The following is a 57671-nucleotide window of genomic DNA, read 5'->3' as shown; positions in this document are numbered from 1 at the left end:
CGTGGGCATGCGGACTGGAGGACCGCAGTGCCTGGGCGATGCCGCTGGTGATCTACCCGGAAGCGGCACAGCTCGCTCAGCTGATGGTCGAGTTCGAGCAGTCTGACGTCCGGGATACCGGCGCCGCTTCCTTGTGGCTCGGCAGGGCCGAGGCGCTAATGGAGTCGTGGGAGCTGGATGCCCAGGCGGGCAGGGTCCCGCTGCTGGACTGGCTGCACCGCCACCGGGCACCGACGAACCCGGAAACACAGCCGGCCTCCGGACACCGGCGGACACGGCTGCCTCTTGCCCCGGGACACCGCCGGCTCGCCTCGCCGACCGGGCCGTTGGAACAACGCTCATGCCTGTCTTGATGGCCCTTGCCCTTCAGTCGGCGGCTGGCGCGCAGCAGGAGCCAGTCGTGTCCTGTGCCGGTTCGGTTCCCGGCGAAGAGCGGCCCTCGAGTGTCAGTGCGGGTCTCTAGGCTGGCATCCGGCGCGCACGCTGCGGGGCGGCAGAACAAGTCAGAGGGCGGCATTGGTAGCAAACGACAGCAGGGCTCACAACTGGCGCAGTATCCGTGAGTGGGACGGAAGCCAGCATCGTTCCTTCGAAGAATTGTGTTTCCAGCTCCGCTCCGCGGCACCTGCGGGTTGGGAGACGATCAAGACCGCTGCTCCGGACGGCGGGGTCGAATGGTATGACCAGGCCCCTGATGGCAGTGCCGTACACGGGTACCAGGTCAAGTTCGTCCACAGCCTCGACGACCTCCTCCCCCAGGCGAGGAAGAGTGCGGCGACGGTGGGCGAGAACATCGCCAACCGGAAGATTGTCCGTCTAGAGTTCCTCACCCCCTTCGACCTCCCCGACCCCACCCCATTCACCCCGGCGGGCAAGCCGCGTGAAGGCGCACGGGACAGGTGGAACAGGAACATCGCCTCGTGGAAGGAGACGCTGCCCGGTCTCGCTGATGTCGACATCCGCTACGTCGGTGGCGGCGAGCTGCTGGACCGGTTGGGCCGACCGGGAAATGAAGGGCGCCTGTGGTTCTTCTTCGAAAGGCGCGCGCTGGGCAGCGACTGGCTCAAGGAGGAGCTCGCGCTGGCTGAGCGTCTGGCTGAGTCGCGCTACACCCCCGAGCATCATGTGCCGTTGCCGCTGGCCCAGGTGGCCGACGCGTGTGCGCTGCCCGCGGAGTTCGTGCGACAGAGCACCCAAAGGGCCCGGGACCTGCAAGGCCATATCGAAGCATTCCTCACCCAGCTGACACGGTGGGACAGCACCCATCCCTCCTCACCCAGCAGCCCGGCACACCAGGAGCTGTCGCGGTGGGTGCAGTCGTGGACGCTTGCGATACGGGAGGGCGCACAAGAGGCCGTTGATGACCTCTCCGCCGCGTCTGCGCTATCCGGGTTCCCTGCCGAGGAGACAGCCGCTGTCGCTGAGGACATGGTGCGCCTGCTGGATGACTTCGCGCAGCTGGCCGACCGGTTCGTCACGCACTCCCGGAACGCCGAGGCTTCCGCTTCGCCTGCGATGCCGGGGCAGAAGCGGCCGGCCTGGAAGGGCATCGAGGAGCTGGCCGAGGGCCCTCTGGCTCGTGCCCACAGCGCCTGCGAACGGATGACGGCGCTGATGCGGGACACGGCGGCCCAGGCGGCACAGAAGGGGATGTGGCTGCTGAAGGGATCCGCCGGGCAAGGCAAGACGCATCTGCTGGTCGACGCCGCACGCAGGGCCGTGGACGCCGGCCGGCCGGCGCTGGTGGTGTTCGGCCAGGAGCTCAGCGGGCGCGATGCGTTGACTGAGATCGCGAAAAAACGCGGACTGGGCGCGATCGCCGAGCGGGACTTCCTTCAGGCGATGGACGCCGCGGGAGCCGCCAGCAACTGCCGCTTCCTGTTGATCATCGACGCGCTCAACGACGCCGACGATGCCACGCGCTGGAAGAGCGAGCTGCTCGCCCTGCAGGGGCGCATCGCCGCGTTCCGGCACATCGCCCTGGTGGTGTCCTGCCGCTCGACCTTTACACCCCTGGTCGTTCCCGACGGTTTCGAGGGCCCCGTCTCGGACCACCCCGGTTTCGCCGGCCGGGAGATGGAGGGCCTCGAGAGCTACCTCAAGGGAGACGCTGCGGCTCTTCCCAACACGCCCCTGCTCTCCTCGGTCTTCACCAACCCTTTGTTCGTGAAGCTGTACGCGGACGGTCTGAGCAGGAGCCGAAGCCGCGGTTCGACCGACACCGCCGGGCAGGCCCGTGACCGCAGCACCGTCTTCGACGCCTACGTCGAGCACCGGGCCGAGGTGATCTGTGCGCGCCTCGGCCTGGATCCGCTGACCCGGCCGGTCCACCGGGCGGTGGACGCCCTGGCCGCGCACATGGCCGCCGCCGGGGTGTCCGTGCTGGGCCGTGCACAGGCCCGTGACGTGGTCGACGCGTACGCGCCCGCGGCCGCGAAGTGGCCGGACACCATGCTCGGGGAACTGCTCCTTCAGGGCATCGTGTCGAACGAGCGGACCTACCGGGCCGAGGAGGAGACGGGTATCGGTTTCCCATACCAGGCATTCGGCGATGACCGCATCGTGCGGTCGGTGTTCGCTTCCCACCAGGGCGAGATCGACCGCTTGCGTGAGGGCCGGGAACTGGGCGAGGACTCTGCGTTGCGGGCCTGGCTGGCTGCGGCCGCCCCGAACTATCAGGAGGCCGCCTCGATTCTGCTGCCCGAGCAGACGGGGACGGAACTCATCGATCTTCTGGCCTCCCCTCCCCCGACGCCGGCCGAGGAAGGCAGGCCCGCGGGCCGGGCGGAGGTGCGCAGCCGTCAGCTGGCCCGGAGCTTTGTGACCACTCTCCCGCTGCGCAGCACCCGCAGCGTCAACGAGCGCACCGTCGACCTCCTCAACGAGACGGCAGCCCGTCACGGACGTGTCGGCGATGTTCTGGAGGCCGTGGTGGCGGTCACCGCGGAGCCGGGGCACCTGCTCAACGCCGACCGTCTTCACGCGAAGCTGGCGAAGATGCCGCGGCCCGAGCGTGACGCGTGGTGGGGCATCGAGACGTACAACCTGCTGGGGGACGTCACCGCGCTGCACCGGCTGCTGCGCTGGGCCGAGCAGTACCCCACGCCGCCCCATCTGCGCCCGGCCTCGCGCCCTGCGCGGCCCCGTCTGGGCCTGCGAGAACGCCTGCAGGCGCAGGCGTCGGGTCCAGCGCAGAAGGAGGCTGTCCGCCTGGCGGCCACGACACTGGTGTGGACGTTGACGTCGTCCAACCGGTTTCTGCGGGACCGGGCGACGAAGGGACTCGTGCAGCTGCTCCTGGGGCACGGGGACGTTCTGGAGTCCTTGCTGGACAGGTTCCTCGATGAGGACGTGGAGAAGGTCGACGACCCCTATCTCTTCGAGCGCCTGGTGTGGGTCGCCTACGGGGTGGTGGGCCGGTGCGGGCAGGGCGAGGAGCAGGATGCGCTGGTGGGCAGGATCGCCCGGCGGCTCATCGATCGCCTCTATGGGGACGTCGGTTCGCCTGCCCATGCCTCACGCAACGCGCTGCTGTGCGATGCGGCCACGCGCCTGGTCACCCTGGCGCACGGGGCCGGATGCCTGACCGATGAGGAGGCAGCCGCGGTCCGGCATCCGCACGCCTGTGCCGAGCTCGGGCCGGTGCCTGCGCAGGAAGAGCTCGATGCGCTCTTCCCCCGGACAGAGCAGCCGGAGTCGTCATGGGGGACGGTCCGGTCTTCCCTGTCGTCGCTGGGCGACTTCGCGCGCTACGAGATCGAGCCCGCGGTCCACCACTTCAGCATGCTGCCGTTGTCCTGCGACTATCCCGGCCGGCCGTCGTGGGAGCGGAGGGATGATCCGGTCGTGGTGGACCCCGCGGGCATCCCGGCTTTCGCCGAGAGCCTCCCGCACGACGTAAGGGCCGCTTTGAGCACGCCGGAAGCAGTCGCGCAGCTCCTCGCCGGCGGGGAGGGGAGGCAGGTCCTGGAGCAGGATCAGTACGCGCTGCTGCAGGGCTGCCAGGTGCCGCCGCCCGAGGACGAACGCCTCGCGCGGGACCGCGTGGATGCCGAATGGGCGTCGCGCTGGGTTTTGGGCCGCGTCGCCGAACTGGGCTGGTCGCCCGAGCTCTATGCCGAGTTCGACACCTACCGGCGTCGTCTGCCCAGCTCCCGTCTGTCTCACAAGGGTGAGCGGATGGGCAAGAAGTACCAGTGGATGGCTCTGCACGAACTCGTAGAACGCCTGGCGAATCATCACCATCCTCACCGGACCAGTGAGCAGGACCCTGCCGCATATCCCGGTGCGGCACAGCTGTTGCTGCTCGACATCGATCCCTCCCTGCCTCCGGCCCCGCATCCGTTCTCCGTCATGGACGACGACACCAGCCCCGACGAAGCCGACAACGCCACGTTCGCGCCCGCGGATCCCTCGCACCCCCTGGCGCCTGTCGTGCCGGCCCTGCCGGACGACGACGGCGCGGCCGACTGGATTAATGCCGCGGACCATCTGCCTGGTCTTGAGGAGCTGGGCCTCAGGATCGACGGTGAGGGCAGGCAGTGGATCGTGCTCCACGAGCAGGCCACGGACGACCACGACGGCAGAGGCTGGAGCGCCGGCCGGGGCCAGGCCGAGCAGTGGCACCACCTCTACAGCTGGATCGTGCCCGACCAGCAGTTCACCGGCCTGCTCGCATGGCTTGAGGGCCGCCCCTGGACGAACCGGCTGATGCCCGAGGGCCCCGACCGTCACAGTCTGCTTCTGGCTGACTTCCCCACACCTCCCGGCCCCTGGACCGATCCCGAACCCGATACCTGGCAGGTGGCCACGTTCGTCTACGAAGAGGACGACCCCGTCCAGGAAGCGGAACCCGCCTCGGACAGCCTGCCTGACCTTGGCAGCGACGAGGAATCCGATGACGATACGCAGGCGCCGGATCCCAACCCTGACCCGAGCGAGATCGGCGACCTCTACACCCGCTGGCGTGAGCAGCAGACGCGAAGGAGGGCGGAGAGGCTCACCGATCTCGCGCGGCGGTGGGCGGACGGCCCCCTCGAGGACGACGACGAGTGGGCGGAGCGTCTGCTCACCACGCCGCGGGGCCGGCACGACCGCGCCACGGATACCGCCGGCAAGCCCGTGACGGCCATCCCGACCGACCAGACCTACCAGTGGAGCGGACAGGGACCGGACTGTTCGCTGAATACCTCCGTTTATGTGACTCTGCTCAACGACCCGCTGCTGAGAGGGGCCGGACTCCGACGCGACCCCGACCAGCCCCACTGGTACGACGCCGACGGGCTGCTGCGGGTGCAGCACCTGACGTGGGTCCGTCCCAGCGGCAAGGCCAGCAGCCTGCTGGTCTGCCGGCAATGGCTCGAGCAGCAGCTCAAGCGCCTTGGCTGCGACCTGGTCCACGCTCTGCGCGGAGAACGGCAGACGCTGTCTGAGCACCCCCGCTACTGGAGAGAGTTCAGCCAGTTCAGCGGCCACAGCGCGCAGGGATATCGGACTGCGGGAACGCCCATCACCGCCCTGAAGAAGAGCTTCCGGTAGGAGTGCGGGGCCCAGCGGGCAGGTGTCTGCTCGCTGGGCCCCGCCCCTGTGGCGCCGGGGCGCTTCGACGTGGCTGGACGTCCCGCCATATCCGCGGTGCGGCATAGGGGTGCAGGGGTTGCCTTGCCCGGGCAGGCGGCAGCGAGGTCTCTTGTACAGCGGGCCGACTGCGGGCCGGGGTAGCCGAGGCGGCCTCCTTCTGAGCGGCAGGATCGCTCCTTGTGCGTAGGCGTGTAGGTCACGGGGGCAGCCAACGGCAGCACACACTGGCATGTTCACCCTTTCGGGCGTATCGGGCCGCCGGGCAATCCTGTGCGCACCGGCGCGGAGCACTATGGCTGCCTGGGCTTTTGCGGTACTTCCAGCCGTCAGAAGAGGGGCAGGGCAAGGGCGTGTTGCGAACCTGTCGGTCCTCGCCTGCTCCGTCGTGGTCGGCAGAAAGCCGACCGGGATGGGGGCGCGCCACCCGTATGGCGCCCGGGCGGCGGGTGCAGGAAGAGCCGGCGGGACACGTACGCGGCGGGCGGTGGTCTGCGTGAGCGCGGCGGCGTCCTCTGGTGGGCCGCTGGACAAGCAGGCGGGTCCAGGCGTCGTGGCGCTGTGCCGCGAGCCGTACGGGCCGGTGCGCGCGTGCCGCGCGACAGCGCTGCGTGGGTTGGCCCTGGAGGAGTTCGGGCCGGTGAGCGAGCCGGTGCCGTACCGGGGCCGCAAGGGCATCATCACGTACTGGCCGATCGCGACGCGGGAGCAGACGGTGGTGTGCGGCAGCCTGCGGCAGTGGCGGCTGGCTATGGAGCTCGACTTCGAGCCGCAGTGGGTGGCGTTCAGCGCCGGCCCTGTGGAACTGAGGTGGCGGGCCGGTGGGCGCGAGCGCCGCTGGCGGCCGGATTTCGTGGCTCGCAGAGCCGATGGGGTACGTGAAGTGCTGGTACTGAAGCCGCCCGGCAAGCAGGACGTGCCTGCGTCGAAATCTCAGATGCTTGCGGAGGTGGCCCGGGAGGCCGGCTGGCGGGTACTGCAGGTCCGCGAGCCCTCGGGGGTCCGTGGACGGAACCTGGCCTGGTTGGCCGGCTACCGGTTTGCCTCGGGCGAGGAAGAGGGCCGCGGGCGGGTTCTGCTGGAGGCTTTCAGGTCGCCGAGGGGGCTGCGGGAGGGGGTGGCGGCAAGCGGACTGGACAAGCTGTCGGGCCTCGACCTTGCTTATCGGCTGCTGTGGCAGCGGCGGCTGCTGTTCGACGGCAAGCGGCCGCTGCTGCCCGATGCCGAGGTGTGGACAGCCTGAAGGCCGGAGAGAGACGCGTGGCGATGACGGGCAAGGGCGGGCGTGCACAGTCGCTGTCCATCGGGGCGCTGGTGCGCTGGCAGGGGCAGGAGTGGGAGGTGGCGGAGTGGCGGGGGCCTTTGGTCACGCTGGTGGGGCAGAACGGCGAGGAGCCCCCTCGCGCGGTGTCGTACCGGTGGCTGGTGGGAGCGGACGACTTCGCCGTTCTCACCAGTGGTGCGGTGCAGGCGACGGACGGAGCGGCTCTCAGGGCGACGGGGCCGCGGGAGGGACGGGAGGAGGAGGCCGCCCTCTGGCAGGCGCGCATGGTGGAGATCGACACCGGTGTGGCGCCGGGCTGCAGCGAGCGTGCGCAGGGGTTCGGGCCGGAGACGACGCTGGCCCAGAGGTGTGCTGCCATGTCGGCGCGGATGGCGGGCGAGGGGCTGCGCTACTCCGCCCACACTCTCGCTGACAAGCGGCGTAAGTGGAAAGCGGCCGGGGAGAATCCGGTCGTTCTGCTGCCTGCAGCGCGGGAACGACGGCCGGGAGGGTTCACCGATCGGCGCTGTCTGACCGCCATGCAGGACGTGGTGGCGCGGCGCGCGAACGATTCGGACGTGACCATCGACCTGATCCGCGAAGAGGTCGAGGACCTGCTGCACGCGCGCCATGGCAAAGAGCTCGGCGGTCGGGTGGCCGTGGCGGCTCTGTTGCCTTCCCGGTCCACGTTCTATCTGCGGATGAAAGAGTCCGGGCTGGCTGATGTCCTGGACCTTCCGACGCGCGGCCGTGCCGCTCTGGCCTCCACTCCGCCGCTGCCTCATGGCGGGCGTGAGGTTGTGCTGCGGCCGGGGCAGGTGATGCAGGTCGACACGACACCGCTGCGGGTCCTGGCCCGCGGCGACAACGGCCGGCCCACCGCCACGGAGCTGACCACGCTGATCGACGTGGCCAGCCACAGTCAATGCGCGCTGATGATCACCCCCAGCCGTCCCAGGGACGCCGAGACCGGGCAGGCCGGCCAGGCGACCCGCGCGATCGACCTGACCTTGATGCTGGCCCAGGCTTTCGCGCCCTGGCCCGTCATGCCCGGCTGGGACCCTCTCAGCGCGGCCGCCACCTCGAGTCTGCCGTTCGAAGCGCTGGCGGCGGCGGATGAACGATTCACGGAGGCGACCGCCGCCCGCCCGGTCATCCGTCCCGAACTGATCATCTACGACCACGGCAGCCCCTATGTGAGCGAACACTTCACCGAGGTCTGCGACCGGCTGCGTATCGCCCGCCGTCCCGCACGCAAGAGGACCGCGTCCGACAAACCGCTCGCCGAGCGTTTCTTCATCACCCTCGCGGTCCGCTTCAGCCAGTACATTCGGCACGGCTGGCAGGGCCGCAGCCACAGAAAACGTGGCCGCGGCATCGACCGCATGCCGCTGTTCACCATCGCGGAGCTTCAGCAGATGGCCCAGGAATGGGTGGCGCTGGAGTACCAGCAGAACCCGCACTCGGGGCTGCGTGATCCGTTCCGCCCGGGCATCATGCTGTCCCCCAACGACATGTATGCCGTCCAGGTGGCCCGCAGCGGCTACCGTGCCGTACCGCTCTCCCCTGCCGAGAACCGCTTCTTCCTGCTGGCTCGGTGGGTCACTCCGGGCAAGGGCGGATTCATGATCAACCGCCGGACGTATCAGCCTGTCGCGCAGGACGCCGGGCATTACCGGGAGATCCTCCTGCGAGGCGGGTCGAAGCTGCCCGGCCGAGGCGGCCAGTGGGAGTGCCGCTTCAATCCCTACCGTCCTGAGCGGGTGTGGCTGTACGACCACACGACGGACACTTGGGTGACCTGCGATTTCCGGCTGCGGCACCTGCTGACCGATCCGTGGACTGCGGACATGTGGCGCGAACACGCAGAGCAGCACCTCGTATCCGGCGACAGCAAGCAGGGCGAGGAAGCCGTCGCCCTGTCCCTGGCGCAGCGCGACCGGCGGCGGCGCTCCTCGAAGCCGCCGCCCAAGCGCACCGGGAAAGAACCGATCTTCCAGGGACTGGAGCTGGAGACCGAGGAACCATCCCGGGATCCCTACGCGGAGCTGGAGGAGTTCGATCTGTCGACGCTGCGGCCCTATCCGGCACAGCCCATCTCTCCCTGGTCACCTCCGGCCGCGGACGCTCTGGCGGCGCTGCCCGCAGGCGCAGGTGGCACGGAGGCGTCGCAGGATGGGGAGGTCCCGCATCCGCTGGCAGCGCTCTTCTCCGACGACGAAGGCGACGACCCTGCGGACGGCGCCGTGGACGAAGAGCCGGACGATGTCTACGAGGTCGTCGAGGCGGAGCTCGTCGACTACGTCGATCCAGATGGTGATGTCGGTGACGAGAGCGAGGGCGAGGCGTGGAAGGCGTAGACGACCTGCGGGAGCAGTGCGCAACCCGTCAGCCGGCGCCCGGGGCAGGACGTCCGGCTGCGGGTCGGTCTGTCGGTACGAGGCCGGACCGCGTTGAGAGAGAAGTGTGATGAAGGCATCCGTCGAACTACGCAACAAGCGGGAAGCACGCCTGCGCCAGCAGCTGCAGGACACCCCCATGCGGCCCCTGCCTCTGTTCCAGCTCACCGGCTGGACCCACTTCGTCGACGAGAATGTGGTCCCGCCCGCACTGGCGCCGAACAGTCCACCCGCCGCGGACAGGAAGGAGGATGAACAGGCCATCGCCTACCACCGGCATCTGCGCATGGTGCCCACCGACGCGATGACCCACATGCAGGAGATGGTCGTCAAGGCGGTCCATGGCAACAGCGGGCGCCGTGACGGGCTGATGGACCACGTCATCGACGGCCCCTCGGGCACAGGCAAGACGTGCCTGCTGCGGGCGATTGGACGCACCGCCCAACGAGAGATCGAATCCGCCATGGGCGGCAGGCAGGCGAACACCATCCCGGTCGTGCACATCACCACCCCCGCCGACCCCGAACCAAGGGTGAACTGGATCTGGGAACTCGGCTCCTACCTGGGACTCAACCCCGAGCCGAAAAGCCTGGCAGAGGTTCTGGAGATGCGCCGCCACCAGGACGTGACCCTGCCGGTCAACTACGTCCTGGAGAGCGCACAGACCCGCCTGCTCCTCATCGACGACATCGACCGCGCCTCCCCCCAGCATCTCGCCAACGTCCTCCCCTACTTCGACTACCTGCGCAACAAGCTGGGCATTTCGCTCATCTTCTGCGGCACCGGCGCCAGCGACCGTCTGCACCAGGCCCGCATCCTGGCCCAGGACCTCACACGGGTCAGCGAGGAGAACAGGGTCCGGCTCGAACAGGCGGGACAGCCCGCCGAGCCCGTCTCCCCCNNCCCCACCGCCCTGCTGCCGGTGACCTGGCTGCACCCCCTGCCCCTGGGCACCAAAGCCGAGGAACAGGAGCTGTTCCGGCGCGTGCTGACGAGCTTCGAGGCGGACCTGAGCCTGCACCGGCTGGAAAAGAACGCCCTGAGCCAGCACGCCGCCGAACTCCACCGGCGTACCGGCGGCTACTTCAAAGCCCTCACCTACGTCATCTCCACCGCCGCCGTCCTCGCGATCCAAAGCGGCAGTGAGAACATCACCATGAAGGAGATCGACGCCGCGACAGCACAGCTCGGCTGAGCCGCCCCGCGGCGCTCCCGCAGACGCTGAAGGTCTGCCGCCGGTCGGGTGCCACTGCCGCTGGGCTTCTGCGGTACGAGTAGGTTTCCGGCTGGTCACCGCCAAGAGCCGCCTGGCGGTTCTTGGCGGCCACCGCCCCGTGGGGGTATCGAGACCGCGCTGGCCGGATGGGTTGAGACACTCTCGCTCTGTCCCCCATCTTTGTGAGGCTGCTGCGTGTTTCCCCAGTTCCACCGGCGCAAGGGCGGTGCTGCCGAGCTCGGTGCGGCGGCACCGGGCGAGCGTGGCCCCTTCGGCGTCTTCCCGGCGCGGACGAGAAGGACGTCGAAGAGACGTACAGGCCTGCTCTGGACCGGTAGCTGAGAGGTGCAGGCGAGAGGCATCCCGTGCGAATGTGGCTTGACCGGCCGGATGTGCCGATCTTCCTGGTGAACCTTGATGTTCTGGAAGGGATGCTGGACGCTCTGGACTCGGCTGCTGGCGGTGACACCAGGTGGGCAGCAAAGCGCCGGGAGTTCGCCAGCCTCACGTCCATGGGGCAGTTCCTGGAGATGCGGAGTGAGTTCGCTGTCGCATGTGCTCTGGCGTCCGCCGGTATCAAGTATGAGCTGGGGAAACCGGGCGAGCCCAATCCCGACTTCCTCATCTTGCCGACCGACGGTGGCGCCAGTCCGGTAGCGGGCGTGGAGGTGGTGTCCGCGCCCCCGCCGGGGATCAACGAGCTGTCCGAGCGCATCGTGGAAGAGCTCCAGCCGCACAGTGGCCTTGGCGTCCATATGGTCTTCAGCCGCTACCCCAGCAGGCTGAGGTCCGCTGTCGTGGATGAGGTGATCGCCGCGGTCCATGACCAGGCATCACCCGTGGCCGTCGGCGGGAGCCCGGAACCGGTGGTGATCGACGTCGGTGACGTCGTGATCAACGCCGGGCCGCTGACCGTCACTGTTCACGTACGGGAGAGCGAGGAGTGGCTGGGGTGGGAAGTCGCAGGCGCCGACCTCACCGGCCCTATGTCCTCCGCTCTCTACGCCGCGGTCACAGCCGGGCGCAGCCCGGCCAAGGCCGCGCAGGGAAGGTCCCTCGACGGCGTGCCCGTACTCCTGCTGGTCGACCTTTCCCGCTACGGAGCGGCATGGATGCGTTCCGACTGGGTCTGGGCAGGTGCTCTGGCCGCCTCCGAGGAGGTGACAGCCGACTACCCCTTTGCCGGCATCGGTGTGTTCCAGCAGAGGCTGGGGAGTTCTGCCGTTGTCGGTATGGGTGTCGGGCTCTCACCGCATCTCGGTTCTGAGTCCCGACAGGCGGCGGAGGAACTGTGCGACGCTCTGGGCTGGGCCCGCTCCTGACCGCCCCGAGCCTGGCGGCCGCGTTGCTGCACCTGTGAGGCCTGCCCTGGGTGCACACGCTCAGCCAGGTCCCAGGACGATGAGAGCACCAACTACCTGCAAGAACGCCAACCACGTGGGAGGGGACCTATGAGCAGTCGTGGTGACATGCATTTCCCGGTCATCATCAACGGGCTCGACTACCTGCACAGCTCGGTCAGTTCGCTGGCCGACGAGCCGGAGGGCCGCGCGCTGAAGTACGCCGTGCTGCACCTGCAGTTCGCGGCCGAGACGCTGTTCAAGGCACGCCTGGAGCAGCACGATCCGGCCCTCGTGTGGGTGAAGCCGGAGAAGTTCGACGAACGGCTGCACCGCCAGGGCGACTTCAAAAGCGTCGGGACGAAGGATGCGCTTGAACGACTGCGTGACATGGCGAAGATCGCGGACCCGATCGACCCGGATCATGCGGCCCTGAAGGCCTTGGTCGACCTGCGTAACCGTCTCACCCACTTCGGGGCCACCGACACCGCCGTTGCCGTGGAAGCACGAGCCATCCCTGTCCTTGACCTGCTGCTGACGTTCATCGACGAGGAACTGCTGCCCCACGACAACAGCGACGTGGCCGCAGAGGCATGGGAGCTGATGGAGAGCATCAGACCGCTCGTCGGCCGGATCCACGGGCTGGTGAACCACCGCCTGGGCCCCCTGGGCGAGAAACTCGGGCCCGTCGGCGGCCATACACTGCGGTGCCTGTCCTGCGGCCACTTCGCGGCGCTCGTGACCGGCGGTGATGAGCGTCCTGTGGGATGCCTGCTGTGCGGGAAGACCTACGACGACATTCCGGACGCGGTCGAGGCCTACGGCATCGGGAACTTCTACGAAGCCATCACACAAGGCGGAGAACCGCCGGCTTACGAGTGCTCCGAATGCTCCACCGGGCAGGCATGCGTCGTACCAGTACCGACAGCTGAAGAGCCTGACGGGCAGGTGCTGATGTGCCTGTGGGGCGTGCACCCCGTCGAGGGAGTGTGCGGCGACTGTCAGCGTGGGGCCGACTTCGCACTCGACATCGGAATGTGCAGCGACTGCACCGGCAACGCCTACGCACAGTTCTGAAGGGCACCGGGGCGGTTCTGGCTACACGGCAGCTCGTCGAATCGACCTATCAGCCAGTTGCGGCCCCGAAGGTCCCGCCGACAAGGCGGACATCTCACGGCCGCCCCTCGGCGTCATCGCTCGCAAAGACCTCGCAGTCCCGTCCTCCTGGCTCGAAGTCCCGCCAACGGCGTCGCATCGCACTCTCTCCAGTCGCCACACACGGCTGCGGTACACCGTCGGGCCGACTCCTGGCGCCGCCCGCCACACCGGCCCTGACCAGCAGGAATCGCCCCGCCCACCTCCGCAGCGTAAATAGAATCCCGTACTGATCACTACATTCCGAGACAGCTACTAAACGTGCACTTCAGAGCTCATCCAGCCCATCAACACTTCCCATAGGCCACCTCAAAGGCGCCTGAACCAGTCCCGAAACGATCACTAGACCACCAGCTCAGACAACCCATCGATCTGGTGATCGTCGGCAGATTCATCACAGGTCTTGAATTCGGCCGGGTCAGAACCGGAATTCTATGGACTGGACGTGCGTGAAATCCGCGCGCAGGCCAGCGGCGCGGGTGCCCCATTCTGTGAAATACGACTCGGTGATGGCCTCCGCGACGATCGGATGCAGCTCCTCCTCCGTCGCTCCGGCCTCCTGGAGTTCGAGGATCTGCTTCGCGTAGGTGGGTGAGATCGCCGTGGTGATCTGGCGCTCGCGGCCGTCGTCCGAACTGCCTTTGCCGGTGAACCCGAAGTAGGCCGTCACGTCCACCATCATGCCGCTGGAGGTAGCTGCCTGCTCGCGTGCTTGCGCTCTGACCTGCGGTTGCCACTCGGATTCCGTCTCCTCCACCAAGGCGGCTTGGAGGCGCTTCTGCGGGGTCGTCAGCTTCCCGGCGCGGTAGCGCTCCACCGTGCGGCGCGAGACGCCCAGGCGCTCCGCCAGGGCCTGCGTCGACCCCTTCACCCGCGTGAGGAGGAATTTCACCTGAGCCTTTGCGGATTTCGGCGCGGGCCGGGTGAACACCTTCCGCTCCGCCCGCGCGAGGGCCTCCAGGACCTTGCCGCGGCGCGGGGCAGGCTGCTGCTGCTCGTGATCGTTCATGCGACCAGTCGGCCATGGGGCGCCTGTGGACAGAGGCCGGTGCCCGTGCAGGCCGCGCCGATCGTCGGCGTCCCTGTGACCTCGCAGCTCAGTTGGCAAATCAGCACGCTTGTTGCAAACGTTGCTGATGTTGCTGCGTGGTTACTCTGCGGAGTGATCGCGGCTGTCGTCAGAGTCGCGGGATCGGCGGCGTACAGCGCTGATGGCTGTCCACGGTGCGATGAGCGCGGCGACCGCGGAGACGGCGGCCAGGACGCAGAAGAGCGGTCCGTAGCTGCCGAGCGGCACGGCCAGGGCGGCGCCGGCGAAGGGTGCGAGGGCTACCGCTGTGGTGGCTGGTGCTGCGAGGAGTCCGGAGAGGCGGCCATAGTGGGTTGCGCCCCAGCGGTCGGTGATGGCGGTGGCCTGGAGCAGGGTGAGGTTGCCGCGGACCATGCCGGCCACGATCGCCACGGCGATGAGCAGGCCGTACGGGCCGGGCGCGGCGGCGAAGGCGGCGGTGGTCAGCCCGCCGAGCGCGATCAGGATCGTGGTGCGGGTCGTGGCGGTGGTGCGGCGGGCGAGGGCTGCGTACAGGGTGCGACCGAGGGTCTGTCCGGCGCCGCCGATGCCGAGGGCCCAGGCTGCCTGGCTGGTGGTGTACCCGCGCTCCAGCAGGAGCGGGACGAGGGCGACGACGACGGCGTACATCGCGAAACCCGAGAGGGTAAAGGCGGCGGCGAGCAGGAGGAACGGCCGGCTGCGCCCGACGCCCTCAGTTCCCTCGGCCTTGTGTGCCGGGCTGGTTGGGGCGTCGGGCCAGGGTGCACGCAGGGCCAGGGCGTGGGCGGGGATGGTGACGGCGGCGAGGATGGCGGCAAGCACGAGGTAGGTGTGGCGCCAGGACAGGTGGCCAGCGAGGGCCGCGGTCAGGGGTGCGAAGACGGTGGAGGCGAGCCCGCCGGCGAGGGTGACGATGGTCAGGGCGCGCACGTGGTCGGGGGCCCACCAGCGGGTGAGCGCGGCGAACGCGGGCTGGTAGAAGGTGGCCGCCATCGCGAGCCCGGCCAGCGTCCAACCGACGAAGAAGACGGGGAGGTTGGGGGCCGCGGCCACGATCAGCAGGCTGATGACGCCGAGCATGGAGCCGACGGTCATGACGGTGCGGGGGCCGCGCTGGTCGAGGATGCGGCCGACGCGGATTCCGGCGAGGGCGGAGACGACGAGAGCGAGGGAGAACGCCGCGGTGGTCGCCCCGGCCGGCCAGCCGGTCGCGGCGGTGATCTGGGGGTTGAGGACGGGGAACGCGTAGTAGACGATGCCCCAGCTCACAATCTGCGTGGCGCAGAGGGCGGGCAGCGCGGCGCGGGGCCGCGACCGGTCCCCTGTTCCGGTCGCGGCCCCACGCGCAGGGGTGCCCAGGCTGGTCACGAGCCGCAGCAGCCGCCCGCCGGTGCCTCCTCGGCAGCCGCCGCGCCGACTGTGGCGGGGGCTCCGAGCTGGACGAGCTGCGGCGCGGGCGCGCAGCAGCCACTACCGTCGCCCTGAGCGGCGTCGGGGGCGTCGAATAGGCCGGCGCCGCCGCATACTCCGGTCTCGGGCAAGGTCAGTTCCACGCGGTCGGCGGAGGCGAGGTCGCCGGCGATCGCGGCGGCGACGGAGCGGACCTGCTCGTAGCCGGTCATCGCCAGGAAGGTCGGGGCGCGGCCGTAGGACTTCATGCCGACCAGGTACACGCCCTGCTCGGGGTGGGAGAGCTCGCGGTGGCCGTGCGGGTAGACGGTGCCGCAGGAGTGCTGGTTGGGGTCGATCAGCGGAGCGAGCTCGACCGGGGCCTGGAGGCGTTCGTCGAGGCCCAGGCGCAGCTCGTCGAGGAAGGACAGGTCGGGGCGGAAGCCGGTCAGCACGATGACCTCGTCGACCGGGTCCAGGCGGCGCCCGTCCTCGCCGACCAGGACGAGGCGGCCGTCGGTGTCGCGTTCGATCGCTTCGGTGCGGAAGCCGGTGACGGCGTCCGCGTGGCCCTCGTCGACGGCGGCCTTGGCCGCCAAGCCCAGGGCGCCGCGGGCGGGGAGCTGGTCGGCTTCGCCGCCGCCGAAGGTGGAGCCCGAGATGCCGCGGCGCAGGATCCACACGCCCTTCGTGCCCGAGCCGTCGTCGGACTTGGCCAGGTCGGCGAGGTAGGCGAGTGCGGTGAACGCGGAGGCGCCGGAGCCGATCACGGCGGTGCGCTTGCCCGCGTACCGGGCCCGGACGGCGGGGTCCTTCAGGTCCGGAACGCGGTAGGTGATCCGGTCCGCAGCGGCCTTCTCACCGAGCGCGGGCAGTCCGCTGCCGCCGGCCGGGCTGGGCGTGGCCCAGGTGCCGGAGGCGTCGATGACGGCGCGGGCGAAGAGGCGCTCCTCACGGCCATCGGTGTGGGCGACGTGCACGACGAACGGCTGGGCCTCGCGGTCGGCGTCCACGATCCGGTCCCGGCCGGTGCGGGAGACGCCGGTGACGCGCGCGCCGGTGCGGACGCGGTCGCCGAGGACGTCGGCGAGCGGCTGCAGGTAGAGGTCGGCCCAGTCGCCGCCGGAGGGGTAGGTGGCCGGGTCGGGGCGGGTCCATCCGGTGGGGGCCAGGAGCTTGTCGGCGGCCGGGTCGACGACCTCGCCCCAGGTGGAGAACAGCCGCACGTGCGCCCACTCGCGCACCGCGGCGCCAGCGGTAGGCCCGGCCTCCAGGACCAGGGGCTCGATGCCCTGGTCGACCAGGTGGGCGGCGGCGGCCAGACCGGCGGGGCCGGCCCCGATCACGACGACGGGCAGCTCGGTGGTGGCGGGCGCGTTCACGGCGACTCCTTGCATGGTTCGACATCTGTCGATGGCTTGCGCGGCCCAGCATGACACCTGTATTGATGAGCGTCAACATAGACATTCATCGAAGCCAAGGGGATTCGCTGATGGAGCACATCGACGTCGCCGTCATCGGCGGCGGCCAGTCCGGCCTCGCCACCGCCCATGCGCTGCTGCGGCGCGGGCTGCGGCCGGTGGTGCTGGAGGCATCCGACCGTGCGGCCGGGTCGTGGCCGCACTACTACGACAGCCTCACGCTGTTCTCGCCCGCCCGGTACAGCTCCCTGCCCGGGATGCCGTTCCCCGGCGCCGACCGCGACCGCTACCCGCACCGCGACGAGGTCGTCGCCTACCTCACCGCCTACGCCGGCCGCCTGGACGCCGAGATCGCCACCGGCTGCCGCGTCAGCGCGGTCCACTGCACCGGAGACGGCTTCGCGGTGGAGCTGGAGGGCGGCGGCCGGCTGTCCGCGCGGGCCGTCGTCGCGGCCTCCGGGACATTCGGCCACCCGCACCGGCCCGCGCTGCCGGGCCTTCAGGAGTTCACCGGGCAGGTGCTGCACGCCGCCGACTACCGCAGTCCGGCCCCCTTCGCCGGTCGCCGGGTGGTCGTGGTCGGGGCCGGGAACTCCGCGGTGCAGATCGCCGCCGAGCTCGCCGAGACCGCACGGGTCACGCTCGCCACCCGCGGGCCGGTGAAGTTCGCAGCCCAGCGCGTCCTCGGTCGCGACTTGCACTTCTGGACGGCCCACACCGGCCTGGACACCGCGCCCCTCGGCCGGTTCCTTGCGCGCCCGCCGGCGCAGCCGGTCCTCGATGATGGCCGTTACCGGGCTGCCCTTGCCGCCGGGCGGCCCGAGCGGCGAGAGATGTTCACCGGCGCCGACGGGGCCAAGCTCGTCTGGCCGGACGGGCAGCGGGAGGAGGTGGACGCGATCGTGCTCGCCACCGGTTACCGCCCCGACCTGCCCTACCTCGCCGGCCTCGACGGCGCTCTCGACGCCGAAGGGGACCCCCGGCACCGCGAAGGGATCGCCACCGGGGTGCCGAGGCTGGCGTTCGTCGGGCTGGAATGGCAGCGCAGCCTGTCGTCGAACTCACTGCGCGGTGTGGGCCGGGACGCGGAGCGCATCGCCCGGCGTCTGGCCGCCCACCTCGCAGGCCGGTGACGGAACTCCCCGCACTGGTTCGACATGTGTCAACATAGACGCATGTCGAATGCGAAGGTGCTGCCGCTGCTCGAGCCCGCCGACGGCCAAGGTGTGGTGCCGTGCTGCCCGCCGCTGACCGAGCGCCCGATGACCGCCGAGGAGGCCGAGACGGCCGCGCGGATGTTCAAGGCCCTCGGTGACCCGGTCCGGCTGCGGCTGTTCTCCGCGGTGGCCTCGCACGAGGGCGGGGAGGCGTGCGTGTGCGACATCTCCGACGTCGGCGTCTCCCAGCCCACAGTGTCCCACCACCTGAAGAAGCTCAAGGAGGCCGGGCTGCTCACCTCCGAGCGGCGCGGCACCTGGGTCTACTACCGGGTCGAGCCGTCGGTGCTCGCCGCGATGGGCAAGCTGCTGACGATGCCGACCGCGGCCTGACCGGGACGGGGAGGGGGACGTCGTGGTGAGCGGATCTGCGAGCGCGGTGATCGTGCCGCTGGCACCGGAACACGCGGGGCAGGTGCTGGCTATCTACCAGGCGGGGATCGACGAGGGGAACGCCACCTTCGAGACCGTCGCGCCGACCTGGGAGGCGTTCGATGCGGCGAAGCTGCCCGAGCACCGCTTCGCCGCGCTCGACGAGAGCGGGGCGGTGCTGGGCTGGGTGGCCGCGAGCCGGGTCTCCGACCGGTGCGCGTACGCGGGGGTGGTCGAGCACTCCGTCTACGTCCACCCGGCTGCCCGCGGCCGCGGCGTCGCCTCCGCGCTGCTGAAGGCTCTGGTGGACTCCACGGAACGGGCCGGGATCTGGACGATCCAGTCGGGGATCTTCCCCGAGAACACCGCCAGCCTCGCTGTTCACCAGCGGGCCGGCTTCCGTGTCATCGGCACGCGGGAGCGGATCGGGCGCCATCACGGCGTCTGGCGCGACGTCGTCCTTGTCGAGCGCCGCAGCCCCGCCATCAGCTGACCGGTCACGACAGGCTGGCGATCGCGCGGACAGCGTCGCGAGCGGTGCGGCCGACGCCGATGAGAGTGGCCGAGGCCGGGCCGGTCCAGTCGCCGTAGCCGAGCAGGTGCAGCCGCGGCTCACCCAGGGCGCGCGTGCCGTCGGTGGGAATGCGGCCGCGCGGGCCGCGCAGGTTCAGCGGGGCAAGGTGGGCCAGGGCCGGGCGAAAGCCGGTGCACCAGATCACCGCATCCTCGTCGCTCTGGCTGCCGTCAGCCCACCGGACACCGGTTGCCGAGAGATCAGCGAACATCGGCTTCGCGGTCAGGAGCCCGGCGTCGCGGGCCGCGCGGACGGGCGGCACGGCCACGATGTCGCCGAGGGAGGCGACCCCGCCGGTGTCGCTGCCGCCGGCGTCCAGGGCGCGGCGGCGGGCGGTGGCGACATCGAACAGGGCCCGGCCGTCGATGTCGTCCGGCAGGAACCGCGGCGGCCGCTGGGTCACCCACGTCACTTCGACACGGCCGTCCAGGGCGAGGTCGGCGGCGATCTGGGCGCCGGAGTTGCCGCCGCCGACCACGATGACGCGCTGTCCGGCGAAGTCGGCCGGACAGCGGTAGTTCACCGTGTGCAGCTGCCGCCCGGTGAAGACGGATCTGCCGGGGACGGCGGGCAGGAACGGCCGCGACCAGCTGCCGGTCGCGCTGATGACCGCACGGGCCCGCCACGTGCCGGTGTCCGCCTCGACCAGGAGCCGGTCCGCGTCGCGGCGTACTGCGTCCACGCGGGTGCCGTGCTGGACGGGCAGGTCGTAGCGCTTCTCGTAGTCGGTCAGGTAGTCCACCACGTGCCCCGCGCCCGGGTACGTCTCGCCCGCTTGGGCGGGCATGAGGCGGCCGGGCAGCGAGGAGTGCTCGGCCGGGGAGAACAGGTGCAGCGAGTTCCACATGTGCTGCCATGCCCCGCCCGGCGCCGCCCCCTCGTCCAGGATCACGAAGTCCAGACCCTGGCGGCGCAGGTGGTAGCCGGCGGCGAGTCCTGCCTGGCCGCCGCCGACCACCACCACATCCGTGTGCTGCGTCACGGGGCCGTCGTCACCGCGCCCGGGGCGAACTTCCGTCGCCAGGCGAGCGCGACGTAGACCAGGCCGATCAGCACCGGGACCTCGATGAGCGGGCCGACGACGCCGGACAGGGCCTGGCCGGAGGTGACGCCGAAGGTGGCGATGGCGACCGCGATGGCCAGCTCGAAGTTGTTGCCCGCCGCGGTGAAGGCGAGGGTCGTGGTGCGGTCGTAGGCCAGGCCCAGGCCCTTGCCGAGCAGGAAGGTGCCGAAGAACATGACCGCGAAGTACACCAGCAGCGGCAGCGCGATGCGGGCCACGTCCAGCGGCTGCGAGGTGATCGTCTTCCCCTGCAAGGCGAAGAGGATGACGATCGTGAACAGCAGCCCGTACAAGGCCCACGGGCCGATCTTCGGCAGGAACTTCGCCTCGTAGTCGGTACGGCCCAGCTTCTGCTCGCCGATCCGGCGGGTCAGGAAGCCGGCCAGCAGCGGGATGCCGAGGAAGATGACGACGTTCAGCGCGATGTGCCACACGGACACGTCCAGGCCCTGGCCGTCGCCGAGGTTCATCCAGCGCGGCAGCAGATCGAGGTAGAACCAGCCCAGCAGGCCGAACGCGAGGACCTGAAAGACGGAGTTCAGGGCGACCAGGACAGCGGCGGCCTCGCGGTCGCCGCAGGCGAGGTCGTTCCAGATGATGACCATGGCGATGCAGCGGGCCAGGCCGACGATGATCAGGCCGGTGCGGTACTCGGGCAGGTCCGGCAGGAAGATCCACGCCAGGGCGAACATCACCGCCGGGCCGACAATCCAGTTGATGACCAGCGAGGAGATCAGCAACTTGCGGTCACTGGTCACCCGGTCGAGCCGGTCGTAGCGGACCTTGGCGAGGACCGGGTACATCATCACGAGCAGGCCGAGCGCGATCGGCAGGGAGATCCCGCCGATCTCGATCTTCGCGAGCGCGTCATTCATCCCCGGGATCAGGCGACCCAGGCCCAGGCCGACGGCCATGGCCAGCAGGATCCACACCGCGAGGTAGCGGTCGAGGGTGGAGAGCTTCTTGACGATCGAGTCGTCCCCGGCCGGGCCGGCGCCTTCGGTGGAGGCGGTGGTGGGCTCGGTGGAGGTCACGGGCAGGCCCTCTTGTTCTCGGAAGCGGTGCGGGCGGAGGCGGCCAGCTCGGCGAACTGCTCGGACAGGCCGGCCAGGATCTCGGGCTTGAGCTTGTAGTAGGTGAAGCGGCCGCAGGGCTCGGTCTCCACGATCCCGGCCTCGCGCAGCACCTTCATGTGGTTGGACAGGTTGGTCTGCTTGGCTCCGGTCTCCTCGACCAGGTGCGTCGTGCAGAGCGTCTCGCGCGCCAGCAGGGTCACGATCTGAAGGCGGAGCGGATCGCCCAGCACCCGGATCACATCAGGATCGACTGAAGTCAGCATGCACTGATACTCTCACATCATCGCCCGCTGATACCAGCGGGGGCTGAAGTCATTGGCGGCTGGGTTCCGCCATGCGACGAGAGAGAACGATCACCATGGCCGACAAGCCGTCCGTCCTGTTCGTCTGCGTCCACAACGCCGGCCGCTCCCAGATGGCCGCCGCGTGGCTGACCCACCTGGCCGGCGACCGCGTCGAGGTCCGCTCCGCCGGGTCCAACCCCGGCGATCAGGTCAACCCGGCCGCCGTCGAGGCCATGGCCGAGGTCGGCATCGACATCTCCAAGGAGACGCCGAAGATCCTCACCATCGACGCGGTCCGCGAGTCGGACGTCTGCATCACCATGGGCTGCGGCGACACCTGCCCCGTCTTCCCCGGCAAGCGCTACCTGGACTGGAAGCTGGACGACCCGGCCGGCCAGGGCGTCGAGGCCGTCCGCCCGATCCGCGACGAGATCAAGGCCCTCGTCGAGGGCCTGATCGCCGAGATCGCTCCGGCGAAGCCGGAGGCGACGGCGTGAGCGAGATACGCGAGGTCGTCATCATCGGCTCCGGCCCCGCCGGATACACCGCCGCCCTCTACACCGCCCGCGCCCAGTTGAAGCCCCTGCTGTTCGGCAGCTCCATCTTCGTCGGCGGATCACTCACGACCACCACCGAGGTGGAGAACTTCCCCGGCTTCCCCGAAGGCGTCGACGGCCCCGTCCTCATGGAGAACATGCGGGCCCAGGCCGAGAAGTTCGGCGCCGAGATGATCGACGACGACATCGTCGAGGTCGACCTTACCGGCGACATTAAGCTCCTCACCGACTCCGCGGGCACCGTGCACCGCGCGAAGACGGTGATCATCGCGACCGGCTCCGGCTACCGCAAGCTCGGCCTGCCGAACGAGGACGAGCTCTCCGGCCGGGGCGTGTCCTGGTGCGCGACCTGCGACGGATTCTTCTTCCGTGACCGCGACATCGCCGTGGTCGGCGGCGGCGACACCGCCATGGAAGAGGCCACCTTCCTCACCCGATTCGCCCGCTCGGTCACCGTCGTCCACCGCCGCTCCACCCTGCGCGCCTCGAAGGTCATGCAGGACCGGGCCTTCGCCGACGACAAGATCTCCTTCACCTTCGACAGCGAGATCGCCGAGATCAAGGAGGCGAACGGCATGCTCGGCGGCGTCGTCCTGCGCGACGTCTTCACCGGCGCCACCCGCGAACTGGACGTCACGGGCCTGTTCATCGCGATCGGCCACGACCCGCGCACGGAGCTGTTCAAGGGACAGCTGGACCTCGACGGCGAGGGCTACATCAAGGTGGACTCCCCGTCGACGCGTACGAGCCTGCCGGGGGTGTTCGCTGCTGGCGACGTCGTCGACCACACCTACCGCCAGGCCATCACCGCCGCTGGCACCGGCGCGGCCGCGGCCCTGGACTCCGAGCGCTACCTCGCCGCCCACGGCACGGCCGAGACCGAACCGGAGACCGCTGCCGTCCCGGCCTGAGCGCAATCGCAGGTGGGCCGCCCGGAGCGTCCGGGCGGCCCTGGTGGTGTTCCGGCATCAGCCCTCATCGGTAGAACGAGCGATCACACTCGGCAACCACGGCTTGCCAACTATCCCGCTGCATCTTTGCCAATTACGTAGCGACACATCCGTCCTGACCAGGGACAACCTGCGCCGCTATTTGCCAACAAAGCTGCGTGGTCACAGTCCCGGCGCTCGTCCGTACGGTGGGGGACATGCCGACGTCCTCCGCCCCCGAGCCACTGCCGGTGCCCATCCGGGTGCTGCTGCCCGGGGACCAGGAGGTCGTCGCCCGCCTGTGGTCCCGGCGCCAGACGCCCGACGGCTGGCGGTACGAGGTCGGGCTCCCTGCGTACCGCAACGGCCCTGGGGACTCGGTGGAGCCTGCCGAGTACCGCGTCTGGGTCCGCGCTCCGGACCACGTGCGGCCCGTGGACGGCGTCTCGTACGACGCCGTGCCCACCGAGTACTTGAAGCCGCCCTCGCCAGTCCAGGAAGCGCTGGGGCCGCGGCGGCCATCAGGCTGGGTGCTGGCGAAGGCCGGCGGCCGCGGGCCCGGCCGGGGCGGTGTCGTGCACGCCGTGGACTGTGAAGAGGCGCCGGCCGGAGCGCCGGTGTTGCCGCTGGACCGGGCGCTGGACGCAGCCGAGCAGCCGGGGGTCCGGTTGTGCTCGCTGTGTGGCGCGGCTGCGGAACTGGACCCCGTCCTCAAGGGCTTCGAGCACGGCTTCGGCGAACCGTAACCGCCGACGCGAGGGCGGCGTTGAACAGGGCACGCGTGCATGAACATCCGACCCCCCGCGGATACGCGAGCGAGCCCGGACCGATGCGGTCCGGGCTCGCGGGGCTGTTCGGGGTGCGGCTGCTACAGCTCGAACTCGAGGTGCTCGATGTCTATGAAGCGCACCTCCTCCAGGGAGCCGGCGCGGCGGCCGCCGTCCTGGAAGTACACCTCCTTGAGCGCTTCGGCCGCGATCTCCTGGAGCTGCTGGTCGGTGGCGCCGGCCTCCTGCGCGTCGAAGAGGCGGGCGGCGTACTGCGGAGGCAGGGCGACGGTCAGGTGCCGGATGCGGTCCTGGTCCGTCGACCCGATCGGCGCGGTGTAGCCCATGCGGGCGCGGGTGTCGATGACGATGCCGCCGGTGGTGGCCGCCTTCTGCCGGGCCTTGGCCCGGATCTGCGGCTGCCACCGCTTCTTCACCTCGCGGTCCAGGCGCGCGGCGAGGTCGGGGCGGGGCTTCTTGATCTGGTCCTTCACGTACCGCTCGACGGTGCGCTGGGAGATGCGCAGCATCTGGGCGACCGCCTTCGTGCCCTTGAGCTGCTTGACCAGGTACCGCATCTGCGCACCCGCGCTCTTGGGTGCGGGGCGGGTGAACGCCTTCTGCACCGCGGCCTCCAGGCCGTCCCCGAACAGGCTCATCGTCGCCCTCTCCTACTCTCCGTTGTCGACGTCGGTGACGGTGCCGTCCTTGATGTACCGGGCGAGGTTGAGCTCCGGCGCGTTGAACCGCTCGCGGACTTCCTCGCCCCACAGGACGGACTGGGTGCCCTCGTGCTTGACCAGGCCGGGGTTGATGCCGAGCTTGAAGCCGCCGGGCAGCGGCTTGCCCTCCCGGTAGGGCAGGAAGTCCAGCGGCGAGGGGCCGCCTGCGGCGTAGACGACGCAGTCCGACAGGATCGCGACGGGGTACTGGCCGGTGAACGCGGCGTGCTTGACGATCTTGCGGTGCAGGTTGATCCGGGTGCGGGAGATGACCGCCGCGCGGATGTCCGGCCGCCACGTCGGGCGGGACAGGGCCCGCCACGGCTCGCCCGGCCGCCAGCCCTCCCCGCGCGGGCGCTCGCGGAGCTTGCCCAGGCCGCCCTTGACCGTCGCCTTGATCGCCGAGACGACGATCGCCAGGTCCGGGTCGCGGTCCTTGTAGCCGTCCATCGCGGCGAGGAAGTCGGCCGGCTCCATGTCCGCGTGGACGCCGAGGTCGGCCATCGTGGCGAGGTAGGCGTCGCGCAGCCGCTGGTACCAGCCGTCCAGGTAACGGCCGTTGTCGTGGCGGACCCACGCCTCGATCGGCGCGACGTCGTAGCCGAGCTCCGCCGCGTAGGCGACGGTGGGTGTCGCGTACCAGGCCGGGCCGGTCGGGGTCTCGCCCTTCGGTGTGAAGGGGGAGGGCAGCAGGCTGCCGTCCAGTTCCACCCATTCCTTGCCGGCCTTCACGTGGGACAGGTCGATGTGGGAGAGGTCGACCAGCCAGGAGCCGGGCAGTTTCGGGTCGAACACCGGGTTTTTGACGTGCGTCGCCTCGCCGAGGCCGACGTTCAGGCCGTTGGCGCCGGCGGCGAAGGCCATGTTGACGTCGATGCCCACCAGGTACCGCAGGGTGCACTCCACGTCGGTCATCGGCCGCGCCCAGTCGTACGCCTCCTCGAACAGCTTCTCCCCGGGGCCGCGCACGTGGAAGCGGGGCAGGTCCTTGAGGACGGGGTGGCCGTCGGGGACCTCGCACGGCGGCCAGTTCATCGGGTCGATCGGGTCCTTGCCGAGCGAGCCGGGGTTGTGCTCGGAGTGCCGCTTCCCCGCCGCGTCCGGCTCGGAAGCGCGCGTCGGCGGGTGCAGGGCGGTCATCAGCTCCAGGCCGGTCACGGCGGTCGAGCCGCGCGGCGTCATCACACGGGAGGCATACACGCCCAGCACGCGGGCGAGCTCGGCAGGCGGGAGCTGCCCGGCCTCACCCCAGTGCCGGGTGTCCAGCGCCCCCCACGACGGGATGCACAGTTGCACGCAGGCCCGCTCCGACCCGGTGGCGGGGCGGTAGATCCGCGCCCACGGCCCGAAGCCGCGCTTGGTCAGCCGCCAGTCGGCGCGGGTCAGCTGCTTAACGGCCTTGTGGTTCTCCGGGATCCGCCCGGCGAGGCGCTCCTCCTCCGTGAGCGCGACGGGCAGACCGTAACGCTCCAGCGCGGCGCCGGTGAGCACGAGCAGCGGATCGGCGTCCTTGCCCGGCCCCGACAACTTCGGAGCCCCGAGCCCCGCCTCGCGCAGCGTCCACTCCACCAGGGCCGGCAGGGACTTGGCAGGCACGTCCAGAACCAGGCCACCGGTGCAATACGCCAACACCTCGCCGCCCTGGACGTCGACGACCGCCAGCGGCCCGTTGGCGAACCGCCGATCGACGCCAGGCGCCGGGGTACCGGCGGAGGCGGCCGTCTTCGCCATCGGGCGACACGACATCGCCGGCCTGGTCGTGGCCGCCTGATGCGGCGCGGAGGTGGGGTGCTGGGGTGTGGTGGGGCGTGTGGTACCGACCGGTGGCACAGGGGCTGCCTGGGGCTCCTCGGATGCCGGTACGGGCGGGGATGGCGGCTGCGGGGCGGGATAGCGCTGGGCGAGTCCTTCGAGGAGACGCCGGTAGGCCTGGAGGCGTTCGGCTTTCGGCTCGGCCCGTCCCTCTTCCCATGCCTGGATGCTGGGCACGCGGGTGCCGAGGGCCTGGGCGACGGCGGCCTGGGTCAGGCCGGCTGCCTCACGCAGACGGGCGCGTTCGGCCGGGGCGGGCAGGATGTGTCCGTCATCGACGGCGGCCAGAAGGGCGTCGACAGCGAAGAGCGGATCGGAGGGCGGATGGCTCATGAAAGGGGGTCTCCTGCCGTTACCGGATGCCCTGGCGGATTTCTTCGAGGCGTGTCACCAGCCTTTGATACCGCTGGGACGCGGCCTGGGAGGACTTCATGCCCTGGTGGGAGGCGATCTGCCGCCACTCCATGCCGCGGCGCCGTGCTTCGATGACGACCTGCGTCTCCAACCGGTCCAACGCCGTGCGCATGTCCTCGAACAGAGCCAGGGCCGCAGCCACATCCTCGTCTGACACACCCCGATCTCCTGCGCCGCCGCCCTGCGCGGCGCCGGCCAGCAGTCTGCCGAGCAGGGCGGCATCCTGCTGCAGAATGCCCGCGGGCACACCGTCGCCCAGTGGGAAGTCAGCCAGGTCGGCCAAGCGCATGCGGTGTTCGGTCCCCGTGTCGTGCGACATGACGCCCACCCTACCGCCCGAACCAATGAAGCAACGAAATGTTGTCTCATTGGGTGTCGGGGTGTCACAGGAAGGGGATACGGCGGGAGGAGTCACAGTGGGGAGAACCGGTCGCCCGGGCAGGTGGACTTCGAGGGATGCAGCCGGAGCATCTCGGGGTAGCCGGCGATGCGGTGGTCGCAGTGGTGCAGCAAATGAGCCAGGTTGTCACCGAGTTCGTCGTGGTGTACGAGCACCAGGTCCGCGGCTGTGCTGCGGTGCAGGTGGGCCGGATCCGCCCACAGTCCGGCCCCTATCCGGTGGGCCCTCAGCACGGTGATCTGGCAGGGAGGCAGCCTGCGCAGGGTGGTGAACACCGCGCGTTCCTGTTCGGCCATGGGCCAGGCGCCTGTGCCGAGGGCGCGGCTGGTGTCCTGGCCGGGGGCGGAGAGGATGTCCTGCCATATGAGGCGGCCGTACGGGGCGACGGTGGGATGGACCACGAAGCGTCCGGTTTCTGGATCGTGCGCGGCCAGGGCTGTCCGCGTGAACCGGATGTCGTCGCTCGGGTCCAGGACCACGGTCAGGGGAGGGCGGTCGGCCGTGCGCAGCGTTCTCGGTGCCGGGCACCGGGGGTCGGATCGGATGCCGCACACCAGGACGCACCCACCGGGCCTCCCGCGCGACCGCCCGGGTCCCGGGCAAGGGCCGCTGCGGGGCAGGGGGGTGCGGTGGGGTGACGGGCGGCGGCCGAGGGCCCGCCGGGGTGTGGCGGCGTACGGGTGCGTGCGCGGCGTACCGGGGGGTGGGCCGGGTCACGTTCCCGCCGGGTGTGCCAGGGCGTCGACGGCTGCGCGGAACACTCCGGGCAGGTGTTGTGCCGCGGGGACCAGCGCGGCGCGGGCCGGGGGCAGTGCCGTCGCGGCGAGCAGCGCGTGGGTCAGGCAGCGGTAGCGGCGGGTGATGCGTCGCCACTGCCGTTCGTAGGCGGCCGGGTCGCCGTCGGTGATCGCCCGTACCGCCGCCGGGGCCTGTGCGAGTGCCAGGGCGATGCCCTCGCCGGTCAGGGCGTCGATGTAGCCGGCCGCGTCGCCGACGAGCAGTGTGCGGCCGGCGGTGCGGGCGGCGGACCGCTGGTGGAGTGGGCCCGCGCCGCGTACCGGGCCGGTAGCCTGTGCGCCGGCCAGTCGCTTTCGCAGGGCGGGGAAGGCGGCGAGGTGGTCGTCGTAGGGTCCGCGGCCGGTGGTGAGGATCGCGATGCCCACGAGGTCGCCGGCCAGCGGGGTCACGTAGGCCTCTGCGTGGCGGGCCCAGTGCACCTCGACGCGGTCGCTCCAGGGGGCGAGCGCGTAGTGGCGGCGCATCCCGTGCCGCCGGTGGGTCCGGCCCGGCCGGTGCAGGCCCAGGGCCCGGCGGATCGGCGAGTGCAGGCCGTCGGCGGCGACGAGGTGGCCGGCGCGGACGCCGTCGACCACCACGCCGTTGCCGTCCTGTGCGACGCGGCGTGCGGTGCGTCGTTCGATCGGTACGCCCGCGGCCAGTACCGCTTCGCGCAGTGCCGTGTGCAGTGCGGTGCGGCGCACTCCGCGTCCGGGGCCTTTCGGGAAGTCGGCGTCGGCCCGGTGTGGTCCGGCGAGGTAGCTGATGCCGCGCAGTTCGTGTCCTGGTGGGTGGATGCCGAGTTCGGCCAGGGCCGTGACGGCGCCCGGCATCAGTCCCTCGCCGCACGCCTTGTCGACGATGCCGGCGCGTTGTTCCCAGACGGCTGTGTCCAGGCCCGCCCGGGCCGCGTGCAGGGCGGTGGCCAGTCCTGCGGGTCCGGCGCCGACGACGAGCAGGTCCATGCGTCCTTGGCCTTTCCGGCGCGGTGGGCGGGTTGGGGCCCGGCGCCTTGTGATGCGGCAGGCACGTGTGTGCGGCCCCCTTCCTTTCGGGTCCTCAGGTCAGTTGGGTCAGGGCGGTGTTCTCGGTGCGGATGCGGGTGGTGAGCAGCAGGGCGTTGAGGGCGGTGAAGGCGGTCGCGGTGATCCAGGCCGAGTGGACCAGCGGGAGGGCGAGTCCCTCGACGACGACGGCGGCGTAGTTGGGGTGGGGAAGCAGGCGGTAGGGTCCGCTGGTCACGCGCGGGGCGCCCGGCACGGTGATCACCCGGGTGTTCCACTGCCGGCCCAGGGTGGTGATGCACCACCAGCGCAGTGCCTGGGACGCGGCGAGCAGGACGAGCATGGTCCAGGCCAGTACCGGTACGGTGTCCGGTCGGCGCAGCCACACCTCCGCGAGTGCGCCGGCCAGCAGGCCCGTGTGCAGCGCCACCATGAACGGGTAGTGCCCGCGCCCGCTCTCCACGCCGCCCCGCGCCAGGCTCCAGGCGGTGTTGCGGCGGGAGAGGGCCAGTTCGGCGACGCGTTCCAGGGCGACGGCCAGGACCAGGGCGGTGAACAGGACCGGGCCGTTCACTCCTGCTGTCCGGGGGCGCGCAGGAGTACCAGTTCGGAGCAGAAGCCCGGGCCCATGGCGAGCATGAGGCCGTGGGAGCCCGGCCGGGGCGGGCGGGTGGCGAGTGTGTCGGCCAGGACGTGCAGGACCGAGGCCGAGGAGAGGTTGCCGATGCGGCGCAGCGAGTCCCAGGTCACCGCCAAAGCGTCCCGTTCGACTCCCAGTGCCTCCTGCAGGGCCTGCAGGACCTTCGGGCCGCCGGGGTGCGCCACGTACCAGCCCAGGTCGTCGGCGGTCAGGTCGTGGTCGGCGAGGAAGTCGCGGACGTCGTCGCGGACGTACCGGCGCACCATGTCGGGGACTGAGGGGTCGAGCACGATCTTCAGGCCGGTGGAGCCGACGTCCCAGCCCATCACGCGCTGCGAGTCGGGGTACAGGCGGCTGCGTGAGGCGAGGACGTCGATGTGGGCGGGGTCGTGGGAGCGGGCGAGCGGGTGGTGGGGGCCGACGGCGACCACCGCCGCCGCGCCGTCCGCGAACAGGCCGCCGGCCACGAGGTTGGCGGCCGAGGTGTCCTCGCGTTGGAAGGTGAGCGAGCACAGCTCGACCGACATCAGCACCGCGACCCCGTCCGGGCGGCCGCGCAGCAGGTCGCGGAGGCGGGCGATGCCGGCCGCGCCGGCGACGCAGCCCAGGCCGACCAGGGGCAGGCGCACCACGTCGGGGCGCAGGCCGATCTCCGCCGCGACCCGGGCCTCCAGTGAGGGGACGGCCAGGCCGGTCACCGTGCACGAGACGGCGAAGTCGACGTCGGCCGGTGTCAGGCCGGCGTCCTTGAGCGCGTCGACGACCGCCCGCGCGCCGAGTTCGACGCCTGCTCGGACGAAGACGTCGTTGGACCGGCCGAAGTCCGCGGGCCGGGTGTACTCCTGCAGCGGGAGCACGGTGTGCCGGGTCTCGACGTGTGCGTTGCGGTGGAACCGTTCGACGACACCGCGGTCGACCGCGCCTTCGAAGAGGGTGGCGAACAGATCGGTGATCTCCTCCTGGCGGTGGCGGTGCTCGGGCAGGACGCCGCGGACACCGAGGACACGTATGGTCATGCTGGCTCCCGGGATGGGCCGGTGGGGCAAAGGGGTGGAAAAAGCGCCCGGCCCAGGCCCAGCACGACACCGGGGGTGAGCCGGCCCCAGCCGAGGCCGAGTTCGACGAGGTCGTCGAAGACGCGCTGGTCGGCGGCGGCGGCCCGCACCCCGGCGTCGAGGACCCGCCCGTTTCGGGCGAGGCGGGCGGCCGAGGCGGTGTGGCGCAGGTGGGGCAGCAGGATCCGGCGGGCGGTACGGGCGTAGCGGAATCCGGCTCGTTCGGGCCGCCCTTCGCGCAGGGCCGCCGCGGCGGCGCGGCCGGCCGCGATGCCGGTGGCCACGGCGTGATGGATGCCCTCCCCGGTCAGCGGGTTCACCAGGCAGGCGGCGTCACCCGCCAGCAGGACGCGGCCGGCCGGAGGGTGCCAGCGGGCCGTCGACAGCGGCAGGTGGTGGCCGGCCCACTCCCGCCCGCCGTCGGTGGCACCGGGCAGGAGCGCTTCGAGGCGCTCGAGCAGCCCGGTGCGGGTGGGCGCCGGGCGGTCGGCGCGCAGCAGTTCGCCGTAGCCGACGTTCGCCAGGCCGTCGCCGCGGTCGAAGGACCAGGCGTACGACGGCTGGTGGCGGGTGCCGAACTCGATGACCTGCGCGCCGCGCCGCCCGGGGGCGACCGGGGCGTAGCCGCGCAGGGCCAGGGCCCTGGGGCCGCGGGGTTGGCCGAGCGCGCGCCGGATAACGGAGTGGGCGCCGTCGGCGCCGATCACGACCGCGGCGAAGATCCTTTCGTCCAAGGCCACCGCCCCGGTGTGCTGCCGCAGGTCGCGGACCTGGTGCCGCAGGAGGCGGGCGCCGGCGGCGAGCGCCGCGTCGACCAGCCGGGCGTCGAGGATCCGGCGCGGCACCACCCACGCCGGGCGGGCCATGTGCCGTTCGGCGACCAGGCCGCCGCGGCCGAGGCTGAGGCGGCCGATGGGGACCCGGTCCTCGACGAGGCCGGTGACGCCGACGTCGGCCAGGACGTCCAGGACGTGCGGGGCCACCCCGTCGCCGCAGGCCTTGTCCCGCGGGAAGTCCGCCCGGTCCAGCAGGGCGACGCGCAAGGCCGGGTCGGTGTGCAGCGCGCCCAGGGCGGCGGCGGCACCGGCCGGCCCGGCGCCGACCACGGCCAGGTCCCAAGAGGTGTGCGCCGCCGTCATCGGCCGGCCGCCACGAGCAGGACGACATCGATCAGGGCGACGGCCACCGCGGCCCGGAAGGGCAACCGGCCACCGGTGGTCGCCGCGGCCGCCACGAGGAGTACCACCACGGCCAAAACCGGCCACGCCCATCCGGCAGGCGGCCCGGCGGGACCGAACACCGCCAGCAGCGAGGCGGCACACAGCAGCACCGCGGCCACGGCGCGCGAGAGGCGCTCACCGATGCGGTGCGGCAGGCCGCGCACGCCGGTGCGCTCGTCGTCGGCGAGATCGGGCAGCGTGTTGAGCAGGTGCGCCCCGACACCGAGCGCGGCCCCCGCCCCGGTCGCCCACAACGGCGCCCAGGCCGGGGCCGGACCGGCGAGGGTGACCACGGAAGGCAGCGTCCCGAAGGCACTGGCGTAAGGCACCCACGACCACCACGTCGCCTTGAGCCCCAGGTTGTAGGCGTGGCCCGCGCCGGCGCCCAGGACGATGTTGACCAGCGCGCTGCGCCAGCCGGTGAGCGCGGACAGCGCCAGGCAGGCGAACGCGGACGCGACCAGGGCCCATACCGCCCAGCCGACCGGCAGCGCTCCGGTGGCCAGCGGCTTGTCGCTGCGGCCGACGGCCCGATCGCGCGGCAGGTCGCACAGGTCGTTGCCCCAGCCGATGGTGAGCTGGCCGGTGAGGACCGCCGCGGTGACCGTAGCGGCGCCGGCCCGGTCCAGGCCGCCGCGGAGCGCGAGCAGACCCGCGACAGTGCCGACGGCCAGGGCCGGCCCGCCGTGGGCGGCGGCCAGCAACGCCCCTACACGCGACTGGCCGGGAAGCGACGGCCCGGGAAGCGGCGGTGCGGGGCGCGGCGGGGCCGCGCCGGCCATCACGGGCGCCGCCGCACGGCGATGGGCCCGTGGCGGACCGCGTCACCGAGCGCCCCGAGCACGGTACGCGGCCGCAGCACGGGTGTCGTACCGGACGCTTTGCGCCGCATGCCGTCGATGACCTCGGCAAGCACCTGCGGCCCGTCCAGGGAAGGCGTCCAGTGCAGTTCGGTACGCGCGCGGGTGGTGTCCAGCAGCGGAAGCGCGAAACCCATGTCGAGCCATCCGGTGTCGACCTGCTGCAGGTGCGCGTGCCAGGCGGCCGCCATGGCGGCGCGGATCACCGCGGAAGGCACGTGCACCAGCCTGGCACCGAGCGCGTCGGCCAGGACGCCCGCGGTGACGGGCGTGTCGGCGGCGAGGTTGAACGGCCCGCCCACACGCCGGCGCAACACCGCGGCGACCGCCTCGGCGACATCGCCGGCATGGACCATCGAAACGGCCAGCCTGCGATCCATCGGCAAGACCGGGAGCAAGCCCAGCGCCCTGGCAGGCACCACAGCGGGCACCCCGTAACGCAGCAGGGCACTACCGGCGGCACGCTGCCCGACGATCCCCGGCCGCAGACGGGTGACAAGCGTCCCGGCACCGGAGGCCTCGTGCCGGTCCAGGAGCCGTTCGGCAGCCGACTTGTGCCGGCTGTAACGCGAGGTACGCACACCACCGGTAGGCCAGGACTCATCGACCGGACGATCGTCCCTCTTCGGCGAGTACGCGCCGACCGACGACATATGGACCAGATGGGGGACACCGGTATCGGTGACGGCCCGCAACACACGGCGGGTACCACCCACACCGAGCTCGGCGAGATAAACCGGATCATGAGACGGCTGGAAACCCCACGCCAGATGCACCACCGCGTCCGCACCGGTGAACGCCCCGACGAGCGCGTCATGACACCTGTCGGTGGTCAGATCCACCGACCGCCAATCCACACCACCACCCCCAAGGCCCCCAGGGCCCTGGGGGTCCTCGGGCAGCCGCCGGGCCAGACCCACCAGATCATGCCCACCCTCGGCCCGCAAACGCCCCACGACAGCGGAACCGATGTTCCCAGTCGCCCCGGTGATCACGATACGCATGAAGGAGGAAGTGCCCCCTCACCCACCCACTCACACAGAACGACACGAAGCGATCCGGCAACCGGCGGACACCAACACCCCCCAACCCACCNAATGTGCCCCCCGCAAGGGACCAACAAACACACCCCACCCCGACAAACACCCGGAAGGCCGCAAACCAACAAACACCCACCCACCACCAGCCAGGGGCCGGCAGAACGGCAAGGGTCCACGACCACCCGGAAGTCCTTTTCCATACCGGTCGGGTGAACCCCCCCCAACGTCCTACTCCCACCAAAAGGATGAAAAAGGGGGGCGCGCGGCGGTGGGTGCGCGGGGGCGCCGGAGTGCGTACGGGAAACTCCTGTGCGCCGGTTCGCACACTTCTGCGATCATCCGCGGATGGGACATGGTTTCGAATCACTGGTCGTCCGGCACACCCACCGTGTCCCCTCCCCCAGGGGTTCCGCCGGGGAAGGGGCCGTTGCCGCGCGGCAGTTCGACGCGGCGCTGGCGTCCGTGGGCTTCAAGCTCTCGGCGGAGCTGCTGGAGCGGTTGTCCGGGCTCTGCGAGGCCGCGGTCGTGCACACCGCCAGGCGGACGCTGCGCACCGTGAGCGAGATGGTGGGGGACCACGTCCGGCACAACGCGTACTTCATCGACTTCCCGGCGAACGTGCCGGACACCGAGGAGTTCTGGGCGCGGTGCGTGGCGGAGGCGCTGGGCGGCGACGCGTCGCGCGGGAACGTGCTGAGGCAGTTGGCGCACGGGATGCTGGACCTGCTCAGCCTCCCCGCGTACGGCCGTTACCGGCACACCTACGAGGAGATGCTCGCGGCGCAGGACGAGCTGATCGCCTCGGCGGGCGACCGGGTGACCGTCCTGCACCTGGGGCGGGACCTGGACGACGAGCTGACAGACCTGTACCTGGCCTTGGCGGGCAGTACGACGCCGCTGAACGAGGACCACCTGAACGACCTGAGGGTCCTGGCCGGCCGGTGCGCGCTCGGACCGCAGCCGGAGTCGATCCCGGTCAGGGAGAACCGGGCGGTCGTCAACGAGGCCCGCCTCCTGGCGGGCGCGGACCTGCTGCTGGACACCGTCACCGACGTGCTGCGGCTGGCCTGCGCGCTGTCGGGCGGTGACGTGACACTGCAGGAGCCGACCCGGTTCCGGGCCTTTGCGCGGCCGGTCCGCCGCGCGCTGCTCGCGGGACTCGACGCCGTCATCGCGGCGAACCCCGCCAAGCTGGCCGACGTGCACACCCACCGCGAGCCCTTCAAACGGCTCGGGGAGCGCCTGCACCCGCACGAGTACCCGCGCTGGCCGCACGCGGCCGACGTGTTCGCCGTGGCGCGGGGCGAGAAGCGGGTGCGGTCCTTCGACAGCCGTGTCGAGGAGCTGCTCGGTGCGTCCGACGTGCCCGGCGCGGTGCGGCTGCTGCAGTCCGCTCCCGGCAGGCTGTTTCGGTCCCTGGACCTTTTGCTGCGCACCGCCGCCGACCGGGAGGAGCGGGACGCGGTGATAACCGCCGCTGCGCGGACCGCCCCCGAGGTGTCCGGCCGGGTCGTGCTCTCGGTCCGCGAGCACTTCCAGAACCGGGGGCGGGAGACCGGCCGGTACCGGATCTTCGTCAACCGCCGGGGTCGCGGCTGGGTCGCCCCCGACACCCGGCCGCCGATCCCGGACGCCGACCGCGACCGCCTGATCGCCGCCCTCGACGCCGAGATGCGCCGCAGGCTCCCGCCGCCGGGCCGGCTGCTGCTCGACCCCGACGTCCTCGACGTGGCGCTTCCGCTCGGCGGGAGGGCGGCCGCGGCCGGGCTCGGCGTGCTGCCGCGGGGGTCGGTCTCGGCGGTCGACGGGCAGCGGCTGCGCTTCTTCGTCTATTGGAAGCAGGCCGCGCGCCGAACCGACTACGACCTCTCGGCGCTGCTCCTCCGCTCCGACTACGACACCGACTCCTGGCTGTCCTACACGTCGCTCAAGACGGTCGCAGGGGTGCACTCGGGTGATGTCACCGAGGCACCCGAGGGGGCCTCGGAGTTCATCGAGCTGTCCCTGGACCGGGTGCCCGTCCCCTTCGTCGTCCCGCAGGTCAACGTCTACGCCGGTGAGGGCTTCGAGGAGGTGGAGGAGGCGTTCTTCGGTTTCATGCTGCGCGACGGCGAGCAGCGGGGCCGGCCGTTCGAGCCGCGCACGGTACGCACGAAGTCGGGGCTCGCCGGCACAGGCCGGGTGGCGCTGCCGCTGGTGTTCCGGCGCGGGGAGGACGGGCGGTGGCAGGCGCGGTGGCTGCACCTGTACCTGAGGGGCGTCTCGTCGGCCAACCGGGTCGAGGAGAACCGGGTGTCGGTGTCCAAGGCGGTGCGCGCCGTCGTGGAGCGCGAGTACCTGACGGTGCGGTACCTGGTGGGCCTGATGTCCGACCGCGCCACGGCCGTGGAGCTGTGGGACGGCGGGCCGGTCCCGCAGGGGCCCGTGACGTACATCGGTCTGGAACGCCCCCAGGGGCTGCACCCCGGCTCCCGGGTCGTCACCCCGGAGAATCTGCGCGACCTGATCCCCGGCCGGGTGCTAGCGTTGCCCGAGGCGAGGCCATGAAGGGGCTTCCTTCTCCCTTCTTTTCATGAAACGAGTCCCTTCGCTCTCCTCGCCCCCGACGTCGCCCCGGGCGGCGCCCGCGCTCACCCGCGGGCGCCGCCCGGGGCGTCTTCGTGGTCCGGCACCGAAGGACACCCGCTTGGAGGAGGGCCCGTCCGCCCGGCGTCCCGGCGAAGGCGGCGACGGGCGGCCGGGACCCGTCACCGCGCCCGGCCGCGAGACCACCCTTCTGCCCCACCGCACGGGCGCGGGCCCGCCGGACGGCCGCGAGGGGATTCCACAGCCCGGGTCACTCCCCGGTGCCGAGGATCCTGTTGAGGTCGGCGTAGGGCAGTGCGTCCGCCCCGAACGTGAAGGTGCCCTGGTCGCGGATCTCCTCCGCGGCGCGCACCAGGGCTCCGTACGCGGCACGGGACATGGCCGAGCCGACGCTGACGCGGCGTACGCCGAGCTTCCCCAACTCCGCGACGGACAGGCGCAAGAGGCCGCCCATCAGGACGTTGACCGGCCGGCCGACCGACGCGCACACCGCGCGCACCGCTTCCGCGTCGGGCAGCGCCGGTGCGTACAGGACGTCGGCGCCCGCCTCCTGGTACGCCTGCAGGCGGCGGATGGTGTCCGGCAGGTCGGGCCGGCCCTGGAAGAAGTTCTCGGCGCGCGCGGTCACCGTGAAGGGGAAGTCGAGCCCGCGCGCGGCGGCCACGGCGGCGGCGACGCGCTCGACGGCCTCCGGCAGGGGGCGGATAGGGTCGTCGGGCCGGCCCGTGGAGTCCTCGATCGACCCGCCGACCAGACCGGCGCGGGCGGCGAGCCGTACGGTTTCGGCCACGTCCTGGGGCGTGGCGCCGAAGCCGCTCTCCAGGTCGACGGAGACCGGCAGGTGCGTGGCGCCGACGATCGCCGCCGCGTTGTCCAGGAGTTCCTCGCGGGTGACGCGGCCATCCGGTCTGCCGAGGCTGTACGCGAGCCCGGCGCCGGTGGTGGCGAGCGCGGCGAAGCCCAGTGCGGTGAGCAGGCGGGCGGTGCCCGCGTCCCAGGGGTTGGCGACGACGAACGGCTTGTCGGCGGTGTGCAGCGCGTGAAACTCCCGCGCCCTGCGATGCTGGTCGACGGTGGTCATGGCGGTTCCCTCATGATGGGTGGCAGCGGCCGGGTGCGGCTTGGACGAATTCAACACGGCGGGCCGCGTCGATGTCCCCGCCCTCGGCGCGCGCCACCCACGACGAGCGGTCCGAGAAGCGGCGTGACGGGATCCGGGTCGTCCTCGAAGCAGAAGCGGCCGCCGGTGGCCCAGCGCCGCTGGGGTTCGCCGACGCACTCGCGCGGCCGGTGCCCCGGGCCCGCCCGCTCGATGTGGGGACCGTCGACGCCGTTGAGGAAGGTGACCGGCACGGCCCGCGGGGCATCCTCGCAGTACCCGGAGCGGGCGGCCAAGCGGAAGCCTGTACGCAGGTACGGCAACAGCCCTTCGGCCAAGGGCCTCGCCGGCGGCCCCCTCGGGCGGCCAGGTGGAAGCCGGTGCGCAGGTGCGGCAGCAGCCCTTGATCCAGACCTCACCGACGGCCCCCTCGGGCGGCACGCCGCCGAAGGACCCGGCCGCCCCGGTCGGTCTCCCGCCCTCCACGGCGGGCGGTCCCGACCACGCGCGAGATCGGCAGCAGCACGAGGACGGGGCATCCAGAGACGACCAAGGGGGCGCGCTCCCGGCCCGCCGCGGAGTCCACGGAGTCACCTCGAACGTTCGGGCCCCCGCAGGCGCGGTCCCGGTCCGCCGCGGACCATGCGGGGCCACCTCGAACGTTCGGGCCCCTCCCCTCGCGGGCGCGGGGAGGCCCGCGCCCCGGCCCGCGGCAGCAGGGGCGTCAGACGGTCCGCTCCCCCGCCTCCGAGGCGACCGCCGGGGCCGCCGTCCGCCGCCCTGGCAGCCGGGAGACGGCCACGCCCACCAGGCAGATGACACCGCCGAGCAGCGTCAGCCAGCCGGGCAGTTCCGACAGCCACACCCAGGAGATCAGCACCACCACGGCCGGCACCGCGTACGTCGTCGCGCCCAGCTTCCCCGCGCTCGTCCGGGCCAGGGCGTACGCCCAGGTGCTGAACGCCAGCGCCGTGGGGAACAGGCCCAGGTAGACCAGGTTCAGCGTCGCCGGCCACGGGGCCGCCGGCACCTCCTGCAGCAGCAGGCCGGCGAACGGCAGGCACGCCACCGTGCCCGTGAAGCAGCCGAACGTCGTCACCTGCAGCGGACTGGCGTACCGCAGCGCGGGTTTCTGCGCCACCACCCCGCCCGCGTACGTGACCGCCGCGAGCAGGCACAGCAGGACACCGGTCAGGGACGACGAGCCGCTGCCCGACATCGACCAGCCCACCACGACGGCGCCCAGGAACGACACGGCCATGCCCGCGATCAGCAGCGGGGGGAATCCTTCCTTCAGCAGCCAGCCGCCGAGCAGCGCGATCAGGACGGGGCCGATGTTGACGACCATCGCGGCCGTCCCCGCGTCCACCTGCTGCTCGCCCCAGTTCAACGCGACCATGTAGAGGCCGAACCACAGCAGGCCCGAGGTGAGGATGCCGGGCCATGCCCTGCGGTCCGGCAGCGTGCCCCCCTTGAGGAGGAACACGGCACCGAGAGCGATCGAGGCGGTCAGCAGCCGGCCCAGCGCCAGCGCCCCCGGATGGAAATGTTCCGCTGACGCGCGGATGGAGACGAACGCCGACGCCCACAGCACCACGGTCACAATGGCAGCCAGAAGAGCGCGACGATCGGTGCGAAAAACGCCAGTCGCGGAATCCATGCCGGCATGGTAGCGAGCGGCTGTGATCCTCATACGACATGCATACGACATGCACGACGGAGAGACGGCGTGAACCACCCCCGCCCCCGACGCGCATCCGGTACGCCCCCGACCACCGCCGAGGCCGCGCGCCGCGGCGTCGGCGTCGGCCGGGTGTCCGGCGACCGGGCCGGGCGCGTGGGACACCGTGACCGGACCGGTCCCCCGAAGCCCGGGACCGGATCCGCGAACTCTCGGCCCGGGCCCTCCACCGGTACCCCTGACGGGCGCGTGCACGGCAGCACGGCAGCACGACAGGCAGTGGGACGGCAGGCGGTGGGACGCCGTGGACGTGCGGGCGCGACCCGGGTGCGCGTCCGCCGCGCCGGCCACGGACGCACGGGGCGCCGGGCCTCAGGTGTCCCGGCCCCGGTCGCCGTCCGGCCGGACCTGGATGTGGTCCTCCTCCAGCTCCAGCAGCACCCGGTCCCGCATGTCCAGGGCCGCCGTGTACTCGGACGGCAGCTGCAGCCGGCCGGCCCGGTCGAGCATCGCGTACTCGCGGGCCACCAGGGACTCCCGGCCCGCCGCGTCGACCTCGGTGCGGCGCAGCACCTCCGTGGACGTGCGGCCGTCGCGGATCGCCACCGTGCGGCGGACCTCGCCGGCGACCGCCTGGTCGTGCGTGACGATCACGACCGTCGTGCCCAGTTCCTCGTTGGCCCGGCGGAACGCCGCGAAGACCTGCTGCCCGGTCGCCGAGTCCAGCTCGCCCGTCGGCTCGTCGGCGAGCAGGACGGCCGGGGCGTTGGCCAGGGCGACGGCGATCGCCACCCGCTGCTGCTGGCCGCCCGACATCTGCTGCGGCCGCCGGTCCCGGCAGTCGGCGACCCCGAGCAGCGACAGCAGCTCCCGCGCGCGTCCCGCCCGTCGCCGGCGCGGCAGCCCGGCCAGTCGCATCGGCAGGACGACGTTCTGCGCCGCCGTCATGTACGGCAGCAGGTTGCGGGCCGTCTGCTGCCACACGAAGCCGACCACCTCGCGGCGGTAGCGCAGGCGCGCCTTCGCGTCCATCGCCAGCAGGTCGCGGCCCGCGACCCGCGCCGTCCCGGCGGTCGGCGTATCCAGGCCCGCCAGGATGTTCATCAGCGTCGACTTGCCGCTGCCGGACGCCCCGACCAGGGCCGTCAACTCGCCCTCGTGCACCAGCAGGTCGAGTCCCTGCAGGGCCTGCACCTCCACGGCGTCCCCGCCGGCGCGCCGGCTGAAGATCCGCACCAGCCGGTCGCAGGCGATCAGGGCGTCGTGCCCGTAGGCGGGCCGGTCGCGGCGGTGTGCCGCCTGCCGCTCCAGTTCCGCGAGCGACCGTGTCGTAGCGCTCATCGCAGGTCTCCTGCCCTGAGGTGGGTGATCGGCGTGCGGCGTCCCGCCCACCATGCCTGTGCCACGGCCGCCGCTCCCGCCAGCAGCAGCGCGCCCGCCGCGGGCAGGGCCAGCGACCACGTGTCGGCCCGCAGCACGGCGCCGCCCGGCGCCGTGGCCCCGTAGGCGCCGCCGAGGGCGAGGCGGTCCAGGTCGATGCCGGGCGCGAGCAGCCGGACCGCCGCCCAGCCCACGGCCGCGCCCCCGCCGGCCGCGAGCAGCGCCAGGGGCAGCGCCTCCAGGCCGAGCAGCCGCCGTCCCTGGCGGGTGGTCAGGCCCAGGGTGCGCAGTCGGGCCAGCAGGGCCGCCCGCTCCGGTGCGGTCCGCGCCGTGCCGAGCACCAGCGACAGCAAGGCGTAGCCGGTGCTCGCGGCGACGGCCCACAGGTAGATCCGCTCGGCGCCGGACTGCAGCGGCGAGTCGGACAGCGCCGCGCGTTCCTCACCGCGCAGGGTGACCGGCGGCCGGGTCTCCGGGCCGCGCACCGCCGCCCGCAGCGCGGCCCCGTCGACGCCCGGGCCGGTGACCAGCAGGGACGTGGCGCCGCCGGGGCCGGGCAGACCGGCCGCGTCGACCAGCAGGAAGTCGCCCTCGGGGACCGCCGGGGTGCGCGGCCGCACGGCGGTGATCCGCACCGTGACGGGCCCGCCGTCCGCGCCGATCCGGTGCGGTGCGCGTCCGAGCCGTTCGGCGACCCCGGGGGAGGCGACGGCGCCGAGCACCCCGCCGCCGGTCGCCAGCCGGTCGGCGGTGAAGCCCCCGAGACCCGTGCGCCGGGCCAGTGCCGCGTAGGCGTCCGGTTCGACGGCGACCACCGTCAGCGACCGGTCGGCCTCCGACACGTGCTCCGAGGCGTACGAGACGCCCGCGGCCACCACGTCCCGTACGCCCGGCACGTCCCGCACCGCCCGTTCCAGTGCCGCCGGGAGGGCCGTGCCGTCGGCCGTGTCCACCCGTGCGTCCGCGCCGGTCCGCAGCAGCGCGGCCCGGTCCCGGGCGTCGGCCACTGCGTTCAGCACCGACCCGCCGAACGCGGCCGTCGTCAGGGCCGTCAGCAGGGTGAGCAGCGGCAGCGCGGCGACCGCCGCCGGCGAGCGGCCCGCCCGGGCCAGCGCCAGGAACCCCACCGGTCCGCGCAGCCGCCCGGCCGGGCGGGCGGCCCACCGCAGGGGCAGCGGGTACAGGCGGACGAGGAGCAGCGCGGCGACCAGCGCGACGAGCACCGGGGCGGCGCTCACCAGCGGGTCGGCCGCTCCCCCGGTGCCGCGGCGGCGCAGGGCCGCCACCGAGCCCGCGGCCAGTACCAGCAGGGTCAGTTCGGCGACCGTCCGGCGCCCGCCGGGCCCGGCGGGCGTGAGATCACCGCGCCCGGGGTGCGTGCGCGGCCTGCGGTGCGCCACCACCGCGCGCACCGGCAGCGCGGCGCAGGCGAGCAGGGCCACGGCGCCCGCCGCGAGCGCGGACGGCAGCGGCCGGGCCCCGTCCACGGCGAGCGCCGCCAGCAGCAGGCCGCAGGCGGCGGCGGGGAGCGCCGGCAGCGCGCTCTCGGCCAGCAGCCGCCCGCCGATCCCGGCGAGGGAACCGCCCCGGGCCCGCAGCAGGGCGAGTTCGGCGTCCCGGCGGGCGGCGGCCAGAGCGCCGCTCATCGCCAGGACGATCACGGCGACCGCGGCGATCCCCACGGCCCCGACGGCGACCACGGGCCTGATCGCGTCCCGGGTCCGCGCGTACCCGCCCACGACCTCCTCCAGGCCGGTGGACAGCTGCGCCGTCGGACCGGCGACCTCCCGCATGCGCACCAGTCCCGGCCCGTCCTCCAGGGACGCCACCCGGTCGGCCAGCGCCTCGGCGTCCGCCGCCGTCAGGTTCCGCGTCGCGGGCGCGAAGCGCCAGTACCGCTCCGGCTCGACCTGCCCGCCGAGCAGTGCCGGAGCCGCCTCCGGCGCCAGCAGGACGCCCGCCTGCCAGTAGAACTGCGGCGGGGGGCCGCCGTTGCTCGCCAGGGCCGGTGTGCGCAGGATCGGTTCCGCCGACCAGTAGGCGCGTTCCGGTTGCCGGGGTTCGAGCACGCCGGTGACCCGGACGGTCAGCGGCCGGTCCGGGAACCGGTCCAGGGTGAGCGTGGAGCCGGTCCGCAGCCGCAGCGTCCGGGCCGTCTCGGCGGTCACCGCGCCCTCCACCGTCCGGGTGTCCGCGCTCACCGGGCCGTCGGCGGCGGGCAGCCGCCCCTCGCGCACCGTGGCGTGCCCGGCCGTCCCGGACTGCGCGAACAGGGTGAACCGGGGCGGCAGTCCGTCCGGCCGGGGCAGCCACCGGTCCAGGCCCTGCAGGCCCTTGCCGGTCCGCACCCCGTGCGCCGACCGGGTCCGGTCCACCCGCAGCGGCTCGGGCAGCAGGGCCCGCGCCCGGGCGTCCACCGCGGCGAGCGCCCCCGGCCGGACCTCGTCCTCCCGCGCCCGCCGCGGCCGGTCCAAGCCGGGTGGTGCCGCCTTCAGCTCCAGCACGGTCGACTCGGGGGCGGCGGAGTCCAGGGCCTGGCGCAGCCCGTGCGTCTCGTACGCCTCCGCGGCCCGGGGCAGCACCGCCGCGAGGAAGGCCGTGACCAGCACCAGCATCCCGAAGGCGGCGGTGGCCCAGGGCGCGGTCCGCAGCCGGGTCCGTATCCAGGCGGCATCCGCGCCGCGTGTCTCCGGCCGCATGTCAGTCCTCCCCCCGGTGGCGCAGCGCGCCCACCGGTTCGGCGCGCGGCAGCGCCGACGCGGCCGTGATCAGCACCAGCGGAGCGGCCATCCCGGCGACGAGCAGGGCCACCTGCCCCACCGGCAGTTCCACCAGGACGGGCGGGACGGGCCGCGCGGCCGCGGACGTCAGCACGATCAGCGGCACCACGGCCCGGGCCAGGACCGCGCCCAGCGCGAGCCCGGCGAGCAGACCGACCCCCACGAGCAGGCCCTGCTCCGTCACGACGAGCCGGACGAGGTCCCGGCGGGGCGTGCCCAGGGCCCGCAGCACCGCGAAGTTCGCCGACTGCTCCCGCCGCGCCCCGGCGGCGCTCACCGCGAAGCCCCCGGCGGCCAGGGCCACGGCGGCCACCGCGACCGCCATCAGCGCCGCACGCGGCCCGGCCCCCAGCGGGTCGCGCAGCAGATCCGCCGCGGTCTCGTCGCGCACCAGCACCTGCTGCGCCTCCAGGTCGGGACGCGCCCGCAGCGCCGCGGCCACCTCGGCGGCCCTGCCCGGCTCGGCGCCCACCCACCACTCGGTGGGTGTGAGCGGCGCGGTGCCCCGCTGCGCCAGTACGGCGCCGACGGCCCGCAGGTCGAGCAGCAGCGCCCCGCCGGCCGTGTCCTGCCCGGCCATATCGGTATCGGTGGCGGTGTCGGTGGCGGTGGTGGGCAGTTCGCGCACCGCCCGGACGATCCGCACCCGCAGCTGCTCCCCGGCCAGCGGGACGTCGACGGTGTCGCCGGGCTCGGCACCCGAGGCCCGCAGGAAGTCCCGGGTGGCCGCGGCGGCGAGAACGGGCGGCACCCGCGCCCCGGCGGTGTCGGCCCGCACGGTCCACACCGGTACCGCACCGTAGGTGTCGCCGCCGCCGGCTCCGGTCATGTACGGCAGGGACAGCGGCGCGGTGTCCGACACGGCCGGTTCGGCGGAGGCGCGGGAGAGGACCTCGCCGTTGCGGGTCACGGTCCGGCCGATCTGCCAGCGGGCCCCCGGGGCCGTCCGCACGGTGCGCGCGGAGCCGTCGCGGTCCGCGGCGAGGATCCGTTCGACGGTGAGGCGGTGCCGTTCGGCGCGGCCGGCGGGAACGGTGTCGTCGAGTTGCAGTCCGGTCAGCCGCAGCGGTCCGGCCGGCGCGGCGCGGCGGCCCGCCGCCGTGCGGTCCAGCTCCAGCGTGACGCGGTGGGTCCGGCCGTCCACCGGGACGTTCCCGGCGCCCAGCCGGTAGGCGATGCCGTACCCGTCCTCGACGACCACCGTCAGCTGGGGCGCACGGCCCGAGGGAGAACGTCCCGTGCCGGCCCGCTCGTCGGTGATCCGCACGTCCAGGGCGAGGCTCCGGGTGCCGTCGGGAAGCCGCACGGCCCGGTCGTCGTCGGGCGGGGGCGGGGCCAGGGCCCGCAGCAGCTCCCCCGGGGGCCCGTCGGCGAGGTCGCCGCGCATCAGCGCCACGTCCCCGGCGCGGGAGGTGTCCAGTGCCAGGACCGTGACCTCGCCCGCCCCGGACAGGTTCAGCGCGGTGCGGTGGGCGGGGACGGCCTCGCGGGCCCGGGGCAGCGCCGCGTAGAGCCCGGTCTGCCCGGGGCTGCCCGGTCGGGGGTCCAGGATCCGGACGGCGGCGCCCGTGCGGAAGTCGGCCTGGTCGCGCTGCGACCGGTCCCAGGACGCGCCGTGGCCGATGGCCAGCATCCCGGTCGCCACGGCGACGATCAGCAGCAGCACCGGTCCCGCGCCGCGCAGCGGACGCCGGCTGAACTGCCAGCCGGCCAGCGCCGCCGGGAGCCCGCGCCCGTTCGCCGACCACCGCTCCGCGAACCGTGCCGCGACCGGCAGGACCCGCAGGGTCAGCACCGTGCCCGCCAGCAGCGCCAGCGCGGGTGCCGCGACCAGCAGCGGGTCCGTGCCCAGCCGCCCGGCCCGGTCCCGGCCGGTCACCCCGCCGGCCTGCCGCTGCAGCTGCCAGTACGCCACGCCCGCGATCAGCAGCAGCGCGAGGTCCGCGCCCGCGCGCACCGGGGCGGCCGAGGTCGCCGCCCGGACCCGCCGCAGCCGCGCGGGCGCGNNCGNCGCCCCNGTCAGCGCGGGCGCCGCCACCGCCGCCGCGCACGCCAGCGCGACCCCGCCCGCGGCCAGCCAGGCCCCGCCCGACGGGGCGGTGCCGGGCCGCAGTCCGATCCGGTCGAGCGAGGACCACCCGGCGAGCAGCCGGGCCAGCGGCCCCGACAGCAGCGCGGCACACACCGCGGCGGGCACCGCCAGCAGCAGCGCCTCCAGCCCGGCGAGCGAGGCGATCCGGCCCCGTGAGGCGCCCCGGGCCCGCAGCAGCCGCGTCTCGCCCGCCCGTGCGCCGTTCAGCAGCCGGGCCACCAGCAGCAGCGCGTACCCGGCGAGCAGCACCAGCTGCAGGGAGACGATCAGCAGGGTGGAGCGGGACACCAGCAGGGCCCGCTCGGTGCGGTCGAGGACCTCGGGCAGCCCGGTGCGCACGTCCGCCGAGCCGCCCAGGGCCGCTTCCCCGCGCAGCCGGGCGGTCGCCCGCACGGTCGCCGTGCGCAGGGCGCCGAGGGAGCCGGTGGTCAGTCCGCGGTGGTCGGCCGTCGCCACCCAGCCGGTGCCGCCCGTCGTGACGCGGCCCGAGGTGAGCACCGCCGCGTCGGCCAGCAGGGGCCCGTACGTGGTGAAGGCGCCCGTGCGCACCCCGTGGCCGCCGAGCGTGTCGGCCTGCCAGTACGGGTCGGAGCCGTCGGCCGCCCGGTACACGCCGGTCACCCGTACGCGCACCGGCTCGCCGCCCAGCCGGTCGGTGAGGGTCAGGCGCGCCCCGGGGCGCAGCTTCAGCCGGTGGGCGGCCGGCTCCGGCACGGCGACGGGCACGGCGCCGCTCCGGGACGCCGGCGCCGCACCGGGCAGCGTGCCCGCGACCAGGTCGATCCGGGACCGGTCCAGGGCGGCGAGCAGCGTCAGGTCGGGCTGCCCGGTACGGGTGTCCGCGCTCCGCGGCGACCGCGGCAGCGCGTACGGTCCGGACCGCTCCAGCCGCCGCACGGTCACCGGGAGCCCGGCGAACGCCTCGCGCGCCCCGCGCTCCACGGCACGCTGCGCCGCGTCCCGCTTGTGCCGGGGCACGCCCGCCTCGACCACGAGGGAGGCGGCGGATCTGGACCGGCCGTCCAGCGTGGAGCGCAGCGCGGCGTCCCCGAGGGAGCCGGAGAAGGCCGTGAGGGCGGCGAGCACCGAGGTGGTCAGCAGCGTGGCGAGCAGGGCGGCGGCGATCAGCAGCCGATGCGCGCGCAGGCGCTGCAGCACCAAGCCCGTCACTGTTCCCCCCGCCCCGGCCGGCCGAGCCGTTCCCTGCCCGAATCAGCCATGCATATCACGGGGTTGACGGCGCGGTACACGTGTTCGAGGTGGGGTTCCCGGGCTCTTGACCATCCGGGCGGTTCCGTATGGGATGCGGTGATGACCGAGAACACCAGCCCGGAAGCCGGCACCGCCCTCGCCGAAGGCCCGTCGGGCGAGCCGATGCTCCGGGTCGAGGACGTGCGCCACTCCCACGGCACGGGCGCTGCCGCCGTGCACGCCCTGCGCGGGGTCTCGTTCACCGTCCGGCGCGGTGAGCTCGTCGCCCTCAGGGGCCGTTCGGGCTCGGGCAAGACCACGCTGCTGCACCTGATCGGCGGCCTGGACTCCCCGCAAGGCGGCCGTGTGGTCGTGGACGGCACCGACCTGTCGACGCTGGACGAGAGCGGGCTGCTCGCACTGCGCCGCGACCGGATCGGGTTCGTCTTCCAGTCGTTCGGGCTCATCCCGATCCTCACCGCCGCCGAGAACGTGGGCGTGCCGCTGCGGCTGCGCCGGGCCGAGGTGCGCGAACGGGAGGAACGGGTGGCGTTGCTGCTGGCCCTGGTCGGCCTGGCCGGGCACGAGGCGCAGCGGCCCGCCGAACTGTCCGGCGGCCAGCAGCAGCGGGTCGCCATCGCCCGGGCCCTCGCCAACCGCCCGGTCCTGCTCCTCGCCGACGAGCCGACCGGGCAGCTCGACGCCGCCACCGGCCTGGCGGTGATGGAACTGCTGCGGGCCGTGGTGCGCAGCGAGGGCGTCACGGCCCTCGTCGCCACCCACGATCCCCAACTCCTCGGCCTGGCCGACCGGGTGCTGGAACTGGACGACGGAGTGGTCGTCGAGCGGTGAGAGGGCGACGCCACGGCCGCAACCGGCCTGGAGCGGGGTGCGGCAGGGCGCTGACGCACCGGTGAACCCCCGGTCGGGGCGCCGGGGTGTCCCCGGCGGAACACGGGCCGGGCGGGCCGCGGGCCGCTTCGCGGCCGGCCGTTCCGGCTCCATGGGACCGTTGCGGGCCGTGGGCCGGCCCGCCGGCGTCGAGGTCGCTCCGTCGTCGTCCGCCCGGTCGGTCAGGCGGTCTGGCCTTCCCGCCGGATCGGCGCCGCCCCGCGCGGGCGCGCGGCGCCGGGGTGCCCGTGTGAAGGAGAGGGCGCCGGGGAGGCGAGGACGCCGACACCGGCCGAGCAGCCCTCTCCCCCGTCACCGGGCGAGCACCCCTGCCCCCGTCACCGGGCGAGCGACCGCCGCGGTCGCTGTCGGCCGCCCCGCCTCACCGGTCCCCCATGCGAAGTGGGCGGCCGGCCCGCACGCTGGAAGAGTGGCGGCATCGGCTGCCGCCCGTGTCCTCGAGACGGGAGTACCGGCATGGCGAAGAACCGCGGTGAGGGCGGGAAGCCGAAGAAGGGCGACAAGGTGGCCTGGCGCAGCCACGGCAGCCGGGTCGAGGGCGAGGTGGAGAAGGAGATCACCGAACGGACGGAGGCGGCGGGCCGCACGGTGGACGCGTCGCCGGACGAACCGCAGTACCAGGTCCGCAGCGACAAGTCGGGCAGGTCCGCGGTGCACAAGCCCTCCGCGCTGAAGAAGGAGTGACACGGCACCGGCCGGCGGACGCTCGCGGACGTGTCGGCGTACGGCCGCCGGGCGCTGCCGGCCCGCCGGAGCCGGACCGCCGGTGCGTGACGGTCGCACGGCAGGAGCCGGCAGGGCGCGCACGAGGGCGGCCGTCCGCCCGGTCCGGGCTTCGGTCACCTGTGGGCGACGCACCGGTACCGTGCGTGCCCTCCCCCGGCGGTGACCGAACGCGATCACTCCAGGGGGTCGTGGCCCCAGTTCATCAGCGAATGCCGCCACCGGGTGTCCCGGACGTCGCCCGAGGGGCGCTGGGCGACATGCCGCCGGATGTAGCCGACGACCTTCCGCATGTGCTGGTAGTCGTCGTCCGACAGGTCGCCCTTCTTCGTCCGCAGGATGTCCAGGATGCGCCGACCGGAGGCGTGCCCGGTGGACTCGCCGCCGTCCGCGTGCTGTCCGGCGTCCTTCGACTCCTGCGAAGCCAGCCACTTCTCCAGTTCGGCCGGCGACATGTTCACCAGGTCGCGGAACTCGTCCCAGGTCTCTTTCCGCTCGTCGTCCTGCATGCGGCACCACGTCCTCTCCTCCGCCCTGCGCCGTCGCGGGGTCCTGTCTCGTTCAAGGGTGGGGGCCGCACACCCGCACCGCAGCTCGAAACCGGGCGGGCCGGGCGGCCGGGCGGGCCGTGCGGCCGGATGCCGCCCCGCTCGGCCGCGCCGGCACCGGGTGGCTGCCTGCCGGTCGTGCGTCGATCCGGGTGAGCGCACCGGCCAGGCGACGGCGGCCGGTCGTTCCGACCGGGAAGGCCCGCCGGGGCGGCGGCTTCGTCCCATGGTCTTCACGGCGCGACCGACTCGTACGCGGACCCCGGCGATGCCGCAGTCGCGGCAGCCGGGGCGCGGGCCGGCACGGGCGCGGTCCGCACCGTGCACGGCCGGCGGCTCGACCGCGTCGGCAAGGAGGTCGGGGAATCCGCCGTCGCGGCGAACGCCAACGCCAACGACACCGGGCCTCCCGACCGGCCGGCGGGCGGACCCGCCGCGGCCGTTCCCCGTGGCCGATGCTCACGATCGCGTCCGGCCCGCAGCGGAGCGGACCCGCGGTGCGTTTGTCCACGTCCGGTACGGGCGGCCGACCGCATATCGGTGACCCCGATACCTGGGGCGCGCGGGAGGCTTCCGGATCGCGGCCCGCTTCGAGCGGCCCCACCCGTTCCGGGGGGCTCCCACGCATCCCCGTCCGCGCCGACGTGTGACCCGCAGGCGGGAGGTCCCGGGGCGGAAGCGGCACGGCCTCCGGTGGCGCCTCGGAGAGGAGTGCCACCTGACCCCTTGTCAGAACCCGGGCCGCTTCCTACCTTTGGGCGGCGGGTTCCCGGCCTCGACGGGCCCACCGGCCCGCGTCCGCTGTTCTCCGCTCCTCAACGCACGACACACCCTGGAGGCGTCACATGCCCGTAGCCGTGCCGGATCTTCTGGAAGCCGACGGATTCCGCGACGCGGGTCCGCTGGAGATCGACGACGAGGCGATCGCGTTCGAGGACGACGACCGCGGCGACCGCGAGCACACGGCGTGCCTCGCCGACCCCTGGGTGACCGCCACCACCCGCTTCGCCTGCGACCTGAACTCGTAGCGGTGGCCGTTTCCATCGCCGGCCGCAGCGGCTGGTCCGACGACATGTGGTCGTACCTGAGCGATCCGCGGATGCCGGCGATGGAACACGGCTGGAAACTGCACGTCTCGGCGCGTCCCGGAGACCTGGACGCCGTGATCCGGCTCGTCCTGCCGGTGCTGTCCCGGCACGTCTGCCACGCGAAGTTCGCCCGGGACCCCCGAACGCTGCGCCGCCTCAACTCCGGGACGGTGAGTGCCGGATCCGTCGGCAAGGCGATCACCGTCTACCCCCCGGCCGGCACGGTCGCCGAGGTCGCCCGGGAACTCGTCGCCGTACTGCGCGGCCGGGAGGGCCCGCGGGTCGTCAGCGACCGGCGGGTCGATCCGGAGGCCCCGGTCTACTACCGGTACGGCCCCTTCACGGGCGACTACCGGACCGGCCGGAGCGGGCGCCTCGAATCCGTCATGACCGGGCCGGACGGCCGGGTCTTCGACGGTCTGGCCGTCGGCCGCTACCGGTGCCCGCCCTGGGCCGAGGACCCCTTCGCTACCGGCTCCGGAGAGGATCGGGAGCCGTCCGCGCCCGGCTTCGGCGGCGGGCGCTACACGGTCACCGCCGGCATCGCGCGCGCGGCCCGGGGCAACGTCTACCGCGCGGTCGACCACGCCCTCGGGCGGCCGGTGGTGGTCAAGCAGGCGAGGGCCTTCGTGGGCGAGGACGAGTCCGGCCGCGACGCCCGCCACCGGCTGCGCAACGAACGCACGGTCCTCGCCGCGCTCGACGGCGTCACGGGCGTGCCCCGAGCGCTGGACTACTTCGCCCACCGGTCGGACGAGTACCTGGTGACGAGCAGTTGCGGCGACCGGGACCTGCGCAGGGAGGTCCTGCGGAACGGCCCCTACCGGGACGGCGGCGCCCGGCCGGCGCGCGCCCTGTCCGCCCTCGCCTCCCGGCTCCTGCGCGTCCTGGACGCGGTCCACGGCCGGAACGTGGTCGTCCGCGACCTCAAGCCCGACAACGTCGTACTCGACGACTCCGGTCCCGGCCACTGCCACGTGGTCGACTTCGGGATCAGCGAGTGGAACGGCGTGGGGCCGGGAGGGGCGACCCCCGGATACGGCGAGCCGGTTCTGCGGGCGACCGGACCGGCCGCCCCCGCCGACGACCACTACGCCCTCGGCGCGACCCTCTTCTTCGCCGCCACCGGCATGGACCCGGTGATCGTCGACGCCGACCACGGCGTCAACCGGGACCGGACCCTGGCATGCCTGGCATGGGCGCTGCCCGGGCGCGCCCACCGGGGGATCCGGTCGGCGATCACCGGTCTGCTGAGCTTCGACCCGGACGTGCGGACCGCCGCCGCCGACCGCCTGCGCACCGGTACGACCGGAACCGCGCGCCGGCCCGCGCGCCCCCGGATCGACGACGCCCTGCTGGACGAGGTCATCGAGCACACGGCCGCGTTCTGCGCCGGCGAGGCGCACGCGATCGCGGACCCGGTGCGGGCCGCACGGCGGAACGTCCCCACGTCGATCGACGTCTACGGCGGCAGTTCGGGACTCGGGCTGGAACTCCTCCACCACACGCACCGGCCCCAGGTGCGTGCGGCGGTCACCGCGTTGGCGCGGTGGACGGCGGAGCAGTCCAGGAACCTGCCGCCCGGCCTCTACACGGGACGCACCGGTGTCGAGCTCTTCCTCGCGGAGGCGGGAGCTGAGGCCGGAGCGCGGCCGGGGCACCCCGTCCTGCCGGGCCGCGCGCCGGACGGCGGGCCACCGGAGGCGGATCTGATCGCGGGCGCCGCCGGGGTCGGCCTCGGCCGGCTGCTGCTCGCCCGGCACGCCCTCCGGGCCGGTCGCCGGCACATCGCGGACCGGCACCTCGCCGTCGCCGCGGACTGCGACCGGATGCTGGCGTCGGGCACCGCCCGGCTGGCCCCGGCCGGTCCGGACACGGCCGGCAGCGCCGCACTCCGCGAGGGCGTCGCGCACGGCGAGGCGGGCGTCGTCTGCTTCCTGCTCGAATACGGCGCCGCGACCGGCGACCCGGACACGATCGGCCGCGCCGGGAAGGCCGCCGCGCGCCTGGCCGCCGTGACACCGGACATCATCGCCGCGGCCTCGGAGCCCGGGGCGACGCGCCGCTACGGTTCGTGGTGCCGGGGCCTGGCCGGTATCGGGAGCGTGCTCGTCCGGGCCGCCGGCCACCTCGGTGAGCCCGGGTACCTCGACCTCGCCCGGCGGGCCGCGCGCGCCTGCGCCGCCCTGGCGCCGCGGATGCCGCTGGTCACGCAGTGCTGCGGACTGGCCGGGGTGGGCGACCTGATGGTGGACGTCGCGGAGGCGTCCGCGTCCGAGGAGTTCCGGGACGCGGCCGAGACCGTCGCCCTGCTCATCCTGAGCCGCAGCGGCGGCACCTGGTCCCGGCCCGTGTTCCCGGACACCGGTCTCACCGGGCCGAGCGCCACCTGGGCCGGGGGCTCCGCGGGCGTGCTGGCCTTCTTCCGGCGCCTGCGCGACCGGGGCGGCCCGCGGCTCGGCCTCGTCGCCTGACCGCTGCCGCCCGCGTCGCGGCCGCCCGCGCCGTGCCGGTCGTGCCGGGCCGGGCACGGCCGGCTCCCGGCCCGGCTGCGGGTCCCTGCCCGGGCGTGTGCGACGGCGGGGCCCCAAGGGGTACGTGCCGCTTCCCGGAAGGCGCCGGGGCCCGGTGGCCCGGGCGGGCGGCACGCGGGGCCGGGCCGGCGCCGCCCGCACGGTCCGCGCGCCGCAAACGCCCCGGGTGCCGGAGTTCGCGGTGGACCGCACGGGGTGGCCGTGGTCACCGCCGCCGAGGCCTCCGGCCGCCGCGTGGCGGCGCACCGCCCCCCGGCCCCGTGCCGGGCGGCTCCGCCGTCCGGGGTGTAGATGGTGGACACACTTGCGCCGACAACTGTGGCGCCCCATCACATACGCCTCCGGCGTGGGCGTTCCTACGGTGTGGCGACACGCAACCGTCCCCATCGCACACGAGGAAGTGGTGCCGATGCCGTCGCCCGCGACCGCTCCCCCAGCCCCGTCCAGCCTCAAGCGCATCGTCGCCGCCAGCCTCATCGGCACCACCATCGAGTGGTACGACTTCTTCCTCTACGGCTCGGCCGCCGCCCTGGTGTTCAACACGCTGTTCTTCCCCAGCGCCGATCCGCTGGTGGGCACGCTGATCGCCTTCGTCACGTACGCCATCGGGTTCGTCGCCCGGCCGCTGGGCGGCATCGTCTTCGGGCACTACGGCGACAAGGTCGGGCGCAAGAAGCTGCTGGTGATCAGTCTGCTGATGATGGGCGGCGCGACCTTCGCGATGGGGCTGCTGCCCACGTACGAGACCATCGGCGTCGGCGCGCCGATCCTGCTGACCGTGCTGCGCCTGGTCCAGGGCTTCGCGCTGGGCGGCGAGTGGGGCGGGGCGGTCCTGATCGTCTCCGAGCACGGCGGGGACGAGCACCGCGGTTTCTGGGCCTCCTGGCCGCAGGCCGGGGCTCCCGGCGGCAACCTGCTCGCCACCGGCGTGCTGGCGCTGCTCGCCGCGTTCCAGTCCGACGCGGCCTTCCAGTCCTGGGGCTGGCGCGTGCCGTTCCTGCTGTCGGGGCTCCTGGTGGTGATCGGCCTGTGGATCCGGGTCTCGGTGTCCGAGTCCCCGGTGTTCCTGGAGGCGCAGGCCAGGGCCGAGGCGGCGGCCGCGCGGGGCGCGAAGGAGACGGTGCCGGTCGTCGAGGTGTTCCGGCGCAGCCGGCGCGAGGTGCTCTGCGCCATCGGCACGCGCTTCGGCGAGAACATCTCGTACTACGTCCTGACCTCGTTCCTGCTGGTGTACGTCACCGTGCACCTGGAACTGCCCAAGGGGACCGCGCTGAACGCCGTCCTCATCGGTTCCGCCGTCCACTTCCTCGCCATCCCCCTGTGGGGGGCGCTGTCCGACCGGGTGGGCAGGCGTCCGGTCATCCTCGTCGGCTCCGCGGGGATGGCCGTCTGGGCGTTCGTGTTCTTCGGCCTGGTCGACTCCGGGTCGTTCGCCGTGATCACGCTGGCCGTCACCGCCGGCCTGCTGCTGCACGGGGCGATGTACGGGCCGCAGGCCGCGTTCATCTCCGAGATGTTCGACACCGAGGTCCGCTACTCCGGGGCCTCCATGGGTTCCCAGCTCGCCTCCATCGTCGCCGGCGCCCTCGCTCCCGTCATCGCCGTGGAACTCCTCAAGGACTACGATTCGTCCCTCCCCGTCAGCGTCTACCTGTGCCTGGCCGCCGTGGTCACCACGGTCACCGTGGCGGTCGCCCGGGAGACCCGGGGCCGCGACCTCGCCCGCCCGCGGGACGAGGGGCCGGCGGCCGCCCTCCGGGCCGGCGCGGGCGGACCGGGGTAGCGCCGCGCCCGCGGCCCGCCCGGTCCGCCGCCGCGGCACGGGCGGGCCGGGCGGACCGGGGCGCCACGACCGACCACGAACACGGCCCGCGAGGAGGCCCCATGACCGACGGCCACCGGACCGACGCCGAGGCGTCCTCACCCGCCGAGGCGGCCGCCCGCCGCCTGCTGGACCTCCTGGCCGCCGGCGCCCCCGCCGAGGAGCTCGCCGCCCAGCCCGCCCGGTCGCGGGCCGGCGGGGCCGCCCCGGCGGACGTCGCCCTCGTCGAGGAGGCCACCGAGGCGGCCCTGTCCGTACGGCGCGTACTGGACCAGCACCGCCGCCGGGAGGCGGAACTCGTCGCGCTGTTCGACACCGCGGGGGACCTGGCGGGCTTGCGGGACCTGGACGCCGTGCTCCGCGCCATCGTCCGCCGGGCGAGGACGCTGCTGGGCGCCGACGTCGCCTACCTCACCCTCAACGACCCCGCCGAGCAGGCCACGTTCATGCGCGTCACCGACGGGTCCGTCTCGGCGGCCTTCCAGCAGCTCCGGCTGGGCATGGGAGAGGGGCTGGGCGGGCTGGTCGCGCAGACCGCGCGCCCCTACGCCAGCAGGGACTACCGCACCGACCGGCGGTACCGCCACACCGGGCCCATCGACGACGGCGTGGCCGAGGAGGGGCTGCGCGGCATCCTCGGCGTCCCGCTGCGGGTGGGGAAGGAGGTCATCGGGGTGCTGTTCGCGGGGAACCGCTTCCCGCGCGACTTCACCCCCGACGCCATCGCCCTGCTCGGTTCGCTCGCCGACCACGCCGCCGTCGCGATCGACAGCGCCCGCCTCCTGGAGGAGACCCGCAGCGCCCTCGCCCGGCTCGAAGCCGCCAACGCGACGGCCCGGGCCCACAGCGAGGCGCTGCGCCGGGCCTCCGACGCCCACGACCGCCTCACCAGGCTGGTGCTGCGCGGCGCGGGCGTCGACGACATGGCGGCCGAGATCGCCTCGCTGCTCGGCGGCGAGGTGGCCGTCCACGACATCGACGGCAGCGAACTGGCCCGTACCGGCGGCGAACCGGCGGCGCCCCGCGCCGAGGACCTCGCGGCCTCGCGCGCCGACGGCCGCGCGGTCCGCGCGGACGGCGTCTGGACCTGTGCCGTGCTGGCGGGCGCCGAACCGCTGGGCGGCATCGTGCTGACCGGTCGGGGCGACCTCTCCGAGGCCGACCGGCGCCTCTTCGAACGCGCGGCGCTCGTCACCGCGATGCTGCTGATGATGCGCCGGTCGGTCGCCGAGACCGAGGACCGGATACGCGGCGAACTCCTCGACGACCTCCTCGCGGGGCCCGCCTCCTCGGCCCACTGGGACGGGGGCAGCCACACCCTCCGGGCCCGGCGCCTCGGCGTCGACCTGGCCCGGCCCCACGCCGTCGCCGTCCTCGACTGCGCGCCGGCCTCGCGCGCCCGGCTCTCCGCGGAGACCGCCCGTACCGCCCGCGGGCTCGGCGGCCTGGCGGGCACCCGGCACGGCCGCACCGTCCTGCTGGCGCCGTGCGAACGGCCCGGCGCCCTCGCCCGCGGTCTCGCCGCCGATCTCACCCGCGCCCTCGGCACCCCCGTCACCGTCGGCGCGGCCGGCCCCGGGCACGGCCCGGAGGAGCACGCCGCCCTCCACGCCGAGGCGGTGCGCTGCCTCACGGCGCTCCACGCCCTCGGCCGCGCCGGGGACGGGGCCGACACCGCCGACCTCGGCTTCGTCGGGGTCCTGCTCGGCGACCGGGCCGACATCGGCTCGTACGTCGAACGGGTCCTCGGTCCCGTCCTCGCCTACGACGCGGAGCGCGGCACCGAACTGCTGCGCACCCTGCACGCCTACTACGACCGGGGGACCAGCCTCTCCCGCGCCAAGGAGTCCCTCCACGTCCACGTCAACACGGTCGTCCAGCGCCTCGACCGCGTCGCGCGGCTCCTCGGCCCGGACTGGAACAGTCCCGCCCGCGCCCTGGAGATCCAGCTGGCGCTGCGCCTGCACCGGCTCGTCCACGCCCCGGGGCGGTGAGAGCGGCCCGCCCGGTGCCTCGGCGGCGGCACCGGCACCGGCGCCGTGGGAGGCCGGTGCCGGAAGAACGGGAACGGGAAGCGGGGGAACCGCGCTCACCGGCCTCCCNCCCGGCTTCCGCCCCCGCCGTTGCCTTCCCCCCGTCCGTGTCCGCCCGGTTTGCCGGAGGGGTTCGGGGGCACGAGGCGATTACCGCGAAAGCGGCACAAAATCCACGAGGAGGCGTTTTCGATGACTGCCGGCGAGAAGGCGAAGGCGAAGACCGAGCAGGCCAAGGGCAAGGCCAAGGAGGCCCTGGGCAGCGCCACGGGCAACGACCGCATGGCCGCCGAGGGGCAGGCGGAGAAGAGCACGGGCGACGCCCGCGAGGCCAAGGAGAAGGCCAAGGACGCCTTCAAGCACTGATCTCCTCTTCTCCCCGCCGTTCACACGGGAAGGGCCTTCCTGTTCCGGAAGGCCCTTCCCGTGTGAACGGCGGGAGTTCGCGAGGAGACGCCGCGAGGGCCTCCGGCGGTCCGGCCCCGGGCAAGCGCGCCGGTGTGCGCGGCGACGGGGGCCGCCCCCGACCGTGAAGGTCGCGGGCGGCCCCCGCCTGCGGGACGCCGGAGGCGCCTACCTCTTGAAGCCGTAGTCCAGCAGCTTGGTGGCGTCGGCCGTGCGGTTCGCCTCGGAGGAGGACGCCAGGACCGTGCCGATGATCGTCTTGCCGTTCCGGGTGGCGGCGAAGACCAGGCAGTACTTCGCCACCGGCCCGGAGCCGGTCTTCACGCCGATGGCTCCGGAGTAGGTGCCGAGCAGCTTGTTGGTGTTGGTCCACGACATGTTGCGGTAGCCGCCGCTCTTCGTCGTGACCCTCTGGGTGGTGGACCGCGTCTTCACGATGGTGCGGAAGGTGGGGTTCTTCAGCGCGTTGCTGGCGAGTTTCGTCAGGTCGCGCGGCGTCGAGTAGTTCGCTCCGCTGCTTATGCCGTCGAAGGAGTCGAAGTGCGTGTTCTTCATGCCGAGGCGCCTGGCGGTGTCGTTCATCTGGCCGATGAACGACTTCACGCGCGCCGCCCGGGTGGAGCCGGTGCCGTAGGTGTCGGCCAGGGCGTACGCGGCGTCGCAACCCGACGGGAGCATCAGCCCGTACAGCAGCTGCCGCACCGTCACCTTGTCCCCCACGATCAGGCGGGCCGACGAGGCGTTCTTCGAGACGATGTAGTCGCTGTACGCCTTCTGGACCGTGACCTTGGCGTCCAGGTTCAGGTTCGCCTTCGCGAGCACCACCTGGGCGGTCATGATCTTGGTCGTGGAGCCCGTGGCGAGCCGGGTGTCCGCGGCCTTGGTGTAGAGGGCCGTCCCGGTGCCGTTGTTCATGACGAAGCCGCCCTTGGCGACGATCGCGGGTGGCTTCGGAGTGGCGGCCTGCGCGGGGGCGGCGAACGCCCCGCCCGTCAGTATGGTCCCCGCGGTGACGCAGGCCACGGTCACGCGACGCGTGTTCTTCATGCCGGTTTTCAAAGTGGGTTCTCCGACTGCAGCTGAGGTGCGGCCCTTCTGCGGAGGCCGCTGCATCGTCAGACTCACGAACCGGCCCCATGGATGTACGGCGGGAGGCTTTTCCTCCGCCGGCGGTCTCCCCGCGCCTCCCGCCCCGGCGGCGG

At 73.1% G+C, this 57671-nt stretch carries 43 protein-coding genes and 2 pseudogenes (1 of these 45 cut by a window edge); 21 read left to right on the top strand and 24 right to left on the bottom strand.

What is annotated here, in order from left to right; genetic code table 11:
- The 7 genes and pseudogenes from MW084_RS24210 to MW084_RS24180 form a co-directional block, all read left to right on the top strand.
- Positions 1-353, top strand: partial view of a TniQ family protein gene (locus tag MW084_RS24210; RefSeq protein ID WP_010471351.1) — the end only. It extends 679 nt beyond the left edge of the window; the window shows 353 of its 1032 coding nt (coding positions 680-1032); its start codon lies beyond the left edge, outside the window; its stop codon occupies positions 351-353.
- A 427-nt stretch (positions 354-780) separates the two neighbouring features.
- Positions 781-5538, top strand: a complete 4758-nt coding sequence (locus MW084_RS24205; RefSeq protein WP_275563780.1) for a hypothetical protein — start codon at positions 781-783, stop codon at positions 5536-5538.
- A 535-nt stretch (positions 5539-6073) separates the two neighbouring features.
- Positions 6074-6820 (top strand): TnsA-like heteromeric transposase endonuclease subunit, encoded by a 747-nt coding sequence (locus tag MW084_RS24200; RefSeq protein WP_255113637.1) that lies wholly within the window; start codon positions 6074-6076, stop codon positions 6818-6820.
- Positions 6808-9201: a transposase gene (locus MW084_RS24195; protein ID WP_275563779.1), complete on the top strand. Its 2394-nt coding sequence runs from the start codon at positions 6808-6810 to the stop codon at positions 9199-9201. Before MW084_RS24200 ends, MW084_RS24195 begins: the two co-directional genes overlap by 13 nt.
- A 109-nt stretch (positions 9202-9310) precedes the next feature.
- Positions 9311-10141 (top strand): annotated as a pseudogene (locus MW084_RS24395) (ATP-binding protein); the annotation flags it as partial.
- Positions 10142-10848: 707 nt separating this feature from the next.
- A complete protein-coding gene (locus tag MW084_RS24185; RefSeq protein ID WP_158684330.1) occupies positions 10849-11778 on the top strand; it encodes a hypothetical protein in 930 nt (309 codons plus the stop codon).
- 129 nt (positions 11779-11907) lie between these two features.
- Positions 11908-12873, top strand: a complete 966-nt coding sequence (locus MW084_RS24180) for a hypothetical protein (RefSeq protein ID WP_010471341.1) — start codon at positions 11908-11910, stop codon at positions 12871-12873.
- Between the two features lie 496 nt (positions 12874-13369).
- On the opposite strand, the gene tpg (MW084_RS24175) is transcribed toward MW084_RS24180, so the two are convergent.
- The 3 genes and pseudogenes from tpg (MW084_RS24175) to MW084_RS24165 form a co-directional block, all read right to left on the bottom strand.
- Positions 13370-13960: a telomere-protecting terminal protein Tpg gene (gene tpg, locus MW084_RS24175; RefSeq protein ID WP_010471337.1), complete on the bottom strand. Its 591-nt coding sequence runs from the start codon at positions 13958-13960 to the stop codon at positions 13370-13372.
- A 141-nt stretch (positions 13961-14101) separates the two neighbouring features.
- Positions 14102-15226, bottom strand: a pseudogene (locus tag MW084_RS24170) (MFS transporter); the annotation flags it as partial.
- Between the two features lie 140 nt (positions 15227-15366).
- Positions 15367-16773, bottom strand: a complete 1407-nt coding sequence (locus MW084_RS24165; protein WP_010474062.1) for an NAD(P)-binding domain-containing protein — start codon at positions 16771-16773, stop codon at positions 15367-15369.
- A gap of 110 nt (positions 16774-16883) precedes the next feature.
- Here MW084_RS24165 and MW084_RS24160 point away from each other — a divergent pair, with 110 nt between their 5' ends.
- Genes MW084_RS24160 through MW084_RS24150 form a run of 3 tightly spaced genes read left to right on the top strand, consistent with a single transcriptional unit; the run spans position 16884 to position 18894 of the window.
- Positions 16884-17945, top strand: coding sequence for a flavin-containing monooxygenase (locus MW084_RS24160; RefSeq protein ID WP_010474060.1), 1062 nt, complete (start codon positions 16884-16886; stop codon positions 17943-17945).
- Between the two features lie 42 nt (positions 17946-17987).
- The gene (locus tag MW084_RS24155) at positions 17988-18362 is read left to right on the top strand and encodes an ArsR/SmtB family transcription factor (RefSeq protein ID WP_029553763.1); all 375 of its coding nucleotides are present in this window, start codon (positions 17988-17990) and stop codon (positions 18360-18362) included.
- Between the two features lie 25 nt (positions 18363-18387).
- Complete coding sequence (locus MW084_RS24150) at positions 18388-18894, top strand: GNAT family N-acetyltransferase (protein WP_029553762.1); 507 nt, start codon at positions 18388-18390, stop codon at positions 18892-18894.
- Between the two features lie 4 nt (positions 18895-18898).
- On the opposite strand, the gene MW084_RS24145 is transcribed toward MW084_RS24150, so the two are convergent.
- Genes MW084_RS24145 through MW084_RS24135 form a run of 3 tightly spaced genes read right to left on the bottom strand, consistent with a single transcriptional unit; the run spans position 18899 to position 21377 of the window.
- Complete coding sequence (locus tag MW084_RS24145; protein WP_029553761.1) at positions 18899-19957, bottom strand: ArsO family NAD(P)H-dependent flavin-containing monooxygenase; 1059 nt, start codon at positions 19955-19957, stop codon at positions 18899-18901.
- Positions 19954-21072 carry an ACR3 family arsenite efflux transporter gene (arsB, locus tag MW084_RS24140; RefSeq protein ID WP_010474053.1) on the bottom strand — a complete coding sequence of 373 codons (1119 nt, stop codon included), beginning with the start codon at positions 21070-21072 and terminating at the stop codon, positions 19954-19956. The genes MW084_RS24145 and arsB overlap by 4 nt, the downstream gene beginning before the upstream one ends.
- A complete protein-coding gene (locus MW084_RS24135; RefSeq protein ID WP_010474051.1) occupies positions 21069-21377 on the bottom strand; it encodes an ArsR/SmtB family transcription factor in 309 nt (102 codons plus the stop codon). Before MW084_RS24135 ends, arsB begins: the two co-directional genes overlap by 4 nt.
- Before the next feature lie 95 nt (positions 21378-21472).
- Between MW084_RS24135 and MW084_RS24130 the strand changes: the two genes are divergently transcribed.
- From MW084_RS24130 to MW084_RS24120, 3 genes are all read left to right on the top strand, one after another.
- Entirely contained in the window at positions 21473-21895 is a 423-nt protein-coding gene (locus MW084_RS24130) for an arsenate reductase ArsC (RefSeq protein WP_010474049.1), read from the top strand.
- A complete protein-coding gene (gene trxB / locus MW084_RS24125; protein WP_010474047.1) occupies positions 21892-22866 on the top strand; it encodes a thioredoxin-disulfide reductase in 975 nt (324 codons plus the stop codon). The genes MW084_RS24130 and trxB overlap by 4 nt, the downstream gene beginning before the upstream one ends.
- Positions 22867-23102: 236 nt before the next feature.
- On the top strand, positions 23103-23630 hold the full coding sequence (locus MW084_RS24120; protein WP_010474044.1) for a DUF6233 domain-containing protein: 528 nt from the start codon (positions 23103-23105) through the stop codon (positions 23628-23630).
- A gap of 122 nt (positions 23631-23752) precedes the next feature.
- On the opposite strand, the gene tpg (MW084_RS24115) is transcribed toward MW084_RS24120, so the two are convergent.
- From tpg (MW084_RS24115) to MW084_RS24070, 10 genes are all read right to left on the bottom strand, one after another.
- A complete protein-coding gene (gene tpg, locus MW084_RS24115) occupies positions 23753-24310 on the bottom strand; it encodes a telomere-protecting terminal protein Tpg (protein ID WP_010474043.1) in 558 nt (185 codons plus the stop codon).
- Positions 24311-24322: 12 nt separating this feature from the next.
- Positions 24323-26518, bottom strand: a complete 2196-nt coding sequence (tap, locus tag MW084_RS24110) for a telomere-associated protein Tap (RefSeq protein ID WP_029553760.1) — start codon at positions 26516-26518, stop codon at positions 24323-24325.
- 19 nt (positions 26519-26537) lie between these two features.
- Complete coding sequence (locus tag MW084_RS24105) at positions 26538-26918, bottom strand: hypothetical protein (protein WP_010474038.1); 381 nt, start codon at positions 26916-26918, stop codon at positions 26538-26540.
- A 92-nt stretch (positions 26919-27010) separates the two neighbouring features.
- Positions 27011-27400 carry a hypothetical protein gene (locus MW084_RS24100; RefSeq protein ID WP_158684365.1) on the bottom strand — a complete coding sequence of 130 codons (390 nt, stop codon included), beginning with the start codon at positions 27398-27400 and terminating at the stop codon, positions 27011-27013.
- 312 nt (positions 27401-27712) lie between these two features.
- Complete coding sequence (locus tag MW084_RS24095) at positions 27713-28741, bottom strand: NAD(P)/FAD-dependent oxidoreductase (protein WP_010474035.1); 1029 nt, start codon at positions 28739-28741, stop codon at positions 27713-27715.
- A gap of 94 nt (positions 28742-28835) precedes the next feature.
- Positions 28836-29354 carry an isoprenylcysteine carboxyl methyltransferase family protein gene (locus MW084_RS24090; RefSeq protein WP_010474033.1) on the bottom strand — a complete coding sequence of 173 codons (519 nt, stop codon included), beginning with the start codon at positions 29352-29354 and terminating at the stop codon, positions 28836-28838.
- The gene (locus MW084_RS24085) at positions 29351-30436 is read right to left on the bottom strand and encodes a type III polyketide synthase (RefSeq protein WP_010474031.1); all 1086 of its coding nucleotides are present in this window, start codon (positions 30434-30436) and stop codon (positions 29351-29353) included. The genes MW084_RS24090 and MW084_RS24085 overlap by 4 nt, the downstream gene beginning before the upstream one ends.
- Positions 30433-31614 carry an NAD(P)/FAD-dependent oxidoreductase gene (locus MW084_RS24080; protein WP_010474029.1) on the bottom strand — a complete coding sequence of 394 codons (1182 nt, stop codon included), beginning with the start codon at positions 31612-31614 and terminating at the stop codon, positions 30433-30435. Before MW084_RS24080 ends, MW084_RS24085 begins: the two co-directional genes overlap by 4 nt.
- Complete coding sequence (locus MW084_RS24075; RefSeq protein ID WP_010474027.1) at positions 31611-32399, bottom strand: UbiA family prenyltransferase; 789 nt, start codon at positions 32397-32399, stop codon at positions 31611-31613. Before MW084_RS24075 ends, MW084_RS24080 begins: the two co-directional genes overlap by 4 nt.
- A 77-nt stretch (positions 32400-32476) precedes the next feature.
- Positions 32477-33559, bottom strand: coding sequence for an NAD-dependent epimerase/dehydratase family protein (locus MW084_RS24070; protein WP_010474025.1), 1083 nt, complete (start codon positions 33557-33559; stop codon positions 32477-32479).
- A 381-nt stretch (positions 33560-33940) separates the two neighbouring features.
- On the opposite strand from MW084_RS24070, the gene MW084_RS24065 reads away from it, so the two are divergent.
- On the top strand, positions 33941-36142 hold the full coding sequence (locus MW084_RS24065) for a hypothetical protein (protein ID WP_029553872.1): 2202 nt from the start codon (positions 33941-33943) through the stop codon (positions 36140-36142).
- Positions 36143-36431: 289 nt separating this feature from the next.
- Here MW084_RS24065 and MW084_RS24060 read toward each other — a convergent pair whose 3' ends face one another.
- The 6 genes from MW084_RS24060 to MW084_RS24760 all read right to left on the bottom strand — a co-directional run.
- Complete coding sequence (locus MW084_RS24060) at positions 36432-37262, bottom strand: isocitrate lyase/PEP mutase family protein (protein WP_010475338.1); 831 nt, start codon at positions 37260-37262, stop codon at positions 36432-36434.
- Between the two features lie 742 nt (positions 37263-38004).
- On the bottom strand, positions 38005-38940 hold the full coding sequence (locus MW084_RS24055) for a DMT family transporter (RefSeq protein ID WP_039830044.1): 936 nt from the start codon (positions 38938-38940) through the stop codon (positions 38005-38007).
- Positions 38941-39333: 393 nt separating this feature from the next.
- Positions 39334-40302 (bottom strand): ABC transporter ATP-binding protein, encoded by a 969-nt coding sequence (locus MW084_RS24050; protein ID WP_010475347.1) that lies wholly within the window; start codon positions 40300-40302, stop codon positions 39334-39336.
- Positions 40299-43040, bottom strand: coding sequence for a membrane protein (locus MW084_RS24045; RefSeq protein ID WP_010475348.1), 2742 nt, complete (start codon positions 43038-43040; stop codon positions 40299-40301). The genes MW084_RS24050 and MW084_RS24045 overlap by 4 nt, the downstream gene beginning before the upstream one ends.
- A 1-nt stretch (position 43041) precedes the next feature.
- Complete coding sequence (locus MW084_RS24390) at positions 43042-43446, bottom strand: FtsX-like permease family protein (RefSeq protein ID WP_338057725.1); 405 nt, start codon at positions 43444-43446, stop codon at positions 43042-43044.
- Positions 43447-45139: 1693 nt separating this feature from the next.
- A partial coding sequence (locus tag MW084_RS24760; RefSeq protein ID WP_476718381.1) for an FtsX-like permease family protein occupies positions 45140-45501 on the bottom strand: 362 nt, incomplete at its 3' end.
- Positions 45502-46524: 1023 nt separating this feature from the next.
- Between MW084_RS24760 and MW084_RS24030 the strand changes: the two genes are divergently transcribed.
- Both MW084_RS24030 and MW084_RS24025 read left to right on the top strand, forming a co-directional pair.
- Entirely contained in the window at positions 46525-47256 is a 732-nt protein-coding gene (locus MW084_RS24030; protein WP_010475739.1) for an ABC transporter ATP-binding protein, read from the top strand.
- Between the two features lie 516 nt (positions 47257-47772).
- Positions 47773-48000 carry a hypervirulence associated TUDOR domain-containing protein gene (locus tag MW084_RS24025; protein ID WP_010475737.1) on the top strand — a complete coding sequence of 76 codons (228 nt, stop codon included), beginning with the start codon at positions 47773-47775 and terminating at the stop codon, positions 47998-48000.
- A 215-nt stretch (positions 48001-48215) separates the two neighbouring features.
- Here the strand turns inward: MW084_RS24025 and MW084_RS24020 are convergent, their stop codons facing one another.
- On the bottom strand, positions 48216-48548 hold the full coding sequence (locus tag MW084_RS24020; protein WP_010475734.1) for a DUF3140 domain-containing protein: 333 nt from the start codon (positions 48546-48548) through the stop codon (positions 48216-48218).
- 884 nt (positions 48549-49432) lie between these two features.
- On the opposite strand from MW084_RS24020, the gene MW084_RS24015 reads away from it, so the two are divergent.
- From MW084_RS24015 to MW084_RS23995, 5 genes are all read left to right on the top strand, one after another.
- Positions 49433-49615 carry an SflA family class IV lanthipeptide gene (locus MW084_RS24015; RefSeq protein ID WP_010475731.1) on the top strand — a complete coding sequence of 61 codons (183 nt, stop codon included), beginning with the start codon at positions 49433-49435 and terminating at the stop codon, positions 49613-49615.
- Between the two features lie 2 nt (positions 49616-49617).
- The gene (gene lanL, locus MW084_RS24010; protein ID WP_010475729.1) at positions 49618-52149 is read left to right on the top strand and encodes a class IV lanthionine synthetase LanL; all 2532 of its coding nucleotides are present in this window, start codon (positions 49618-49620) and stop codon (positions 52147-52149) included.
- Between the two features lie 469 nt (positions 52150-52618).
- Complete coding sequence (locus tag MW084_RS24005) at positions 52619-53992, top strand: MFS transporter (protein WP_010475727.1); 1374 nt, start codon at positions 52619-52621, stop codon at positions 53990-53992.
- Between the two features lie 101 nt (positions 53993-54093).
- Positions 54094-56025 (top strand): helix-turn-helix domain-containing protein, encoded by a 1932-nt coding sequence (locus MW084_RS24000; RefSeq protein ID WP_275563777.1) that lies wholly within the window; start codon positions 54094-54096, stop codon positions 56023-56025.
- 231 nt (positions 56026-56256) lie between these two features.
- Positions 56257-56430 carry a CsbD family protein gene (locus MW084_RS23995; protein ID WP_010472154.1) on the top strand — a complete coding sequence of 58 codons (174 nt, stop codon included), beginning with the start codon at positions 56257-56259 and terminating at the stop codon, positions 56428-56430.
- Positions 56431-56637: 207 nt separating this feature from the next.
- Here the strand turns inward: MW084_RS23995 and MW084_RS23990 are convergent, their stop codons facing one another.
- Entirely contained in the window at positions 56638-57516 is an 879-nt protein-coding gene (locus tag MW084_RS23990) for a D-alanyl-D-alanine carboxypeptidase family protein (RefSeq protein ID WP_010472152.1), read from the bottom strand.
- Positions 57517-57671 lie beyond the last annotated feature (155 nt).

Origin of the sequence: Streptomyces sudanensis, from assembly GCF_023614315.1 — a bacterium.
GTDB classification, from domain to species: Bacteria; Actinomycetota; Actinomycetes; order Streptomycetales; family Streptomycetaceae; genus Streptomyces; species Streptomyces sudanensis.
The sequence above is the reverse complement of the archived record's forward strand: the minus strand, read 5'-3'. Positions and strand labels throughout refer to the sequence as shown.

What these genes read in the sequence shown, in the direction of transcription:
- MW084_RS24160 (WP_010474060.1), top strand. Translation starts at nt 16,884, where the DNA reads ATGGAGCACATCGACGTCGCCGTCATCGGCGGCGGCCAGTCCGGCCTC.
- MW084_RS24020 (WP_010475734.1), bottom strand. Translation starts at nt 48,548, where the DNA reads ATGCAGGACGACGAGCGGAAAGAGACCTGGGACGAGTTCCGCGACCTG.
- MW084_RS24045 (WP_010475348.1), bottom strand. Translation starts at nt 43,040, where the DNA reads ATGCGGCCGGAGACACGCGGCGCGGATGCCGCCTGGATACGGACCCGG.
- MW084_RS24015 (WP_010475731.1), top strand. Translation starts at nt 49,433, where the DNA reads ATGCCCGTAGCCGTGCCGGATCTTCTGGAAGCCGACGGATTCCGCGAC.
- MW084_RS24135 (WP_010474051.1), bottom strand. Translation starts at nt 21,377, where the DNA reads ATGCTGACTTCAGTCGATCCTGATGTGATCCGGGTGCTGGGCGATCCG.
- MW084_RS24080 (WP_010474029.1), bottom strand. Translation starts at nt 31,614, where the DNA reads ATGACGGCGGCGCACACCTCTTGGGACCTGGCCGTGGTCGGCGCCGGG.
- MW084_RS24070 (WP_010474025.1), bottom strand. Translation starts at nt 33,559, where the DNA reads ATGCGTATCGTGATCACCGGGGCGACTGGGAACATCGGTTCCGCTGTC.
- tpg (WP_010471337.1), bottom strand. Translation starts at nt 13,960, where the DNA reads ATGAACGATCACGAGCAGCAGCAGCCTGCCCCGCGCCGCGGCAAGGTC.
- MW084_RS23990 (WP_010472152.1), bottom strand. Translation starts at nt 57,516, where the DNA reads ATGAAGAACACGCGTCGCGTGACCGTGGCCTGCGTCACCGCGGGGACC.
- MW084_RS24180 (WP_010471341.1), top strand. Translation starts at nt 11,908, where the DNA reads ATGAGCAGTCGTGGTGACATGCATTTCCCGGTCATCATCAACGGGCTC.
- MW084_RS24055 (WP_039830044.1), bottom strand. Translation starts at nt 38,940, where the DNA reads ATGGATTCCGCGACTGGCGTTTTTCGCACCGATCGTCGCGCTCTTCTG.
- MW084_RS24005 (WP_010475727.1), top strand. Translation starts at nt 52,619, where the DNA reads ATGCCGTCGCCCGCGACCGCTCCCCCAGCCCCGTCCAGCCTCAAGCGC.
- MW084_RS24130 (WP_010474049.1), top strand. Translation starts at nt 21,473, where the DNA reads ATGGCCGACAAGCCGTCCGTCCTGTTCGTCTGCGTCCACAACGCCGGC.
- MW084_RS24095 (WP_010474035.1), bottom strand. Translation starts at nt 28,741, where the DNA reads ATGGACCTGCTCGTCGTCGGCGCCGGACCCGCAGGACTGGCCACCGCC.
- MW084_RS24050 (WP_010475347.1), bottom strand. Translation starts at nt 40,302, where the DNA reads ATGAGCGCTACGACACGGTCGCTCGCGGAACTGGAGCGGCAGGCGGCA.
- MW084_RS24085 (WP_010474031.1), bottom strand. Translation starts at nt 30,436, where the DNA reads ATGACCATACGTGTCCTCGGTGTCCGCGGCGTCCTGCCCGAGCACCGC.
- MW084_RS24390 (WP_338057725.1), bottom strand. Translation starts at nt 43,446, where the DNA reads ATGGCGGTCGCGGTGGCCGCCGTGGCCCTGGCCGCCGGGGGCTTCGCG.
- MW084_RS24025 (WP_010475737.1), top strand. Translation starts at nt 47,773, where the DNA reads ATGGCGAAGAACCGCGGTGAGGGCGGGAAGCCGAAGAAGGGCGACAAG.
- MW084_RS23995 (WP_010472154.1), top strand. Translation starts at nt 56,257, where the DNA reads ATGACTGCCGGCGAGAAGGCGAAGGCGAAGACCGAGCAGGCCAAGGGC.
- MW084_RS24065 (WP_029553872.1), top strand. Translation starts at nt 33,941, where the DNA reads ATGGGACATGGTTTCGAATCACTGGTCGTCCGGCACACCCACCGTGTC.
- MW084_RS24155 (WP_029553763.1), top strand. Translation starts at nt 17,988, where the DNA reads ATGTCGAATGCGAAGGTGCTGCCGCTGCTCGAGCCCGCCGACGGCCAA.
- tap (WP_029553760.1), bottom strand. Translation starts at nt 26,518, where the DNA reads ATGAGCCATCCGCCCTCCGATCCGCTCTTCGCTGTCGACGCCCTTCTG.
- MW084_RS24030 (WP_010475739.1), top strand. Translation starts at nt 46,525, where the DNA reads ATGACCGAGAACACCAGCCCGGAAGCCGGCACCGCCCTCGCCGAAGGC.
- MW084_RS24120 (WP_010474044.1), top strand. Translation starts at nt 23,103, where the DNA reads ATGCCGACGTCCTCCGCCCCCGAGCCACTGCCGGTGCCCATCCGGGTG.
- tpg (WP_010474043.1), bottom strand. Translation starts at nt 24,310, where the DNA reads ATGAGCCTGTTCGGGGACGGCCTGGAGGCCGCGGTGCAGAAGGCGTTC.
- MW084_RS24000 (WP_275563777.1), top strand. Translation starts at nt 54,094, where the DNA reads ATGACCGACGGCCACCGGACCGACGCCGAGGCGTCCTCACCCGCCGAG.
- MW084_RS24060 (WP_010475338.1), bottom strand. Translation starts at nt 37,262, where the DNA reads ATGACCACCGTCGACCAGCATCGCAGGGCGCGGGAGTTTCACGCGCTG.
- MW084_RS24105 (WP_010474038.1), bottom strand. Translation starts at nt 26,918, where the DNA reads ATGTCGCACGACACGGGGACCGAACACCGCATGCGCTTGGCCGACCTG.